This is a genomic window from Oxalobacteraceae bacterium OTU3CINTB1, assembly GCA_024123955.1.
GTDB lineage: Bacteria > Pseudomonadota > Gammaproteobacteria > Burkholderiales > Burkholderiaceae_D > Rugamonas.
Genome location: CP099652.1, coordinates 57,672 through 115,342 on the forward strand (window position 1 = coordinate 57,672; position 57,671 = coordinate 115,342).

At 65.8% G+C, this 57,671-nt stretch carries 40 protein-coding genes (2 of these 40 cut by a window edge); 24 read left to right on the top strand and 16 right to left on the bottom strand.

Annotated elements, in window-relative coordinates; translation table 11 throughout:
- The 15 genes from NHH73_00230 to NHH73_00300 all read left to right on the top strand — a co-directional run.
- Positions 1-3,861, top strand: the 3' end of a protein-coding gene (locus NHH73_00230; GenBank protein ID USX26759.1) for a hypothetical protein. It extends 6,069 nt beyond the left edge of the window; 3,861 of the gene's 9,930 nt are visible here — the last part of the coding sequence; its start codon lies off the left edge, out of view; its stop codon occupies positions 3,859-3,861.
- 251 nt (positions 3,862-4,112) lie between these two features.
- Positions 4,113-7,313: a tetratricopeptide repeat protein gene (locus NHH73_00235; protein ID USX26760.1), complete on the top strand. Its 3,201-nt coding sequence runs from the start codon at positions 4,113-4,115 to the stop codon at positions 7,311-7,313.
- A gap of 14 nt (positions 7,314-7,327) precedes the next feature.
- Positions 7,328-8,218 (top strand): glycosyltransferase, encoded by an 891-nt coding sequence (locus NHH73_00240; protein ID USX26761.1) that lies wholly within the window; start codon positions 7,328-7,330, stop codon positions 8,216-8,218.
- Positions 8,215-8,637: an FdtA/QdtA family cupin domain-containing protein gene (locus NHH73_00245; protein USX26762.1), complete on the top strand. Its 423-nt coding sequence runs from the start codon at positions 8,215-8,217 to the stop codon at positions 8,635-8,637. The genes NHH73_00240 and NHH73_00245 overlap by 4 nt, the downstream gene beginning before the upstream one ends.
- Entirely contained in the window at positions 8,634-9,740 is a 1,107-nt protein-coding gene (locus NHH73_00250; protein USX26763.1) for a DegT/DnrJ/EryC1/StrS family aminotransferase, read from the top strand. The genes NHH73_00245 and NHH73_00250 overlap by 4 nt, the downstream gene beginning before the upstream one ends.
- Positions 9,737-10,480: an acetyltransferase gene (locus tag NHH73_00255; GenBank protein ID USX26764.1), complete on the top strand. Its 744-nt coding sequence runs from the start codon at positions 9,737-9,739 to the stop codon at positions 10,478-10,480. Before NHH73_00250 ends, NHH73_00255 begins: the two co-directional genes overlap by 4 nt.
- Positions 10,481-10,501: 21 nt before the next feature.
- A complete protein-coding gene (locus NHH73_00260) occupies positions 10,502-13,324 on the top strand; it encodes a glycosyltransferase (GenBank protein ID USX26765.1) in 2,823 nt (940 codons plus the stop codon).
- Positions 13,325-13,441: 117 nt separating this feature from the next.
- Complete coding sequence (gene rfbF, locus NHH73_00265) at positions 13,442-14,215, top strand: glucose-1-phosphate cytidylyltransferase (GenBank protein USX26766.1); 774 nt, start codon at positions 13,442-13,444, stop codon at positions 14,213-14,215.
- Entirely contained in the window at positions 14,212-15,285 is a 1,074-nt protein-coding gene (gene rfbG, locus NHH73_00270; protein ID USX26767.1) for a CDP-glucose 4,6-dehydratase, read from the top strand. Before rfbF ends, rfbG begins: the two co-directional genes overlap by 4 nt.
- Before the next feature lie 10 nt (positions 15,286-15,295).
- Complete coding sequence (gene rfbH, locus NHH73_00275; protein USX26768.1) at positions 15,296-16,621, top strand: lipopolysaccharide biosynthesis protein RfbH; 1,326 nt, start codon at positions 15,296-15,298, stop codon at positions 16,619-16,621.
- An 8-nt stretch (positions 16,622-16,629) separates the two neighbouring features.
- Positions 16,630-17,694 (top strand): NAD-dependent epimerase/dehydratase family protein, encoded by a 1,065-nt coding sequence (locus NHH73_00280; GenBank protein USX26769.1) that lies wholly within the window; start codon positions 16,630-16,632, stop codon positions 17,692-17,694.
- A complete protein-coding gene (locus tag NHH73_00285; GenBank protein USX29755.1) occupies positions 17,694-18,542 on the top strand; it encodes a transketolase in 849 nt (282 codons plus the stop codon). Before NHH73_00280 ends, NHH73_00285 begins: the two co-directional genes overlap by 1 nt.
- Positions 18,539-19,459, top strand: a complete 921-nt coding sequence (locus NHH73_00290) for a transketolase (protein ID USX26770.1) — start codon at positions 18,539-18,541, stop codon at positions 19,457-19,459. Before NHH73_00285 ends, NHH73_00290 begins: the two co-directional genes overlap by 4 nt.
- Positions 19,460-19,480: 21 nt before the next feature.
- On the top strand, positions 19,481-20,413 hold the full coding sequence (locus NHH73_00295; protein USX26771.1) for an FkbM family methyltransferase: 933 nt from the start codon (positions 19,481-19,483) through the stop codon (positions 20,411-20,413).
- A 39-nt stretch (positions 20,414-20,452) separates the two neighbouring features.
- Complete coding sequence (locus NHH73_00300) at positions 20,453-22,033, top strand: glycosyltransferase (protein USX26772.1); 1,581 nt, start codon at positions 20,453-20,455, stop codon at positions 22,031-22,033.
- Positions 22,034-22,091: 58 nt separating this feature from the next.
- Here the strand turns inward: NHH73_00300 and NHH73_00305 are convergent, their stop codons facing one another.
- Complete coding sequence (locus NHH73_00305) at positions 22,092-22,547, bottom strand: SgcJ/EcaC family oxidoreductase (GenBank protein USX26773.1); 456 nt, start codon at positions 22,545-22,547, stop codon at positions 22,092-22,094.
- 48 nt (positions 22,548-22,595) lie between these two features.
- On the bottom strand, positions 22,596-22,919 hold the full coding sequence (locus NHH73_00310; protein ID USX26774.1) for a CzcE family metal-binding protein: 324 nt from the start codon (positions 22,917-22,919) through the stop codon (positions 22,596-22,598).
- Positions 22,920-23,234: 315 nt separating this feature from the next.
- Between NHH73_00310 and NHH73_00315 the strand changes: the two genes are divergently transcribed.
- Positions 23,235-23,855, top strand: a complete 621-nt coding sequence (locus NHH73_00315; GenBank protein USX26775.1) for an outer membrane beta-barrel protein — start codon at positions 23,235-23,237, stop codon at positions 23,853-23,855.
- 73 nt (positions 23,856-23,928) lie between these two features.
- Here NHH73_00315 and NHH73_00320 read toward each other — a convergent pair whose 3' ends face one another.
- The 5 genes from NHH73_00320 to NHH73_00340 form a co-directional block, all read right to left on the bottom strand.
- Entirely contained in the window at positions 23,929-25,293 is a 1,365-nt protein-coding gene (locus tag NHH73_00320; GenBank protein ID USX26776.1) for an HlyD family type I secretion periplasmic adaptor subunit, read from the bottom strand.
- Positions 25,266-27,428: a peptidase domain-containing ABC transporter gene (locus tag NHH73_00325; protein ID USX26777.1), complete on the bottom strand. Its 2,163-nt coding sequence runs from the start codon at positions 27,426-27,428 to the stop codon at positions 25,266-25,268. The genes NHH73_00320 and NHH73_00325 overlap by 28 nt, the downstream gene beginning before the upstream one ends.
- 223 nt (positions 27,429-27,651) lie before the next feature.
- Positions 27,652-34,683, bottom strand: a complete 7,032-nt coding sequence (locus NHH73_00330) for a heme utilization protein (GenBank protein USX26778.1) — start codon at positions 34,681-34,683, stop codon at positions 27,652-27,654.
- 777 nt (positions 34,684-35,460) lie between these two features.
- Entirely contained in the window at positions 35,461-35,853 is a 393-nt protein-coding gene (locus NHH73_00335) for a hypothetical protein (protein USX26779.1), read from the bottom strand.
- 33 nt (positions 35,854-35,886) lie between these two features.
- The gene (locus tag NHH73_00340; protein ID USX26780.1) at positions 35,887-36,906 is read right to left on the bottom strand and encodes a helix-turn-helix domain-containing protein; all 1,020 of its coding nucleotides are present in this window, start codon (positions 36,904-36,906) and stop codon (positions 35,887-35,889) included.
- 83 nt (positions 36,907-36,989) lie between these two features.
- Between NHH73_00340 and NHH73_00345 the strand changes: the two genes are divergently transcribed.
- Complete coding sequence (locus NHH73_00345; GenBank protein USX26781.1) at positions 36,990-37,592, top strand: DJ-1/PfpI family protein; 603 nt, start codon at positions 36,990-36,992, stop codon at positions 37,590-37,592.
- Positions 37,593-37,601: 9 nt separating this feature from the next.
- Positions 37,602-37,913 (top strand): cupin domain-containing protein, encoded by a 312-nt coding sequence (locus tag NHH73_00350; GenBank protein USX26782.1) that lies wholly within the window; start codon positions 37,602-37,604, stop codon positions 37,911-37,913.
- On the opposite strand, the gene NHH73_00355 is transcribed toward NHH73_00350, so the two are convergent.
- The 6 genes from NHH73_00355 to NHH73_00380 all read right to left on the bottom strand — a co-directional run bounded on the left by NHH73_00355 (position 37,910) and on the right by NHH73_00380 (position 46,650).
- Positions 37,910-41,053, bottom strand: a complete 3,144-nt coding sequence (locus tag NHH73_00355) for a CusA/CzcA family heavy metal efflux RND transporter (protein USX26783.1) — start codon at positions 41,051-41,053, stop codon at positions 37,910-37,912. The genes NHH73_00350 and NHH73_00355 overlap by 4 nt on opposite strands.
- A gap of 16 nt (positions 41,054-41,069) precedes the next feature.
- Positions 41,070-42,281, bottom strand: a complete 1,212-nt coding sequence (locus NHH73_00360) for an efflux RND transporter periplasmic adaptor subunit (protein ID USX26784.1) — start codon at positions 42,279-42,281, stop codon at positions 41,070-41,072.
- Between the two features lies 1 nt (position 42,282).
- The gene (locus tag NHH73_00365; GenBank protein USX26785.1) at positions 42,283-43,530 is read right to left on the bottom strand and encodes a TolC family protein; all 1,248 of its coding nucleotides are present in this window, start codon (positions 43,528-43,530) and stop codon (positions 42,283-42,285) included.
- Between the two features lie 82 nt (positions 43,531-43,612).
- Positions 43,613-43,957, bottom strand: a complete 345-nt coding sequence (locus tag NHH73_00370) for a hypothetical protein (GenBank protein USX26786.1) — start codon at positions 43,955-43,957, stop codon at positions 43,613-43,615.
- A 37-nt stretch (positions 43,958-43,994) separates the two neighbouring features.
- Entirely contained in the window at positions 43,995-46,178 is a 2,184-nt protein-coding gene (locus NHH73_00375) for a xanthine dehydrogenase family protein molybdopterin-binding subunit (protein USX26787.1), read from the bottom strand.
- A gap of 1 nt (position 46,179) precedes the next feature.
- Positions 46,180-46,650, bottom strand: coding sequence for a (2Fe-2S)-binding protein (locus tag NHH73_00380; GenBank protein USX26788.1), 471 nt, complete (start codon positions 46,648-46,650; stop codon positions 46,180-46,182).
- 303 nt (positions 46,651-46,953) lie between these two features.
- Between NHH73_00380 and NHH73_00385 the strand changes: the two genes are divergently transcribed.
- Positions 46,954-48,891: a phosphatase PAP2 family protein gene (locus tag NHH73_00385; protein USX26789.1), complete on the top strand. Its 1,938-nt coding sequence runs from the start codon at positions 46,954-46,956 to the stop codon at positions 48,889-48,891.
- 56 nt (positions 48,892-48,947) lie between these two features.
- Here NHH73_00385 and NHH73_00390 read toward each other — a convergent pair whose 3' ends face one another.
- Positions 48,948-49,553: a PEP-CTERM sorting domain-containing protein gene (locus NHH73_00390; protein ID USX26790.1), complete on the bottom strand. Its 606-nt coding sequence runs from the start codon at positions 49,551-49,553 to the stop codon at positions 48,948-48,950.
- A 139-nt stretch (positions 49,554-49,692) separates the two neighbouring features.
- Here NHH73_00390 and NHH73_00395 point away from each other — a divergent pair, with 139 nt between their 5' ends.
- Both NHH73_00395 and NHH73_00400 read left to right on the top strand, forming a co-directional pair.
- Complete coding sequence (locus NHH73_00395) at positions 49,693-50,247, top strand: hypothetical protein (GenBank protein ID USX26791.1); 555 nt, start codon at positions 49,693-49,695, stop codon at positions 50,245-50,247.
- A gap of 56 nt (positions 50,248-50,303) precedes the next feature.
- Positions 50,304-50,597 carry a hypothetical protein gene (locus tag NHH73_00400; protein USX26792.1) on the top strand — a complete coding sequence of 98 codons (294 nt, stop codon included), beginning with the start codon at positions 50,304-50,306 and terminating at the stop codon, positions 50,595-50,597.
- Between the two features lie 68 nt (positions 50,598-50,665).
- Here the strand turns inward: NHH73_00400 and NHH73_00405 are convergent, their stop codons facing one another.
- On the bottom strand, positions 50,666-51,790 hold the full coding sequence (locus NHH73_00405; GenBank protein ID USX26793.1) for a mechanosensitive ion channel family protein: 1,125 nt from the start codon (positions 51,788-51,790) through the stop codon (positions 50,666-50,668).
- A 186-nt stretch (positions 51,791-51,976) separates the two neighbouring features.
- On the opposite strand from NHH73_00405, the gene NHH73_00410 reads away from it, so the two are divergent.
- The 3 genes from NHH73_00410 to NHH73_00420 are packed head-to-tail and all read left to right on the top strand — an operon-like array spanning position 51,977 to position 56,940.
- Positions 51,977-54,259, top strand: a complete 2,283-nt coding sequence (locus NHH73_00410; protein ID USX26794.1) for a trehalose-6-phosphate synthase — start codon at positions 51,977-51,979, stop codon at positions 54,257-54,259.
- Positions 54,260-54,280: 21 nt separating this feature from the next.
- Positions 54,281-55,084 (top strand): trehalose-phosphatase, encoded by an 804-nt coding sequence (gene otsB / locus NHH73_00415; GenBank protein USX26795.1) that lies wholly within the window; start codon positions 54,281-54,283, stop codon positions 55,082-55,084.
- Complete coding sequence (locus NHH73_00420; protein ID USX26796.1) at positions 55,081-56,940, top strand: glycoside hydrolase family 15 protein; 1,860 nt, start codon at positions 55,081-55,083, stop codon at positions 56,938-56,940. The genes otsB and NHH73_00420 overlap by 4 nt, the downstream gene beginning before the upstream one ends.
- 8 nt (positions 56,941-56,948) lie before the next feature.
- Here NHH73_00420 and NHH73_00425 read toward each other — a convergent pair whose 3' ends face one another.
- On the bottom strand, positions 56,949-57,671 hold the final stretch of the coding sequence (locus NHH73_00425; protein ID USX26797.1) for an ATP-binding protein. The gene runs 1,146 nt beyond the window's last position; only the last 723 of its 1,869 coding nucleotides appear in the window; the start codon falls outside the window, past its right edge — the gene reads right to left on this strand; the stop codon is at positions 56,949-56,951.

Genomic DNA, 57,671 nt, shown 5'->3' on the forward strand with positions numbered 1-57,671 from the left:
CTGACCACGGACCAGATCGCCGCGCTGACCACCTTGCAGATGGACAACCTGGCCACCCGCCAGTTGGGCGCGCTCGGCAGCGACCAGATCGCCGCCATCGGCACCGACAACTTCGCCACCCTGTCGAGCACGCAACTGGCCGCGCTCAATGCCGCCCAGTTCGCCGCGATCACGACCGACCAGATCGTCGCGCTGAGCAGCGCGCAAACGGCCGCGCTGGGCACCGCGCAAGTGGCCGCGCTCGGCAGCGACCAGCTCAACGCACTGGAGACGGCCGACTTCGCAGCGTTCAAGACGGCGCAGATCGCCGCCCTGACCACCGCCAACGTTGCCGCGCTGACAACCGGCCTGATTAGTACCCTGGGCACCGCGCAAATCGGCGGCCTCAGCACCGATCAGATCGCCGCCTTCAACACCGACCAGATCATGGCGCTGGGCACGGCGCAGGTCGGCGTGCTGAACACCGCGCAGATCGGCGTGCTCAGCACCGACCAGATCGCCGCGCTCAGCACGATGGACTTCGTCGCCCTGCACAGCAACCAGCTGGCCGCCTTCAACACCGACCAGCTCGGCGCGTTGACCGCCGAGCAGCTCAACGCGCTGTCGACCAGCGCCGTCACCGGCCTGACCACGCAACTGCTGGGCGCGCTGACGACCTTGCAATTGAGCCTGCTCGAAACCGCCCACGTGGCGGCCTTGACCTCGGTCCAGCTGCCGTCGCTGAGCACGGCCCAGCTGGCCGCGTTGAACACCGACCAGTTCGCCGCGATCAACACCGTCGCCCTCAAGCACCTGCAAGCCGCGCAATTTGCCGCGTTGACCACCGACCAGATCGTCGCCCTGACCACCGCACAGGTGCGGGCGCTCGGCAGCACACAGCTGACCGCGCTGGGCAGCGACCAGGTGGCCGCGCTGGAGACGGTCGACCTGGCCGCGCTGTCCACGGCGCAAGTGGCGGTGCTGGGCACGGACCAGTTGCAAGCCCTGCTGACCGACCAGTTGGCCTCGCTGGGCACGGCGCAAATCGCCGCGCTGACCACCGACCAGATCGCCGTCGGCCTCAACACCGACCAGATCGCGGCGTTGACCACGGCGCAAGCCGCGTCGCTGGCCACCAAACAGGTGGCGGCGCTGACGACGGACCAGATCGTCGCGCTGGAAACGGCCGACCTGTCGTCCTTCACCACGCGCCAGATGGTCGCGCTCACCAGCGACCAGATCGGCGCACTCAACAGCGACCAGCTCAACGGCCTGGCCACGACCCAATTGGCGGCCTTGACCACCAGCCAGATCAGCAGCGGCCTGAACACGGCCCAACTGGCCGCGCTGGACGCCGACCACGTCAGTTCCCTGACCACCGCGCAACTGGTCCATGGCTTAAGCAGTGACAGCATCGCCGCGCTGACCACCAGCCAGTTGCTGGCATTGCGCACCGCGCAGACCTCCGTCCTGGGCAGCAACCAGGTGCAGGCGCTGACCACCGACCAGATCGTCGCGCTGAGCACCGCGCAAGCGTCGACCCTGACCACGCAGCAAGTCACCGCGTTGACGACGGATCAGATCGTCGCCATGGAAACGGACGACCTGGTCGCGCTGAGCACACGCCAGATCGCCGCCATCAACACGGCGCAGGTCGCCGCGCTGGCCGCAGGGCAGCTCAATTCGCTGACCCTGGCGCAACTGGCCGCCTTCGGCACCAGCCAGCTGGCCAACGGCCTGCAAACGGCGCAGGTGGCCGCGCTCGACAGCGCCCACATCGCCGCGCTGACCACCGCCCAGCTGGCCCTCGGCCTGAGCACCGACAACCTGCTGGCCCTGACCACCGACCAGATCCGCGCGCTGGGCACCACCCAGCTCGCCGCCCTGACCACCGCCCAGGCCAGCAGCCTGAGCACCGACCAGATCGCCGCGCTGGCCACGGCGCAAATGACCGGCCTGTCCACCGCGCAAATGCAGTGGCTGACCGCCGACCAGCTGGCCGCGCTCAGCACCGCCCAGGTCGCAGCGCTCGACACCCAGGACGTCGCCGCGTTGACGGCCGGCCAGTTCATCGGCCTGAGCACCGCCCAGACGGTGGCGCTGACCACCAGCCAGGTGCGCGGCCTGAAGACGGCGCAGGTCGCCGCCATCGACGGCGCCCAGATCACCGTCTTCAGCACCGACCAGATCGCCGCGTTGGGTACCGCGCAAGCGGCCGCGCTCGGCGTCACCGCCGTGCTCGCGCTGTCGACCGGACAGCTCGGCGCGCTCGCCACGGCCAGCGTCGCCGCGCTGGGCACCTTGCAAATTGCCAGCCTCGAAGTCACGCAACTGCCGGGCCTGAACACCACCCAGGTGCAGGCGCTCACCAGCGCCCAGCTCGGCGCGCTGACGGCCGACCAGCTGTTCGCCCTGAGCACCGGCCAGATCAGCGCCCTGCGCACCGCGCAGATCGGTTATCTCAACACCACGCAACTGTCGGCGCTGTCGAACGGCCAGATCCAGGCCCTCACGACGGAGCAGGTCGCCAGCATCAAGCTCAGCCAGGTCACCGCGCTGACGGTCGACCAGGTCGCCGCCTTCGACACCAGCCAGCTGCAAGCGCTGACCACGGCGCAAATCCAGGCGCTGACGTCGACGCAACTGAACGCGCTGACCGGCAACCAGGCCGCCGCGCTGACCACCGTGCAGATGGCCGCGCTGAAAAACGCCCAGATCGCCGCGCTGACGATCGACCAGATCAACGCCTTCACGCCAACGCAACTGGCGGCCTGGACCACCAGCCAGCTCGGTTCGCTGACGGTGACGCAGATCGGCTACCTGTCGACCACGCAGATCGCCGGCCTGACCAACACGCAGGTGGCGGGCCTCAAGGCGAGCCAGTTGCAGGTCTTCACCACCGACCAGATCGCCGCGTTCACGGCCGGGCAGATCCCGTCGCTGACCACCACCGGCCTGACCGCGCTCAGCGTCGCGCAGGCGAACGCCTTCACCGGCGCCCAGGTGGCGTCCATGTCGGTCACGCAAACGATGGCGCTCAACTCAGCGTCGGTCAACTACGCCACGCCGCTGGTGCTGGACCTGGATGGCAACGGCGTGCGCACCCTCGGCATCGCGGCGGGCGTCCGGTTCGACATCCGCGGCGACGGCCAGGCCGTCAACACCGGCTGGGTCGACAGCAAGGACGGCCTGCTGGCCCTGGACCCCAACGGCGACGGCGTCATCAACGACGGCGGCGAGCTGTTCGGCAGCGCCACGACCATGGCCGACGGCAGCAAAGCGGCCGACGGTTACGCCGCGCTGGCCGCGCTCGACAACAACGGCGACGGTCGCATCAGCGATGCCGACGACGCGTTCGGCGCGCTGCGCGTCTGGGTCGACGGCAACTCGGATGGCGTCAGCCAGGCCGGCGAGCTCAAGACCTTGGCGCAACTGGGCATTGCCACGATCGGCACCGGCGCCGGCAGCGCGCTGACGCAACAAAACGGCAACATGATCGGTTTGACATCGAGCTACACGGGCACCGACGGCAGCGTGCACGACAGCGCCGACGTCTGGTTCCTGGCGCAAAAACCGGCGGCATCGGCTGCGCCAGCGACCTCCTTGCAACAGCAAGTCAGTGGCCTGAGCAACGCCCTGTCGAGCTTCACGGCAGCCAATCCGGCAACGACCGGCGTCAACAATGCGGCACAAACACAACAGCTGACCGCATTGCAAGCCACCGGTTTGGCCGGCGAAAACAGCGTGCAAGCGATGACCGACGCGCTCAAGCAATACCACGCCGGGCAGGGTCTGCAAGGCGCCGCCGGCGCGCTCATCGGCAACCACCGCGAGCAGGCCGGCCACAGCGCCACCAGCTGGTTTAGCGTCCCCAACCGCTAACCCCACCCCGGGGTCAGTGCCGACATTCGGACACGCTCACAACCGTATCTGCACGATACGGAAGGGCTTGTGTCCGAATGTCGGCACTGACCCCGAGGGTTGTGATCGCTTGAGCAGAGGTGGTTTTACATTCTTGCTCCTGAGCCAAAAGTTGCCACGTAGCCAGCGACAAAAGGTATGATGGTGCCTACCTTTTGTGGCTCCGCGGGCCGTTCGCCGCGTGCCGGATCGACCCAACTTTAAGCCCAGCCATGACCGCTCAAGCTCCCGCCGCATCCGCTCCCTCCGATACCAGCCCGCTGGGCAATGTGATGGCGCTGGCCGCCAGCGGGTCGCTTTCCATCGGCGATCTGTTCGGCGCCGCCGCCGTGCTGCAGGAAAGCGGCCAGCTGCCCGCCGCCATCGGCCTGTATCAAGCCTGGATCCTGAACACGCCGTCGCCGCTGGTCTACGCGGCCTGCTTCAACCTGGCCGTGGTGCTGTCCAATAGCGGCGACGATGCCGGCGCCGAGAAAGTGCTGCGCCAGGCCATCGCGCAAAATCCCAACTTCGTCGAGGCCCGCCTCAATCTGGGCACCTTGCTCGAACGGGTCGGCCGCCCCGAGGAGGCGCTGGCGATGTGGAACTCGGTGCTGACCGACGTCCAGCCGGATATCAAGACCAATCCAACCCTGCACGTGCAGACCCTGAACAACCTCGGTCGCCTGCTGGAGATCCGCAAACGCTACCCCGAGGCCGAGAAGATGCTGGCCCTGAGCCTGGGCGTCGATCCGCAGCAGGCCAACGTGATGACCCATTGGGTCCACCTGCGCCAGAAGCAGTGCGAGTGGCCCGTCTACAGCGGCCTGGAACACATCTCGGTTACCACCATGATCGACGGCACCTCGGCGCTGGCGATGCTGAGCGCCTCCGACGATCCCGCCCAGCAGCTGGCCGCCGCGCGCCGCTTCGTCAACGAGAAGGTCAACGCCGCCGTCGCGCCGCTGACCGGCGCCCATGGCTATGGCCACAGCCGCCTGCGCATCGGCTACCTGTCGTCCGACTTCTGCTCGCACGCGGTCTCGATCCTGACCGCCGAACTGTATGAGCTGCACGACCGCAGCAAGTTCGAGGTCTATGCCTTCAGCTGGAGCCGCGAGGACGGCTCGCCGATCCGCGCCCGCGTGGTCAAGGCGATGGACCATTACATCCGCATCGACGCGCAGACCGACGAACAGGCCGCGCGCACCATCCGCGCCCACGAAATCGATATCCTGGTCGACCTGCACGGCCTGACCCTGGGCGCGCGTCCGAACATCCTGGCCTACCGTCCGGCGCCGGTGCAGCTGACCTATCTCGGTTTCCCGGGCAGCACCGGCCTGCCCGGCGTCGATTACGTGCTGGCCGATGAATTCCTGATCACGCCCGAGATGACCAAGGACTTCACCGAGAAGCCGCTGTACCTGCCCGACACCTTCCAGATCAACGACCGCCAGCGCGCCATCGCCGCCAAGCCGACCCGCGCCAGCGTCAACCTGCCGGACGACGCCTTCGTCTTCTGCTCGTTCAATAACAACTTCAAGTTCACGCCCGACATGTTCGGCACCTGGATGAACATCCTGCGCCGCGTGCCGAACAGCGTCCTGTGGCTGGTGGCCGATTATCCGGAAGTGCGCGAAAACCTGTACCGCTACGCCGAGCAAGCGGGCATCGACCGCAACCGCCTGATCTTCAATACCCGCGCCGTGCCGGCCGAGTACCTCGCGCGCTACCAGCTGGCCGACCTGTTCCTCGACACCTTCCCGTTCAACGCCGGCACCACCGCCAGCGACGCGCTGTGGGCCGGCCTGCCGCTGCTCACCTGCGCCGGCCAAACCTTCTCGTCGCGCATGGCCGGCAGCCTGCTGCGCGCGGTCGACCTGCCGCAGCTGATCACCTATAACTTCGCCGACTACGAAGAGAAGGCGGTGGCGCTGGCCAACGATCCTAACCGCATCGCGTCGATGAAGCGCCAGCTGGTGGCCAACCGCATGACCTGCGCGCTGTTCGACACGCCGCGCTTCGTGCGCAACCTGGAGACGGTGCTGCAGCAGGTGGCCAAGCCGGCCGCGCCGCGCATGCCCGCGCCGCAGCACGCGGTGCGCCCTTCAGACGAACCGCCGACAGAACCGGTGCGCATCGACCAGATCCCGATCGTCAGCGTGTCCTACAACTCGCCGGACCTGATCGAGGCGCTGCTGCGCACACTGCGCCAGTTCTACACCAACCGCGTCTACATCATCGACGGCTCCAACCCGGACGTGGCCGAGAAAATCCGCGCCATCACCGACGGCTTCGAGAACGTCGAGTTCATCCCGTTCGGCTACAACATCCACCACGGTCCTGGCCTGAGCTGGGCGATCAACCATCTGGGCCTGTCCGGCGAGGTGCTGTTCCTCGACTCCGACGTCGAGATCCTCAAGGGCGGTTTCATCGAATCGCTGCACAGCCATCTGCGTCCCGGCATGTACGGCGTCGGCACCATCCAGCCGGTCAACGAGCAAGGCTACGACCGCGCCGACGGCGCCGTGCGCTACCTGCATCCGGCCTGCATGCTGACCAATATCGAGGTGGTGCGCCAGTGGCCGATGCCGATCAAGCACGGCGCGCCGATGATCTCCACCATGCTGGCGATCCACCAGGCCGGCGCCCACCATCTGATCGAGAGCATCGAGTGGGTGCGCGAGGACTTCGCGCCCAAGCCGCCCAAGCGCAACTACATCAAGCACGACTGGCAGGGCACCGTGATCCGCACCGGCGGCTATCACTACGACCTGCCCAGCGCCACCACCGTGGTCAACACCGACCTGCTGCAGTTCGTGCCGTCCGAGGCGCGCAAGATCGTCGAGGTGCACTGCCGCGACGGCGCCTTCGCCAAGGCCTACAAGGCGCGCAACGCCATCGTCGACTACACCGGCATCGAGGCCGATCCGGCGCCGGCCCAGGCGGCACGCCCGCATTGCGATTTCGTCTTCAACGTGGAGATCGAACACGCCGGCCCGGATTTGTGGGACCACGTGCGCGGCGCCGATTGCTGGGTGCTCGACGAGGCGCTGGAAATGATCGACGATCCATGGACGCTGCTGCAGAAAATCCGCACCAGCATCGCGCCGGGCGGCAAGATCGTGGCGACCATCCGCAACTTCCAGCACTGGAGCATCCAGGCGCGCATGAACGCCGGCGACCTGCGCTACGGCCCGACGGGCCTGGAGAAATCGCGCAAGCGCATCTTCACGCGCGGCGCCATGCTGGAGATGTTCCAGCAGGCCGGCTTCCAGATCAGCGGCGGCAGCGCGCGCATCGTCGACGAACCGGCGCGTGAAAAATACCTGCCGGCGATCCGCCTGATGGCCGGCGCCAGCGGCATCGATCCGGTGGTGGCGGTCGAAGACGCGCTGCCGTGGCAGTACATCGTAACGGCAGTCGCCGCCTGAGCAGGGAACGCACTATGAGTTTGCCATTAGTTAGCATCGTCATCCCGTCGTACAAGACCGGCCATTTCGAGACCTGCCTGCGCTCCGCGCTGGGCCAGAGCTATCCGAACATCGAGATCCTCGTCAGCGACAACTGCCCGACCGAGGCGATCAAGGAGATCTGCGCCAGGTACGCCGGCCACCTGATCTACCAGCGCAATTCGGCGATCCGCGAGCAGAACGTGCTGACCGCGCTGTTCGCGGCCAAGGGCAAGTTGATCAAGCCCCTGTTCGACGACGACGTGCTGCATCCGTTCTGCATCGAGCGCATGGTCGCGACCATGAACATGGACCCGGAGATCCAGCTGGTGTTCTCGGCCTCGCAGGTGATCAACGTCGACAACGAGCGCACCGAAACGCGCCGCCCGTATGAGGCCAGCGGCAGCATGCCGGCGCGCGATATGCAGCGCAGCATGGTGCTGGGCATGCGCAATTTCGTCGGCGAATTCAGCTCGATCATGTTCCGCCGCGAGCGGCTGTGGGAGATCGGCCGCCACCTGTTCAAATACCACAACCACGATTGCACGCTGGGGCTGGCCGACGTCGCCGCGTACTTCAACCTGGCGCGCGACGGCAAGGTGTTTTATATCGACGAAGAGCTGTCCTACTTCCGCCACGACCGCCGGCTGGAATCGAACTCCAACCCGAACAGCAATCCGAACTTCGGCTACTGCTTCTCTGACTACATCGACCTGCTGATCGAGTCGGCCGACATCGGCATCGTCGGACCGGAGGAGCTGGAGGTGATGGCGCCGACCGTCGACGACGTGGCGGTGCGCCTGGGCGGCGTGTTCCCGATGATGGCCACGTCGCAGCAACGCTTCCACGCGGCGGTGGCGGCCAACCGCAAGGGGACGCCGTCATGATGGACCAGTGCCGGATGATCGACCTGCCGCCACACCACGACGTGCGCGGCAACCTGTCGGTGATCGAGGGCGGCGTGCATATCCCCTTCGATATCAAGCGTGTTTACTACCTGTACGACGTGCCGGGCGGATCGGCGCGCGCCGGCCATGGCCACATCGAGCTGCAGCAGCTGTTCGTGGCCATGTCGGGGAGCTTCGACGTCATCGTCGACGATGGCTTCGAGCGCAAGAAATTTCAGCTCAACCGATCCTATTACGGTCTGTACGTGCCAGGCATGATGTGGCGCGAAGTCGAGAACTTCTCCTCCGGCGCGGTGTGCGTGGTGATGGCCTCGACGCTGTATGACCCCAAGGATTACTATCACGACTACGACGAATTCGTGGCCGCGGCAAACCACCATAAGCGAGTCTCACCATGAGCGTCCCCTTCCTCGACCTGAAAGCCATCAACCTGTCGCAAGCCGACGAACTGGAAGCGGCGTTCAAGCGCGTGCTGCACTCCGGCTGGTATGTGCTGGGCGCCGAGACGTCGGCCTTCGAAGCCAGCTTCGCCGCCTACTGCAAGAGCCGGCACGCCATCGGCGTGGCCAATGGCCTCGATGCGATCTTCATGATCCTCAAGGCCTACGGCGTCGGTCCCGGCGACGAGGTGATCGTGCCGTCCAATACCTTCATCGCCACCTGGCTGGCGGTCAGCGATTGCGGCGCCGTGCCGATTCCGGTCGAGCCGACCGCCGACGGTTTCAATATCGATCCAGCGCTGGTGGAAGCGGCCATCACGCCGCGCACCAAAGCCATTCTGGCGGTCCACCTGTACGGCCAGACCGCCGACATGGATCCGCTCAAGGCGCTGGCGGCTAAACACAATCTGAAACTGATCGAAGACGCCGCGCAGGCGCACGGCGCGCTGTATCGCGGCGGCGTGGCCGGCCAGTTGGGCGACGCGGCGGCCTTCAGCTTCTACCCGGGCAAAAACCTGGGCGCGCTGGGTGATGGCGGCGCCGTCACCACCAGCGACGACGACCTGGCCGACAAGATCCGCACCTTGCGCAACTACGGCTCCAAGGTCAAATACTACAACGAGGTGCCCGGCTATAACTCGCGCCTGGACGAGGTGCAGTCGGCGCTCTTGAGCGTCAAGCTGCCCAAGCTGAACGCGGACAACGCCCGCCGCCGCGCCATCGCCGCCATCTACGACCGCGAACTGGCCGGCATCGCCGGACTGGCGCTGCCGTTCGTCCCGGATTGGGCGGAACCGGTATGGCATCTGTACGTGGTGCGCCACGCGCAGCGCGACGCGCTGGCCAAGGCGCTGGCCGAACAAGGCATCGGCACCATCGTCCATTATCCGGTGCCGCCGCATCTGCAGCCGGCGTACGCCGACCTGGGTTACGCCGAGGGCGCGTTCCCGCTGGCCGAGGCGATCCACCGCGAGGTTCTGAGCCTGCCGATCGGCCCGACGATGAGCGACGAGCAGGCGCTCGAAGTGGCGGCCGCCGTGCGTAAATTCTGCACCGTATGATCCATCCCAGCGCCATCATTTCGCCGAAAGCCAGACTGGGCGCAGACGTCAGCGTCGGCCCCTTCACCATCATTCACGACAACGTGGAGATCGGCGACGGCTCGGTCATAGACGGTTACTGCGAGATCGGCTATCCAACGCCGCTGGCCGACGGCCAGCCGCTGGTGTTCGGCAAGGGCGCGCGCATCCGCTCCCACTCGGTGTTCTACGAGGGTTCGCGCTTCGGCGACAAGCTGGTGACGGGCCACCGCGTGGTGGTGCGCGAAAAAACCGTGGCCGGTATCGCCTTCCAGATCGGTACCATGAACGACATCCAGGGCGACTGCCAGATCGGTGACTACGTGCGCTGCCAGTCGAATGTCTTCATCGGCAAAATGTCCAAGGTCGGCAACTTCGTCTGGCTGCTGCCGTATGTGGTGCTGACCAACGATCCCCACCCGCCCAGCAACGTGTTGATGGGCGTCGAGATCGGCGACTACGCGGCCATCGCCGCCATGTCGGTGATCCTGCCCGGCGTGAAGGTCGGCGAACGCGCGCTGGTGGCGGCGCACAGCAAGGTGCACCGCGACGTCGCCACCGGCACCGTCGTCGCCGGCAATCCGGCCGCCTTCCTGTGCGACGCCAGCAAAATACGGCTCAAGGACGGCACCGGCGCGCCGGCCTATCCGTGGACCACCCACTTCAAACGGGGCTACCCGGCGGATATCACCGACGGCTGGGACGCAGGTCCCTCGGCCTAGCCCACCACCGAACGGACGCCCATGACCCGCCCACTTCACGCAGCCATGGCCGCCGGTAACCTGTCGGAAGCGGGCACCCTGGCGATGGCGCTGGCGGGACTGGGCGAACTGTCCGTCATGGATTTGATCGGCGTGGCCGGCCTGCTGGCGGCGCAAGGCAAGACCGAACAGACCATCGCCTTGTATTCGCTGTGGCTGAAACACTGCGACTCCCCCCTCGAATATGTGGCCTGGTATAACCTGGCCGTGGTGCAGGTGCAGGGTCAGGACGACGCCGGCGCCGAAAGCGCCTACCGCAAATCGCTCAAGCTGCGACCCGGTTTCACCGAAAGCCAGCTAGGACTCGGCGTGCTGCTGGAGCGCAAACGCCAACCGGAAGCGGCGCTGGCCCTGTGGCGCGAGGCGCTCGATCTGCTGGAGACGGTGCCGCCGGGCGCACCGCCGGCGGCGGCTTCGCTGCAGGTACGCCTGCTGAACAACATCGGCAGGCTGGCGGAGGCGCAGGGCGATCCCGCGCAAGCCGAGGACGCGCTGCTGCGCAGCCTCCAACTCGATCCCAAACAAAAACTGATCGTGCCGCGCTGGCTCGACCTGCGCCTGAAGTTGTGCGCGTGGCCGGTGCACGGCTTCGTGCCGGGCCTCAGCGAAACGGCCTTGCAGCACCACACGTCGGCGCTGGCGATGCTTAGCTTGGGCGAAGACCCGGCGCGCCAGCTGGCCTGCGCGCGGCGCGAGGCGGCGCTGCACTTCCCGCCGCCGTCCACCGCGCTGTCCGACCAGGATGGCTATGCCCACCGCAAGCTTCGCGTCGGCTACCTGTCGTGCGGTTTCGGCGCGCAGCCGACCGGCCGCATGATCGCCGAGCTGCTGGAGCTGCACGACCGCGGCCAGGTGGAAGTGTATGGCTTCTGCTGGAGCGGAGAGGACAACTCGGCCCTGCGCCAACGCCTGCTGCGCGCCTTCGACCTGCACGTGCCGATCGGCCCACTAAGCGATTTGCAGGCGGCGCAGGCGATCCGCGCCCACGAAATCGACATCCTGGTCGACCTGCACGGCGTGCTGCCGGGCGGACGGCCCGGCATCCTGGGCCATCGTCCCGCGCCGGTGCAAATCGGCTGGCTCGGACAGGCCGGCACCAGCGGAAATACCCGTGTCGATTACGTTTTGGCCGACAGTTTCGTGCTGCCACCCGACCTGGCCGGCTACCATACCGAAAAACCGCTGTACCTTCCGCACTGCTTCCAGCCGCAGGACCGCCAGCGCGCCCTCCCCCTATCGCCGCCGGCCGGTGCGCGCGCCGAATTCGGTCTGCCCGACGACGCCTTCGTGTTCTGCTGCTTCGGCGCCGCCGGCCACATCGTCGCCGAGCGCTTCGCCACCTGGATGCGCATTTTGCACGCGGTGCCGGGCAGCGTGCTGTGGCTGCAAACCGACAGCGAACAGGTACGCGACAACCTGCGCCTGGCCGCGCTGCGGCACGACATCTCCAGCGACCGCCTGTGCTTCTCCGCGCCGGAAGCCGGCGAGTTGGCGATGGACCGCTACCAGGCGGCCGACCTGTTCCTCGACACCGGCCCGCACAACGCCGGCGCCATAGGCGGCGACGTGCTGTGGGCCGGCCTGCCGCTGCTGACCCGTGCCGGCCCGACCTTCGCCAGCCGCGTGTGCGGCAGCCTGCTGCAAGCGGCAGGCTTGCCGGAGCTGATCGCGAGCACGGAAAAACAGTACGCCACCAAGGCGATCCGCCTCGCCACGCACCCGAAGGAGCTGGCCCGCCTGCGCAACCGCCTCGTGAAAAACCGCGCCAGCGCGCCGCTGTTCGACACCCCGGCGCTGGCGCGCGACCTGGAACTGCTTTACCTGCGCGTGGCGCGCGGCACGCTGAAACGCGGCCGCCACAAAACCCTGCAACTCGCGCCAACGCAAGCCGCCCACGCCGCCCCGCCGCTGGTGAGCATACTGATCCCGGCCGACGATCCCCTGACGCTGGAGGCCACCCTGGACAGCGCGCTGGCGCAAACCCACGTCAACTGCGAAGTGATCGTTAGCGACGCCAGCCCGCACGGCGCCTGCCGCGCGCTGCTCAAGCCCTATCTGAAAGCCCACCGGCGCCTGCGCTACAGCCACGCGCCCGGCCTCGGCGCGCTCGACAACCTGAATCACTGCCTGGCCCTGGCCCTGGGCGAATACATCGCAGTCGCCCCGCCCGGCGACACGCTGGCGCAGGAAAAAATCGCCGTCATTCTGCCCTGCTTTGTCGACCATCCGCACATCGGCGTGGTGGCCTGCTGGCGCCAGCCGCTCGCGCCGGATGGCCAGGCGCTGCCGGCGGCGCCGCTGTTCGCCGCCGACATCGTGATCGACTGCGTCTCGCTGTCCAACATGCTGTTGGGCGGCGACGGTGGTGGTGCGGCGGCCATGTGCGCGCCCGGCGCGCTGCTGCTCAAACGCGCCACGCTGGGCCACGCGTTCGGCCGCTACCGCGACCGCGCCTTCCCCGAACGCGCCAACGTCGCCACCGCCCTCACCGCGCTGCAGGCGGGCCATTACGTTTATCTGCCGCGCGCGCTGTCCAGCTTCCGCCTCGCACCGGCTGCGCCAACGGCGCCGGCGGCCTCGCTGGACGCCGCGCTCGAAGGCCTGCAACTCCTGTATCAAGCCCACGAGCAGGGCCACAACTTCGGCGCGCCCGGCGCCTTCAAACAACTGTTGTCGGCACGTCTTTCCGAAATGAACACACTCATTTCCATACATCATCTACACCTTGCGACAAGCGCCGCACACCGCCTCGATGCGGTGCAGCGCACCATGCGAATCGGCTACCAACTTTTGCTCACGCCATAGTGTGGTAAATCCTCCATCGCTGAGTCTGCGGCAGCAAAATGCCTGTTCTTTTCCTTTAAAATAGCCCGGGCGCAATAGATAATATGATCTGCGTCAACATAACAATCCGGGGATAGCATGAAAGCAGTCATATTGGCGGGCGGGCTGGGCACACGGCTCAGCGAAGAGACGACTGTCAAGCCGAAGCCGATGGTCGAAGTCGGCGGCAAGCCGATCCTCTGGCACATCCTGAAAAGCTATTCCGCCCACGGCATCAACGACTTCGTCATCTGCTGCGGCTACCGCGGCTACGTGATCAAGGAATTCTTCGCCAACTACTTCCTGCACACCTCGGACGTCACGTTCGACCTGCAAAAGAACAGCATGGAAGTGCACGAGCGCCACGCCGAGCCATGGAAGGTCACCCTGATCGACACCGGCGCCGACACCCTGACCGGCGGCCGCCTGAAGCGCGTGCGCCAGCACGTCGAACACGACGAGGCATTCTGCTTCACCTACGGCGACGGCGTGTCCGACATCGACATCGGCGCCTCGGTCGCCTTCCACAAGAAACACGGCAAGCTGGCCACCATGACGGCGGTGCAGCCGCCCGGCCGCTTCGGCGCCATCGACATCGACGGCCAGCGCATCGTGAGCTTCAAGGAAAAACCGCAAGGCGACGGCGCCTGGATCAACGGCGGCTACTTCGTGCTCTCGCCGAAGGTGATCGACTACATCGACGGCGACAGCACCACCTGGGAAAAAGAACCGATGGAGCAGCTGGCCGGCGAAGGCCAGCTGGACGCCTTCCACCACCACGGCTTCTGGCAGCCGATGGACACGCTGCGCGACAAGGTGCTGCTCGAAGACCTGTGGCAAAGCGATAAGGCGCCGTGGAAGCGGTGGCCATGACCCCGTCCTTCTGGCAGGGCAAACGGGTATTCCTGACCGGTCACACCGGCTTCAAAGGCAGCTGGCTTAGCCTGTGGTTGCAGCAACTGGGCGCGCACGTCACCGGCTTCGCGCTGGCGCCGAGCCAACCGAGCCTGTTCGACACCGCGCAGGTGGGCGCCGGCATGACCTCCATCATCGGCGACATCCGCGACGGCGCCGCGCTGCGCGACGCCATGCTGGAAGCGCGGCCGGAAATCGTCATCCACATGGCGGCGCAGGCGCTGGTGCGCTACTCGTATGCCAACCCGGTCGAGACCTACGCCACCAACGTCATGGGCCTGGTGAACTTCTTCGAAGCGGTGCGCAACACGCCCGGCATCAAGGCAGTGGTCAACGTCACCAGCGACAAGTGCTACGAAAACAAGGAGTGGGCCTGGGGCTACCGCGAGAACGAAGCCTTCGGCGGCTACGACCCATATAGCAACAGCAAGGCCTGCGCCGAACTGGTGACGGCCGGCTACCGCTCGTCGTTCTTCAATCCGGAAAACTACGCCGAGCATGGCGTGGCGCTGGCCTCGGGCCGCGCCGGCAATGTGATCGGCGGTGGCGACTGGGCCGAGGACCGTTTGATCCCCGACATGGTGCGCGCCATCGCCGCCGGCAAGCCGGTGCGTATCCGCAGCCCGCACGCGATCCGCCCGTGGCAGCACGTGCTGGAGCCGTTGTCGGGCTACCTGGCGCTGGCCGAACACCTCTACACGCACGGCGCTGCCTACGCCGAAGGCTTCAACTTCGGGCCGCACGACATCGACGCCCGCCCGGTCGAATGGATCATCTCGCGCCTGTGCGAGAGCTGGGGCGATGGCGCCGGCTGGGAGCTGGACCAGGCGCCGCAACCGCACGAGGCGCACTACCTCAAGCTCGATTGCTCCAAGGCGCGCGGCCGTCTGCATTGGCAACCGCGCTGGCACCTCGGCCACACCATCGACATGATCGTCGGCTGGCACAAGGCGCACGCCGCCAAGGCCGACATGCGCGCCTTCACGCTGGCGCAAATCGACACCTACCAAAACACCGCACACATCTAAGGCAGCAACCATGAGCGAAGCAAAAACCAAAGAACAACTCCGCGCGGAGATCAACAAGCTGGTGGCCGAATACGGCGCGTTGGCCAGCGTGCCGAAGGCCTTCGAGCCCGGCGTGACGGTGATCCCGCCGGCCGGCAAAGTGGTCGGCGCGCCGGAAATGGAACTGATGGTCGAAGCTTCGCTCGACGCCTGGCTGACCACCGGCCGCTTCAACGACCAGTTCGAGGCCAAGCTGGCCAAGATGATCGGCGTGGAATTCCTCATCACCGTCAATTCCGGCTCCTCGGCCAACCTGGTGGCGTTCAACACGCTGACCTCGCCGAAGCTGGGACCGCGCGCGATCCAGCCCGGCGATGAAGTGATCGGCGTGGCCGCCGGCTTCCCCACCACCGTCAACCCGATCATCCAGTTCGGCGCGATTCCGGTGTTCGTGGACGTGGAGCTGGGCACCTACAACATCGACGTCACCAAGCTGGAAGCGGCGATCTCGCCGAAAACCAAAGCGATCATGCTGGCCCACACCTTGGGCAATCCGTACAACCTGGACGTGATCGTCGCGATCTGCAAAAAGCACAACCTCTGGCTGATCGAGGATTGCTGCGACGCCCTCGGCTCCACCTACGACGGCAAAATGGTCGGCACGTTCGGCGACATCGGCACCATGTCGTTCTACCCGGCCCACCACATCACCATGGGCGAAGGCGGCGCCGTCTTCACCAACAACGCCGAACTGAAAATGATCGCCGAGTCGTTCCGCGACTGGGGCCGCGATTGCTACTGCCCGCCGGGCAAGGACAACACTTGCGGCAAGCGTTTCTGCCAGTGCTTCGGCACCCTGCCGGCCGGCTATGACCACAAGTACACCTACAGCCACCTTGGCTACAACCTGAAGATCACCGACATGCAGGCCGCCTGCGGCCTGGCGCAGATCGACCGCGCGGCCGGTTTCATCCAGGCCCGCAAGGACAACTTCGCGTATCTGACGGAGCGGCTGCAGTCGTGCGCCGAGTTCCTGATCCTGCCGGTGGCGACCGAGAATTCCGACCCGTCGTGGTTCGGCTTCCCGATGACGCTCAAGCCGGAGGCCAACGTCGCGCGGGTCGATTTGCTCACCTACCTGGACCAGCACAAGATCGGCACCCGCCTGCTGTTTGCCGGTAACCTGACGCGCCAGCCGTACATGATCGGCCGTAACTACCGCGTCTCCGGGGACCTGACCAACACCGACCGCGTGATGAACGACACCTTCTGGATCGGCGTCTTCCCGGGCCTGACGCGCGAGATGCTGGACTTCACCGTCGCCAAGCTGGAGGAATTCTTCGGCGTCGGTTTCTGAGGCGCGCCATGACCAACGCAAGCCGCCACCCGATCGAAACCGCCGACATGGCGGCGATCGTGGCCACGCCGGGACTGAACTGGGAGCTGCTGCGCGGACGCACCGTCTGCATCACCGGCGCCTCCGGCTTCCTGCCGTCGTACATGGTCGAGACCATGCTGTACCTGAACGAGACGCGCGATCTAAACATTCGCGTGCTCGCCATGGTGCGCAACCGCGCCGGCTTCGAGCGCCGCTACGCCCACCACCTGGGCGATGGCGGCCGGCCCGACCTGGTCTGCATCGAACAGGACATCAGCGCGCCGTTCACGCTGGACGAACAGCCGCACTACATCATCCACGCGGCCAGCCAGGCCAGCCCGAAATACTACGCGACCGATCCGGTCGGCACGCTCAGCGCCAACACGCTGGGCACGGCGGCCCTGCTGCAGCTGGCCCGCGCCAGCGGGAGCCTGGGCTTCCTGTACTTCAGCAGCAGCGAAGTGTATGGCGCCGCCGCCAAGGTGCCGACGGCCGAAGGCGACTACGGCGTGGTCGATCCGACCTCCGTGCGCGCCTGCTACGCCGAGAGCAAGCGGATGGGCGAAAACATGTGCGTGTCGTGGAGCCACCAATACCGCGTGCCGGTCAAGATCGTGCGCCCGTTCCACACCTACGGCCCGCGCATGCTGCTCGACGACGGTCGCGTCTACGCCGACTTCGTCGCCTGCATCCTGCGCGGCGAGCCGATCGCGCTCAAGAGCGACGGCCTGGCCACGCGCTCGTTCTGCTATTCGGCCGACGCCGTCGCCGGCTTCTGGAAAGTGCTGTTCGATGGCGCCGACGGCCAGGCCTACAACATCGGCAACCCGGACGGCGAGATCAGCATGCGCGGCCTGGGCCAGCTGCTGGTCGGGATGTATCCTGAAAAAGGCCTGACCCTGAGCTACGTCGAGCGCCCGCAAGGCGACAACTACCTGGCCAGCGCCGTCCAGCGCGGCGCCCCCGACATCGCCAAGGCGCAAGCGCTGGGCTGGACCCCGGCCACCTCGCTGGCCGACGGCTTCCGCCGCACCATAGAAAGCTACTTGTGATGATCGACAAAATCGCTGACACCTTCGACGCCGCCTCCACCACCGCGCTGGCGCGCCGCATCCGGCTGCAATGCCTGCACATGTGCCACACCAAGCGCGCCTCGCATCTGGGCGGCGCCTTCTCGGTGGCCGACGTGCTGGCGGTGCTGTACGGCGGCCTGATGACGGCCGACTCGGCGCAACCGAAGTCGCCCGACCGCGACCGCCTGTTCTACAGCAAAGGCCACGCCTGCACCGCGCTGTACGCGACCCTGGCCGAAACGGGCTACTACGACCGCGCCGCGCTCGACACCTTTACCGACAACGGCAGCGACTTCACCTCGCACGTCAACCACAAGGTGCCGGGCGTCGAACTGTCGACCGGCAGCCTGGGACACGCGCTGTCGGTGGCCGCCGGCGTCGCGCTGGCCGGCAAGCGCCGCAAGGCCGCGTGGCACACCTACGCCATCGTCAGCGACGGCGAGCTTGACGAGGGATCCAACTGGGAGGCGATCCTGTTCGCGCCGCACCACCGGCTCGACAACCTGACCCTGGTGGTCGACTACAACAAGATCCAAAGCTTCGGCAGCACCGCAGACGTGCTCAATCTCGATCCGCTGGCCGACAAGTTCAAGGCCTTCAACTGGGAGACCATCGAAGTCGATGGCCACGACCACGCCGCGCTGGCGGCCGCGCTGTCCAAGGAAGGCCGCGCCGGCAAGCCGCGCGTGGTGATCGCCCACACCGTCAAGGGCAAAGGCGTAAGCTTCATGGAAAACCAGCTGGCCTGGCACTACAAGTCGCCGGACGCCGCGCAATTCGCCGCCGCGCGCGCCGAACTGCTGCAAGAATCCAAGGATCAAGCATGAGAAACAGTTTTATCAAGACCCTGATGGAGCAGGCGCGCCAGGACGAGCGCATCTTCCTGCTGTGCGGTGACCTTGGCTACTCGGTGCTCGAACCGTTCGCCGAGGCCTTCCCGGACCGCTTCATCAACGTCGGCATCGCGGAACAGAACATGGTCGGCCTGGCGGCGGGCCTGAGCCTGGAAGGCTACACGGTCTTCTGCTACTCGATCGGTAACTTCCCGACCTTGCGGGCGATGGAGCAGATCCGCTACGACGTCGCCTACCACGACGCCAACGTCAAGATCATCGCCGTCGGCGGCGGCTACGCCTACGGCCCGCTGAGCACCTCGCACCACACCACCGAGGAACTGGGCATGCTGCGCACCATCCCGGGCATGGTGGTGACGGCGCCCGGCGACCCGGCCGAGGTGGACGCCATGACCGCCTTCATCGCGCAGCACCGCGGCCCGTGCTATATGCGCCTGAACAAGGCCGGCGAACCGCGCCTGCACGCGCAGCCGCCGGCGCTGACCCTGGGCGGCATCGTGCCGGTGCGCGTCAATGCTGAAAGCACCGCCGCCGTCTTCGCCACCGGCGACATGGTCGGCTACGCCGCGCGCTACCTGGAGCAGGCCGCGCCGCACATCGATTTATACAGTTTCCCGTTCGTCAATCCGATCGACAGCGCGCAGCTGGCTGCGCTGGCGGTGCGCTACACGCACGTCGCCACCATCGAGGAACACCAGGCCAACGGCGGCTTCGGCTCGGCCATCCTGGAGCGGCTGCACGACCTGCTGTCCGACGGCGCGCTGGCCAGGCTGCCGGCGGTGCGCCGCATCGCCATCCCCAACGCCTTCGTCAGCAGCGCCGGCTCGCAGGAATTCCTGCGCGAGAAAATGGGCCTGCGTCTGGACGACTGGCACGCCACCCTGTCCTGAAACCTTACCGAAAGTGCTGACATGATTTCCATCCAAACGACGCTGGCGCAATTCGAGCAGGGCGCGATCGACAAGCCAAGCTTCATCAAGACCATGTACGAAGAGCACCACGCGGTGTTTTTCGACTACGCCGCCTACATCGGCCGCACCAACGTGCGCAAGATCGAGGTCGAAGACGGCAAGGTCGTCATGACCTCGCGCGACCGCGGCATCCGCATCGCCTGCACGCCAGGCGACTACCGCGTGGCGCCGATGGAAACGCTCAACTTCTTCGACTACGAGAAGGAAGAGGCGACCATGATGGAAAACCTGGTGGCCGACGGCGACAACTTCTTCGACATCGGCGCCAACATCGGCTGGTACGCGCTCAACATCGCCGCCTCGCGCCGCGCCACGACGGTATACGCGTTCGAGCCGATTCCGACCACCTACGGCCACCTGACGACCAACCTGGCGCTCAACGCCAGCGCCAACATCAAGCCGCACAACTTCGGCCTGTCCGAACAGGCGGGGGAGTTCACCTTCTACTACCCGCCGGAGGGCTCGGGCAACGCCTCGGCCGTCAACCTGACCGGGCGCGACGACGTGCGCACCGCGCAGTGCGAAGTGCGCACCCTGGACGCCTACACCGCCGAAACCGGCGTGCGGGTGGACTTCATCAAGTGCGACGTCGAGGGCGCCGAGCTGCTGGTGTTCAAGGGCGGCATCGACACCATCGCCCGCGACAAGCCGATCGTGCTGTCGGAAATCCTGCGCAAATGGTCGGCCAAATTCGGCTACAACCCGAACGAGATCTTCGCGCTGTTCCGCGGCGTCGGCTACCAGGTCTACACGGCCGAGGAAGGCCGCCTGGTGGAGTTCGGCGAGATGGACGAAAACACCATCCCGACCAACTACTTTTTCCTGCACCCGGAGGCGCACGCCGAGCAGCTGCGCCGCTACCGCCGCGCCTGAGCGCCCGACCACCGCGAACACGGAACCCACACCACGCCTATGGAATCCAACCAGGTCATCCTGTCGATCTGCATCCCGACTTACAACCGCGCGCCGTTCCTGCGGCAGACGCTCGACAGCATCGTCAGCCAGCCCGCCTTCAGCGACGGCGGCGAGGTCGAAGTCGTCATCTCCGACAACGGTTCGGAGGACGACACCGAGCAGGTCGCCGCGCAGTTTGTCGCCGCCCATCCGGGCAAGATCCGCTACCACCGCCACGCAGAGACCATCTCGCCGGACATGAACTTCAAGTTCGTCATGGAACAGGGGCGCGGGCTGTACCTGAAGCTGCACAACGACAACTTGATGTTCAATCCGGGCAGCCTGCCGGAGATGCTCAAGGTCTACAGCGCCACCGCCGCCGAGATGCCGATCGTGTTCTTCACCAACGGCAACCACTTCCAGGGCAACGCGCTCGAGGTGATCACCAGCATGAGCGATTTCGTGCGCCGCGTGTCGTTCATCTCGACCTGGATCGGCGGCTTCGGCATGTGGCGCGCCGAGTTCCTGGCGCTGCCCGACTTCGCCCGCAACCAGCACCTGCGGCTGGTGCAGACCGACGTGCTGCTGCGCTTGCTCAGCACCGGCAAGCGCGCCATCGTGCTGTTCCAGCCGTATTTCAGCGGCGTGCCCACCGGCCGCAAGGGCGGCTACAAAAAGGGCGGCTACAACATCGCCGAGGTGTTCGGCAAAAATTACCTGACCCTGCTCAAGCCTTACGTGGTCGCCGGCCTGCTCGACCGCATGGTCTACGAGCACGAAAAGAAGGCGCTGCTGATCCAGCACATCATCCCCTACTATTTCGACCCCGAGAACGACTACCAGAAGACCGGTTTCTTCGAGCACATGCAGGACTACGTCGACGACGATTACTTCTACGAGGCAATCCGCAACGTGCCGCACGACGTGCCGCCGAGGACAGCCCCTGCACCTGCACCCGTGCCGGCCGCGCCGCCGGCCCCGCAGCCGTCCTATGAAGACCAGAAGCGCGCCTACTGGCGCGCGCTCAATCCGCACAACCAGACCGACCTGACGCTGTCGGCCGGCCCGTTCGATTTCAGCAAGGTGACGGTGGGACGGCGCAGCTACGGTCCGCTGCGCGTGATCGCCTACGGCCACCCGGACGAAAGCCTGAGCATCGGCAGCTTCGTCTCGCTGGCCGACGAGGTCACGTTCATGTTGGGCGGCAACCATCCTTACGAGGGCGTGTCCACCTTCCCGTTCCGGGTCAAGTTTTTCGGCGAGGCGCTGGAATCGACCACCAAGGGCGCGATCGTGGTCGGCGACGATGTCTGGATCGGCATGCAGGTGCTGATCATGTCGGGCATCACCATCGGCCAGGGCGCGGTGATCGCGGCCGGCAGCGTGGTGACCAGGAACGTGGCGCCATACACCATCGTCGGCGGCAATCCGGCCAAGGTGATCAAGCAGCGCTACGCGCCGGAAGTGGTGGAGAAGATGGTCAAGCTGGACTATTCGAAGGTCACCGACGAGGCCCTCGCGCGGCATCGCGAGGTGCTGTATCAGCCGCTGACGGCCGACAACGTCGACGCCGTCATCGCCAGCCTGATGGGCGGCTGAACAAAAAAAAATCCGACCTGGTCGCCCGGGTCGGATTCTTGAAGCAAGCCAACCGCGCTTACTCTTTTTCAGGCATGGCCGACGAATGGTGGCTGGTGATCAGCCATTCGGTACCGTACCACTTGTAGGTGTAGGTATAGCGTGCCTTGACTTGCTTGCCATCCGCAAATTTAAACGTGTACAGGCCGGCATCGACCGCGCTGTTGCACTTGATCTGGATGCGGCGGCTGTTGATGGTGCCGACCGGCTTGCTCTTCAGGAAGTGCTCGAAGTAATCCTTCTTTTCGTCCACCGTCATGCGCGGCGTGTTCGACACGGTCGGCAGCAGCACCGAGTTTTCGGCGTAGTTGGCGACGACCTTGTCCGGATCGCCGGTTTGCAGCGACGCGTTCCAGCGGTCGAACAGGCCGGCGATTTCTTTTTCCGACGATGGGTGGCAGTCTTCGCTGCCGGCGGCGTAGGTATTGCCCGCCAGGACGAGGCAAGCGAGTGGCAGGATGGTCCAGTTGCGCATGGTATTCCTTGATAAGGGATGGATGGGACGATCTTGGCCCGGCCGTGCTTAGCCGCCGTGGTACAGCGGATTCGGCGCGACGAACACGCGCACGCGGTGGGTATCGATCTCTTTCGGAGCGATCTTCGACAGCGCGAAGCTGGTGCTGCCGCGCAGGGTGTCGAAGTGCCATGCGAACGATTTGTCGCCGACGACGAACTTCACGGTCTCGCCCTGGGTGACGTTGACGTGCTTGGTCTTGGCCAGGATGTTGATGACGCGGGCGCCGGCGTCGGCGGTCGCCGGGGTGCCGTTGACGTTTGTCTTGTTGGCCGCCAGGGTGGTCAGGGGCATGCAGATTACCAGCGCTGCGAGGGTCAGGAATTTTTTCATTACGTAGTCCAATAGAGAGATAGGGCGCCAAGACGTATGGCGATGGACCGAAGTATCATTGCTAACAGTCAACGGCACCATCAGGAAAGCGTGCTGTTAACCCTCAGGAAATCCTGAAACTGCCGTAGGGCAGGACGCCGCCGCCATCCCCGGCCACCCCGTGTCGCCGTCCGGTAGGGATTGCCCTACCAAACAATCAAGTTCTCCCGATAGCGGGCGCCAGCGCGCCAAGGCACACTGCGCACCTCGCGTCATCCCCCAGCGCCGAGAAAATTCGCAGACATCCGGGACACCACCACGACACAAGGAAGTGAAATGAGCAAGCATCTGGCAGCATTGATATTCGCAGCAATCGGTAGCATGGGCGCCGTCGCCGGCAACGCCGTGGCGCAGGAAACGCCGTGGCTGGTGCGCGCGCGCGCCGTCAACCTGGACCTGGCCAACAAGTCCGATCCGATCGGCGGCGCCGGCGCGTCGGACCGCCTCACCATCAGCGACAAGACCATTCCGGAATTCGACGTCTCCTATTTCTTCACGCCGAACTGGGCGGCCGAGCTGGTGCTGACCTATCCGCAAAAGCACGACGTCATGCTCGACGGCCGCACCATCGGCAGCTTCAGGCACCTGCCGCCGACGCTGATGGTGCAGTACCACTTTGTGCTGGATTCGCCGTTCAAGCCGTATCTCGGCGCCGGCTTGAACTACACGGTATTCTCGAAGGTCAAGCTGCTCAACGGCGGCGCCGACCTGGAACACGACAGCGTCGGCCTGGCGCTGCAGGCGGGTGTCGACTACGCGATCAACAAGAACTGGTCGCTCAACTTCGACATCAAGAAAGTGCAGATCCGCAGCGATGTCATGATCGGCGGCGTCAAGGCCAGCCGCGTCAAGGCCGATCCGCTGATGCTGGGCGTCGGTGTGGGTTACCGCTTCTGATGTAGTGCTTGGGAAGTGAAAACGGGCGGCGCGTGCCGCCCGTTTTTATTGGCGAAGAAGAAAAGCGCCGGCGTCAGGGTTCGCGGATCGATTCGTCCAGCGCGCGCGTGAGCGGATACAGCAGGTAGGACATCACCGTGCGGTGGCCGACGACGATCTCGGCCGAGACGGTCATGCCGGGCAGCAGGCGCGTGCCCTCGGTCATTTTCTTCAGCTCGCCCTTGTACTGGATGCGGCTCAGGTAGTAGGCGTCCATGCCGCCGCCGTTCTTGTCGGCCGCGTCGCGCTTGAACGAATCCTGGCTGATGGTGCGCACTTTGCCTTCCAACATGCCGTGTTTCATGAACGAGAAGGCATCGACCTTCAAATGGGTGACGGCGCCCGGCTTGATGTAGCCGATGTCGAGCGAATCGATCTGCACTTCGGCCTCCAGCTCGGCGCCCAGCGGCACCAGGGTGAACAGCGCCTCGGCCTCGCGCACGATGGAACCCACCGACAGCTTGCCGATCTCCAGCACCACGCCGTCGGCCGGCGCCACCATCTGGATCATCTTCAAGCGTTTGTCGGCCTTGGCCAGCTGCTCGTTGATGCCGTCGCGGTCGCGCGAGGCGGTCAGCAAATCCTCCATCGCCTTCTGCCGCCAGCTCTTGTCGAAGGCCGAGCGCTCGGCTTCGGCCGAGGCCAGCTCGCTGGCCATCTCGATCGCCTTGTTGCGCTGCATGTCCATGTCACGCTCGACGCCCAGGCGGCGGTCGCGCGCCTCCAGCAGGTGCATCTTGGCGCCGAACTGCTCGGCCATCAGCTGCTCCTGCATGGCCTCGACCTCGCGCAGCGCTTTGACGCGCTGGGCCAGGATCACCTGGTCGTGCTTGTTGGTCTCCAGGCCGGCGCGCAGGCGCGCGATGTTCTGGTCCATCTTGGCCTTTTGCGCGGCGAAGTTGGCCTTGCGCTCGCTCGACAGCTGCGACTGCAGCTGTGTATCGGCGCTCGCGCCGCTGGCGACGTCGGCGCCGGCCTGGCCCGACAGCTCGGCGCGCAGGCCGGCGGCCTGGGTGTCCAGGCTTTGCAGCCGGATGCGCAGCTGCGACTCGTCGGCGGCGCTGAAGGTCGGGTCCAGCGTGGCCAGCACCTGGCCCTTCTTGACGATCTGGCCGACGCGCACGTCGATGCTCTGGATGATGGACGTCTCGAGCGGCTGCACCACGATGTTGGGCAGCGGGTTGACCAGCCGGCCGTGGGCGACGACGATCTTCTCGACCGGTGAGAAGCAGGCCCACAGGATGAACGAGACGAAGGCCAGCAGCAGCACGTGCAGGGTGACGCGCACGAACCGCGGCAGCGGACCGCGCTCGATGGCGTCCGCGTCCGGCAGGAACTCGATCTCGGTCTCGTCCTTGCGGCGCTTGAAGCTTAAAGGTGACTTGTTTGCTGGTTCCATAGGTGCTGGTAAGTTTCGCTACGTGTAAGCAGTTCTTCGTGACGGCCCGCATCCATCAGGCTACCCTGCTGCATGACCATGATTTTGTCGGCGTTGACCAAGGTCGACAGGCGGTGCGAAATCATCACCACCGTGCGGCCGACGGCGATCTTCGACAGGTTGCCGATGAAAATGGCCTCGCTTTCCGGGTCCAGCGCGCTGGCCGCCTCGTCGAGGATCAGGATGCGCGGCCGCGCCACCAGGGTACGGGCGATCGACAGGCGCTGCTTTTGGCCGCCCGACAGGTTCGACGCGTTCTCTTCCAATACGGTGTCGTAGCCCATCGGCAGGCGTTCGATGAATTCGTCGGCGCCGGCCGCCACCGCCGCCGCCACCAGTTCCTCGAACGTGGCGTCGGGCTTGGTGACGGACAGGTTCTCGCGCACGGTGCCGCGGAACAGGAAGTTCTCCTGCAACACCACGCCGATCTGGCGGCGCAGATGCGACAGCTCGATCTCGCGGGCGTCGATGCCGTCGAAGCGCACGATGCCCTCCTGCACCGGATACAAGCCCTGGATCAACTTGGTCAGGGTGGTCTTGCCCGAGCCGCTGCGGCCGACGATGCCGACCACGGTGCCCTGCTCGATGGTGAAGCTGGCCTTGTTGAGCGCCATCGCCTGCGCGCCCGGATAGCGGAAGGTGACGGCGTCGAACTTGATTTCGCCGTCCAGCACCGGGCGCAGGCCGTTGGCGCCGGCGCGGCCTTCCGGCGCGCGGTTCATGACTTCGCCCAGCATCTTGACCGACAGCGCCGTCTCCTGGTACTCGTTGACCAGGCCGACGAGCGAGATCAGCGGACCGGTGACGCGCCCGGCCAGCATCTGGAAGGCGATCAGGCCGCCGACCGACAGGGTCGAGTCGAACACGTCGGCGGCGCCGACCACGATCAGCGTGACCGGCAGCAGCTTGCCGAGGAAATCGGTGACGGCGTTGCCGGCGATCGAGATCTGGCCGACGCGGAAGTGCATGGTGATGGCCTCGGCCGAGCGCTGGTCCCAGATGCGGCGCTGCGACGGCTCGATCGCCAGCGCCTTGACCGTGCGCATGCCGTGGATGGTCTCGACCAGCATGCCCTGGCGCTGGCCCTCGGCCGAGTACAGCGCGTTGAGGCGGCGCTGGAAGGTCGGCACCATGGCCAGCACGATGCCGCCGATCATGGCCGCAAATAGCAGCACGATCATCGCCAGCTTGAAGGAATAGCTGAACAGGATAGGCACGAACACCAGCAGCGCGATCAGGTCGAGCGCGGTGAAGAACAGGCGCCCGGTCAGGAAGCTGCGGATCTTTTCCAGCTGCTGCATGTGGCGCGTGACCACGCCGGCGCTGGTGGTCTCGAAGAAGTCGATCGGCAGCGACAACAGATGGGCGAACACGCGCCGCGTCAGGCGCATGTCGATCTTGTTGGACGCGGCCAGGGTCAGGGTCTGGCGCAGGAAGCCGAAGGTGGCGTCGAACACCAGCGCCATGATGATGCCGACGGCCAGCACCTGCAGGGTCGTCACGCTCTGGTGCGTGAGCACCTTGTCGATCACCAGCTGGAAGAAGATCGGCGAGGCCAGCGCCAGCAGCTGCATGGCGATGGCGGCGATGAAGATGTCGCGGAAGGCGGCCTTCTGCTTGAGGATCTCGGGAATGAACCAGCGCAGCCCGAACGGCTGGTTGGGGTCGGTCAGCTTGTGCTGGCGTTTGATGAACAGCACCTCGCCGCCCCAGCGCTTCTCGAACTCGCCGCGCGCGACCATGACCACGGCGGCGTTGGCGTTGGCCGGGTTGAGCACGGCGACCTGGTCCTCGGCGCCCGGGTGGCCGACCACGTCGGCCGGCTTGACGCCGACCACGATGATCATATTGCCATCGACCAGGCGCGCCATCAGCGGGAACACGCCGCCCTGCGCCATCAGGCGCGACCAGTTGAGCCGGTCCGCCTTGGCTTTCAAACCGATATCCGAGGCGATGCGCAGCAGCGCGCCGTCGCCCGGTTCCTCCGCGCGCAGCGCGTAGTCGTCGATCAGCCGCTCGGGATTGATTTGCAGACCATGATGCTGCGCGATGGCGGTCAGACACTGGATCGCGGTATGGGGAAATTTATCGTGCATAGGCCTGGTGTATGGATGAACTGGGCCGGGTGGGCGGGCGAACCTTGCCTTCGCGCACTATCGTTCCAGCCTTCGGATTCTAACCCAGCGCAGAGCCCGCAAACGGCTTTTGTTGTTTAGAAGCACAAGCAGGTTTACCCCGCTATTCGACCGTTCAAAAAAAAACGGCAAGACCCGGAGGTCTTGCCGTCTTTGTGACGAGGCTAACTGAGGCTAACTAAGCTTACTTGGCAGCCAGGATACCCTGGTGATGGGCGCCTTGCAGGGCCTTCAGTCGCAGCGTCTCTTCGGTCGAGACCGAGTTGCTCACGGCGGTCAGCTTGGTGTCGTAGTTGCTGATCGCGCTGGCCATCGCCGCCACTGCCGTGTTGGTGCTGGAAGGCATCTCCAGCTTGGTCACGGTGGTGGCCGCGCTTGCCGCGCCAAAGCTCGACATCGCCGACGCCAGGCCGCTGACCGAGCTGGTCAGGTTGGTGCTGGCGTTACCGGCAGCGAACCAGACGTCGGCCGCGGCGTGGGTGGCGCCGTCGGCGGTCTCGAAGGTCGAGGTCAGGCCGATGGTGTTGCCGTTGTCACGCGCGCCGCTGGTCTTGACGTCCAGGTTCAGCTTGGTGATGTTGAGCGACGCCAGCGATTTGAGCTCGTCGGCCTGGCTGATGCCGTCGGCGTTGCCGTCCACCCACACCTGCAGGCTGGAGAAGGCGCCGTCCTTGGCGTCGATGGTGCCGTCGCCGTTGCTGTCCAACTGCGCCAGCGCATCGTAGCCGTTGGTGGCCTTGGAACCGTCGGCCAGCGTGGTGCCTACGCCGAACAGCTCGCTACCATCGTTGATGGTGCCGTCGCCGTTGACATCGCGCACCAGCAGACCGTCGCCGCCGCCAACCCAGCCGGCGTTGACTTTGGTGCCCGAGGCGGTCAGGTCGAAGCTGACGCCGGCCGAGGCGCTCAGCGTCTCGATGCCGTTACCGTTCAGGTCCAGGACCAGTGGCGAGAGGCCTTTCGACGCGTTGAACAGGGCCAGCGCCTGGCTGGTGCTCATGGCCGCGATCTGCGCCGTGGTCATCACGTTCGCTTGCGACGAGCTCAGCGACTTGAGCTGGCCGGTGCTCAGCGCCACCACCTGGTCGGTGGTCAGGCGCACCAGCTGCGTCGTGCTCAGGGCCACGAAGGCGGAGGTCTTGAGCGCGGCGATATCGGCCGTCTCCAGCGCCTGGACGCTGTTGGTCGACAGTGCCCGGATCTGCGAGGTGGTCAGCGCGTTGAGCTGGTCGCTCGACAGCGCCACGGCCTGGTCGGTGGTCAGGCCGGCCGCCAGGGCCGCCGTGCTCAGGGCCGACACTTGCGCGGTGCTCAGCGCGGTGATCTGGTCGGTGGTCAATGCGGCCACCTGCACGGTGCGCAGCGCGGCCATCGACGACGACTTCAAGCCGACGATGTCCTGCGTTTCGAGCGCGGCCAGGCTGCTGCTGCTCAGGGCCGACACTTGCGCCGAGTTCAGCGCGCCGACCTGGTTGGAGGTCAACGCCACCACCTGGTCGGTGGTCAGCGCGTTGGCGATTTGCGACGTGGTCAGCGCGGTGATGCTGGCGGTCGACAGGCTGGTCACCTGGTCGGTCGTCAGGGCGCGGATCTGGGCGCTCGACAGGCCGGCGATGGCGCTCGACTTGAGCGCGGCCAGGTCGGCCGTTTCGATCGCGGCAACCGCGTCGACGGTCAGGGCGGCCACTTGCTGGGTGTTCAGCGACGCGGCTTGGGCCGTGGTCAGCGCGGCGACCTGGTCGGAACCGAGGGCGCGGAACGACGAAGTGCTCAGCGCGACGATCTGGGCGGTCGTCAACGTGGCCACCTGCTCGGTGGTCAGCCCGGCGATCTGGGCCGAACGCAGGCTGGCGATGCTGGCGGTGCTGATGCCGGCGATGTCGGCCGTTTCAATCGCGGCGATGCTGGTGCTCGACAGCGCGGCGACCTGGGCGGTGCGCAGGCTCGCGAACTGGGCGGACGTCATCGCGACGATCTGGTCGGTCGTCAGGCCGCTGGCGAAGTTGGCCGTGCTCATCGCGTTGAACTGGGCCGTTGCCAGGCCGTTGACCTGCTCGGTCGTCAGCGCGGCGACCTGGTTCGACGTCAGGCCGGCGAACGAAGCGGTTTTCAGCGCGGCCAGGTCGACCGTCTGCAGGGCCGCCACGGCGTCGGTGCTGAAGGCAGCGACTTGCTGGCTGGTCAGCGCGCCGGCTTCGGCGGTGGTCAGCGCGACGACCTGGTCGGTCGTCAGGGCGCGGATCTGGTTGGTCGACAGGCCGGCGACAGCGGCGGTTTTCAGCGCGGCGAAGTCGGCCGTTTCCAGCGCGGCGATCGCGTCGGTGCTGAAGGCGCCCACTTGCTGCGTGCTCAGCGCCGCTGCCTGGTTGGTGGTCAGGGCCACCACCTGGTCGGTGGTCAGGCCACGCACGCCGGCGGTGGTCAGCGCACCGACCTGGTTGGTCGACAAGGTCGCGATCTGGTCGGTGACCAGGGCGGCGATCTGCGACGATTTCAACGCGGCGATACCGGCGGTGCTGATACCGACGATGTCGGCCGTCTGGATCGCGGCGACGCTGTTGGTCGACAGCGCGCTGACCTGGGCGGTGCTCAGGCTGGCGAACTGGGCCGACGTCATGGCGACGATCTGGTCGGTCGTCAGGCCGTTGGCGACGTTGGCGGTGCTCATTGCGGCGAACTGCGCCGTTGCCAGGCCGGCGATCTGGTCGGTCGTCAACGCGGCCACCTGGGTCGAATTCATGCCGGCGAACGACGCGGTCTTGAGCGCGGCCAGGTCGGCCGTCTGCAGGGCCGCCACGGCGTCGGTGCTCAGGGCGGCCACTTGCGCGCTGCTCAGGGCGTTGGCTTCGGCGGTGGTCAAGGCAACCACCTGGTCGGTCGTCAGGGCGCGGATCTGGCTGGTGGTCAGGCCGGCGACGGCGGCGGTCTTCAGCGCGGCGAAGTCGGACGTTTCCATCGCGGCGATGGCGTCGGTGCTGAAGGCGGCCACTTGCTGCGTGCTCAGCGCCGAGGCTTGCGCCGTGGTCAGGGCCACCACCTGGTCGGTGGTCAGGCCACGGACGGCGGCGGTGGTCAGGGCGACAACCTGGTTGCTCGACAAGGTCGCGATCTGGTCGGTGACCAGGGCGGCGATCTGGTGCGATTTCAGGGCGGCGATACCGGCGGTGCTGATACCGACGATGTCGGCCGTCTGGATCGCGGCGACGCTATTGGTCGACAGCGCGCCGATCTGGGCGGTGCTCAGGTTGGCGAACTGGGCAGACGTCATGGCGACGATCTGGTCGGTGGTCAGGCCGTTGGCGATGTTGGCGGTGCTCATCGCGGCGAACTGCGCCGTTGCCAGGCCGTTGACCTGGTCGGTCGTCAGCGCAGCCACCTGGCTCGAATTCAGGCCGGCGAACGAAGCGGTCTTCAGCGCGGCCAGGTCGGCCGTTTGCAGCGCGGCGACGGCGTCGGTGCTCAGGGCGGCGACTTGGGCGCTGCTCAGGGCGTTGGCTTCGGCGGTGGTCAGCGCCACCACCTGGTCGGTCGTCAGGGCGCGGATCTGGTTGGTGGTCAGGCCGGCGACGGCGGCGGTTTTCAGCGCGGCGAAGTCGGACGTTTCCATCGCGGCAATGGCGTTGGTGCTCAGGGCGGCCACTTGCTGGGTGCTCAGCGCGGCGGCTTGGGCCGTGGTCAGCGCGACGACCTGGTCGGTGTTCAGGCCGGCGACGCCGGCGGTGGTCAGCGCGACGATCTGGTTGCTCGACAGGTTGGCGATCTGGTCGGTGACCAGGGCGGCGATCTGCGACGATTTCAGCGCGGCGATGCCGGCGGTGCTGATACCGACGATGTCGGCCGTTTCAATCGCGGCGATGCTGTTGCTCGACAGCGCGGCGATCTGGGCGGTGCTCAGATTGGCGAACTGGGCCGAGCGCATGGCGACGATCTGGTCGGTCGTCAGGCCGTTGGCGATGTTGGCGGTGCTCATCGCGGCGAACTGCGCCGTGGCCAGGCCGTTGACCTGGTCGGTCGTCAGCGCAGCAACCTGGCTCGAGTTCATGCCGGCGAACGAAGCGGTCTTCAGCGCGGCCAGATCGGCCGTCTGCAGGGCGGCGACCGAGTCGGTGCTCAGCGCGGCCACTTGCTGGCTGGTCAGCGCGCCGGCTTCGGCGGTGGTCAGCGCCACGACCTGGTCGGTCGTCAGGGCGCGGACCTGGTTGGTGGTCAGGCCGGCGACGGCGGCGGTTTTCAGCGCGGCGAAGTCGGACGTTTCCATCGCGGCAATGGCGTTGGTGCTCAGCGCGGCCACTTGCTGGGTGCTCAGCGCGCCCGCTTGGGCCGTGGTCAGTGCGACGACCTGGTCGGTGGTCAGGCCGGCGACGCCGGCGGTGGTCAGCGCGACGATCTGGTTGCTCGACAGGTTGGCGATCTGGTCGGTGACCAGGGCGGCGATCTGCGACGATTTCAGCGCGGCGATACCGGCGGTGCTGATACCGACGATGTCGGCCGTTTCAATCGCGGCGATGCTGTTGCTCGACAGCGCGCCGATCTGGCCGGTGCTCAGGCTGGCGAACTGGGCCGACGTCATGGCGACGATCTGGTCGGTGGTCAGGCCGTTGGCGACGTTGGCGGTGCTCATCGCGGCGAACTGCGCCGTTGCCAGGCCGTGGACCTGGTCGGTCGTCAGCGCGGCGACCTGGGTCGAGTTCATGCCGGCGAACGAGGCGGTCTTCAACGCGGCCAGGTCGGCCGTTTGCAGCGCGGCGACGGCGTCGGTGCTCAGGGCGGCGACTTGGGCGCTGCTCAGGGCGTTGGCTTCGGCGGTGGTCAGCGCGACCACCTGGTCGGTCGTCAGGGCGCGGATCTGGCTGGTGGTCAGGCCGGCGACGGCGGCGGTTTTCAGCGCGGCGAAGTCGGCAGTTTCCATCGCGGCAATCGCGTCGGTGCTCAGGGCGGCCACTTGCTGGGTGCTCAGCGACGACGCCTGGGCCGTGGTCAGGGCCACCACCTGGTCGGTGGTCAGGCCGCGCACGGCGGCGGTGGTCAGGGCGACGATCTGGTTGCTCGACAGGGTCGCGATCTGGTCGGTGACCAGGGCGGCGATCTGCTGCGATTTGAGCGCGGCGATGCCGGCGGTGCTGATACCGACGATGTCGGCGGTCTGGATGGCGGCGATGCTGTTGGTCGACAACGCGCCGATCTGGACGGTGGTCAGGCTGGCGAACTGGGCCGACGTCATGGCGACGATCTGGTCGGTCGTCAGGCCGTTGGCGATGTTGGCGGTGGTCAGCGCGGTCAGCTGGGCGGTGGCCAGGCCGTTGACCTGGTCGGTCGTCAGCGCGGCGACCTGGCTCGAATTCAAGCCGGCGAACGAAGCGGTTTTCAGCGCGGCCAGGTCGGCCGTTTGCAGCGCGGCGACGGCGTCGGTGCTCAGGGCGGCCACTTGCGCGCTGCTCAGGGCGTTGGCTTCGGCGGTGGTCAGCGCCACCACCTGGTCGGTCGTCAGGGCGCGGATCTGGTTGGTGGTCAGGCCGGCGATGGCGGCGGTTTTGAGTGCGGCGAAGTCCGACGTTTCCATCGCGGCGATGGCGTCGGTGCTCAGGGCGGCGACCTGCTGGGTGCTCAGCGCGGCGGCTTGGGCCGTGGTCAGCGCGACGACCTGGTCGGTGGTCAGGCCACGGATGCCGGCGGTGGTCAGCGCGACGATCTGGTTGGTCGACAGGTTGGCGATCTGGTCGGTGACCAGCGCGGCGATCTGCGACGATTTCAGCGCGGCGATGCCGGCGGTGCTGATACCGACGATGTCGGCCGTTTCAATCGCGGCGATGCTGTTGCTCGACAACGCGCCGATCTGGGCGGTGCTCAGGCTGGCGAACTGGGCCGAACGCATGGCGACGATCTGGTCGGTCGTCAGGCCGTTGGCGAAGTTGGCGGTGCTCATCGCGGCGAACTGGGCGGTGGCCAGGCCGTTGACCTGGTCGGTCGTCAGCGCGGCAACCTGGCTCGAACCGAGCGCGGCGAACGAGGCGGTTTTCAGCGCGGCCAGGTCGGCCGTCTGCAGGGCGGCGACGGCGTCGGTGGTCAGCGCGGCCACTTGCTGGCTGGTCAGGGCGTTGGCTTCGGCGGTGGTCAGCGCGACGACCTGGTCGGTCGTCAGCACGCGGATCTGGCTGCTCGACAGGGCGGCGATGGCGGCGGTCTTCAGTGCGGCGAAATCGGCCGTTTCCAGCGCGGCGGTGGCGTCGGTGCCCAGCGCGGCGACTTGCTGGGTGGTCAGCGCGGCCGCTTGGGCGGTGGTCAGCGCGACGATCTGGTCGGTGCTCAAGGCCTTGATGGTGGCCGTGCTCAGGGCGACGATCTGGTTGCTCGACAAGTTCGCGAGCTGGTCGGTGCTCAGGCCGGCGATCTGGTTCGATTTCAGCGCGGCGATGCCGGCGGTGCTGATACCGACGATGTCGGCCGTTTCAATGGCGGCGATGCTGTTGCTCGACAGTGCGGCGATCTGGGCGGTGCTCAGGCTGGCGAACTGGGTCGACGACAAGGCGACGATCTGGTCGGTGGTCAGGCCGTTGGCGATATTCGAGGTGCTCAGTGCCACCAGGGTGGCGGTGGTCAGGGCCTTGACCTGGTCGGTGGTCAGCGCGCCGACCTGGACCGACGACAGCGAAGCGATCACGCTGGTTTTCAATGCGGCGATGTCGGCCGTTTGCAGCGTGGCGATGGCGTCGGTGCTGAAATTGGATACTTGCGCGGTGGTCAGCGCGTTGGCGCCGGCGGTCGTCAGCGCGACGATCTGGTCGGTGGTCAGGGCCTTGATCTGGACGCTGGTCAGGCTGCTGACGGCGGCGGTCTTGAGCGCGGCGAAGTCGGCCGTTTCCAGGGCGACGATGCCGTCGGTCGACAGCGCGGCCACTTGCTGGGTCAGCAGGGCGGCGGCCTGGTTGGTGGTCAACGCGACGATCTGGTCGGTCGCCAGCGCTTTCATTTGCGCGCTGGTCAGGCCGGTCACGGCGCTGGTGCCCAACGCGGCGATGTCTTGCGTGGTCAGCGAGGTGACGCTGCTGGTGGTGATCGCGCCCACTTGGGTGGCGGTCATGACGGAAGCCTGCAGCGTCGTCAGCGCGCCGATCTGGTCGGAGTTGAGCGAAGCAAATTCAGCTGTGGTGATCGTGGCGATCTGCTGGGTAGTCAGACTTGCGATCTGTTCCGTGGTGAAACTGGTTACGACGCTCATTGCATTTCTCCTAAAGGGCGCTCATTCGATCTGTCCGAAAAAGCGGGAGCGGCGGTCCTACCGTCGTCTCCTGGCTTCCGTCAGTGGCACATTTGCCGTTTTATAACTATGTATTTGCTGATAATTCGTTACTACAGGCGCAAAAAATCCCGCACACACATTCTTAACGTCAACAAAAGTGTCAACTTTAGCAAACGGCGGCGATTTGCTGCATTTCAACTTAAATTTCTTTAAATTTGTGTTGTGCATCGTCCGCGACACGGTGAAGTGAACTTGGCGGACGACGATTTTGACCCACTCGAGTACAAGGCGACCGGAGCGAATCTTTCACTAAACAAACTTGTTGCTGCGGGGAATAAAAAATCTCGACATTCTCCGTCATGTATCCCAAATGCCCCAAGCATTTGAAATCATTGACTTTTTTCTACCCGAACCAGGGCTTGGGGGGCACCTGAACCGAGCGTATTGAGAGCAAGTATAGCCGACTTAATTTCCAACAGGAATTTATTTCCACGAATGTATCTTGTCCGCAACCTGCATAAAAGCAATATTCCAGCGGCACCAATCATGTTCTTTAGATCATGTTGTATTGCTGAGAAGATATCCTTCACAGCGGCGCTACGCAGGAAAATCGCGTGCGATATTAATTCGTGAAGGAAATTTTGTTAAGGATGTTACTGTGACTTCATGACGGGCCCATGACGTCCAGCAAGCGGTCGTCAACAGCGTGGCGGGACGCGACACGGCCGCCGGAAAGGAAGGGAAGTGGCGCCGCGTTCAGCGGGCGCCGGCGGCCCGCACGCGCCAGGCGAGCACCGCCGAGGTGGCGGCCAGCAAGGCCAGCGCGACCATGTTGAGCACCACCGTCACGCTCGAAAACTGCATCGCCAGGCCGATGCTGACCCCGGCCTTGACGCTATATTGCCATCCGCCGTCGTGCGGGAAATAGCCGATCAGCTGCACCGCGTAGTACAGCATGCCGCCCAACAGGCCGCTCTTCCAGCGTTTGAGCGACAGCACGGCGGCCAGAAAGCCGAACAGCCCGACACCGAACAACAGCGGCAGCGCATCCGCCTCCTGCGGCGCGCCGAGCAGGCCCAGGCTCACGCCCAGGGTCAGCGCGCTGTTGAGCAACAGTACGCGCGCCATCCATGTTTCAAATTCCCGCATGCGGTTTCCTGTGTGTGGCGCCGTTGGCCGAGCTTAGCCGAAACGCGCCTGATAGTCGCTGGGCACCACGCCCAGCTGCGCGGCGAAGGCGCGGCGCAGATTGTACCCGCTACCGAAGCCGCTTTGGGCGGCGGCGCGCTTGACCGTCATGCCGGGCTGCTCGAGCAAGGCGCAGGCGCATTCCATGCGCAGCCGCAGCAACAGCTGGGCCGGCGACACGCCCGCCTCCTGTTGCAGCTTGCGGTGCAGCGAACGCACCGACAGCGCAAACGCCGCCGCCATCTGCTCGACGTCGACCGGCTGCTTCAGGCGCGCGCGCAGCCACGCCGTCAGCTGGCCGTGCAAGCCTTGCGCACCGGCCTGGGCCAACAGTTCGGCGCTGAACTGGCGCTGGCCGCCGGGGCGCTTGAAGAACACCACCAGGCGCTTGGCCACGCCCAGCGCGAAGTCGCGGCCCAGGTCCTCGCCGACCAGGCTGAGCGCCAGATCGATGCCGGCGGCGATCCCGGCCGATGTATAGATAGTGCCGTCCTTGATATGGATGGCGTCCTCCTGCACCGTGATGGCGGGGTACTGCGTCTGCAACAGCGCCGCGTCCTGCCAGTGCGTGACGGCGCGCCGGCCGTCCAGCAAGCCCGCGCGCGCCAGCACGAAGGCGCCGCTGCACACCGCGCAGCAGCGCGCCACCGCCCGCGCGCCGACAGCGGCCGCGGCCACCCAGCGCACCGTCGCTGGCGCCAGCGCGACGCTGTCGCCCGTTTCCAGCCCCCTGCCGCCGGACACCACCAAGGTCGAGCCGGCCAGTCCCGCCGTCGGCAGCGGCGCGGTCAACACCGTCACGCCGGCGGTCGAGGCGATGGCGCCGCCGTCCGCCGACACCATATGTATACGGTAGGGTTCCGGCAGGCCGGCGTCCCGCGCCTCGTCGTTGGCGGTCGCAAACACCTGGGCCGGGCCGGTGGCGTCGAGCAGCACGAAGCCGGGGAACACCAGCAGCCAGATGTCGGTGGCTGCGGCGGCGTTCTTGGAAGCGGGCGTCGGATCGGGTCTCATATTGGCAGATATTCCGCTATGAGTGTCATTTGTGTCAATCGACAAAATGGGATGATGTTTGTCATTCCAACCCAGGAGGCTGCATGACACGCACCATCGGCATTTATGTTTTCAACAACGTCGAGGTCCTCGACTTCGCCGGACCGTACGAGGTGTTCACTTGCGCCACGCGCGTGGCCGGCAAGCTCGATCCGGGCGCGCCGCCGCCGTTCCAGGTCCGCACCGTCGGCGCCACCCTGGCCATGCTGCGCGCGCGCGCCGGCTTGAGCGTGCTGCCGGAGACCGATTTCGCCGGCGGCGATCTGGTCGACGTGCTGATCGTCCCCGGCGGCGTGGTCGATGCCGAACTGGCCAGGCCGGAGGTCATCGACTGGATCGCCGCCAGGGCGGGCGCCTGCGAACTGGTGGCGTCGGTATGCACCGGCGCCTTCCTGCTGGCCAAGGCCGGGCTGCTCGACGGCCAGCGGGTGACCACGCATTGGGACGACGTGGCCGGCCTGCGCGCCGCCTTCCCGGCCTTGCAGGTGGAGGAAAACCGGCGCTGGATCGACAATGGCGCCACCGTCACCTCCGGCGGCATCTCGGCCGGCATCGACATGTCGCTGCATCTGGTCGAGCGACTGGCCGGCCGCGAGCTCGCGCTGCGCACGGCGCGCCAGATGGAATACGACTGGAACCAGGGATAGGGGGCGAGCATGAAAATCGTCCGCGCAAGCGAGTACACCGGCGCGCGCGCCTGGGAGGCGCTATCGATCGCCGCGATCGACAACGCCACCGTGCGGCTGCACTGGACCGACCAGCCGTACCGCTGGCACGTCAACGACGGCGACGAGGTGTTCGCCGTGCTCGATGGCGAGGTGGCGATGCACTACCGCGAGAACGGCCGCGAACTGGTGGCGCACCTGCGCGCCGGTGACATCTTCTACGCCGCCGAGGGCGACGCCCATTGCGCCCACCCGGCGGGGCAGGCGCGCATCCTGGTCGTCGAGCGGGCCGGCAGCGTCTAACCTGGTGTTGGCGCTGGCATTTTCCTGTCGCGGTGCGCCAGCCGGTACAGCAGCGGCAGCACCAGCAGCGTCAGCGCGGTCGACGACAAGATCCCGCCGATGACCACCGTCGCCAGCGGGCGCTGGACTTCGGCGCCGGTGCCGGTGGCGATCGCCATCGGAATGAAGCCCAGCGACGCCACCAGCGCCGTCATCAGCACCGGACGCAATCGGCCCAGCGCCCCCTCACGGATCGCCTGTTCCAATGTGCGCCCCTGCCCGCGCAAGGAACGGATGTAGGAGATCAGCACCAGCCCATTGAGCACCGCGACGCCGGACAACGCGATGAAGCCCACGGCCGCCGATATCGACAGCGGTATGCCGCGCAGCGCCAGCGCAGCGATGCCGCCGGTCAGCGCGAACGGAATCCCGCTGAACACCAGCAGGCCGTCGCGCAGGTTGCCGAACATCGCCAGCAGCAGCAGCATCACCAGCAGCAGCGCAACCGGCACCACGATCTGCAGGCGGCGCGTGGCCGACTGCAGCTGCTCGAACTGCCCGCCCCACGCGGTCCAGTACCCGGCCGGCACCTTGACCTGGCTTTGCAAGGCCTGCTCCGCCTCGGCGACAAAGGAGCCGATATCGCGCCCGCGCACATTGGCGCTGATGACGACGCGGCGCTTGCCGTCCTCGCGGCTGATCTGGTTCGGGCCGGGCGCCACGCTGAAGCTGGCCACCTCGCCCAGCGGGATGAAGTTGGCGCCACCGCTGCCCCCTGCACCGCGCGGCAAAGGCACCGGCAGGCGCCGCATCACATCGAGGTCGTCGCGCAGTGCGTCCGGCAGCCGCACCACGATGTCGAAGCGGCGGTCGCCCTCGAACATGGTGCCGGCCTCCTTGCCGCCGATGGCGGTGGCGACGGTCTCCTGCACCTCGCCCACATTGAGGCCGTAGCGCGCGGTCTTGCCGCGGTCGATTTCCACCGTCAGCATCGGCAGGCCGGTGGTCTGTTCGATCTTGACCTCGGTCGCACCTTGCACCTTGCCCAGCGCGGCGGCGATCTTCGCGGCGGTGTCGTTGAGGACCGCCGTGTCGTCGCCGAACAGCTTGACGGCGACGTCGCTGCGCACGCCCGATATCAGTTCGTTGAAGCGCAACTGGATCGGCTGCGAGAACTCGAACGCGTTCCCGGGCAGCTTTTCCACCGTTTCGCGGATCGCCACCAGCAGTTCTTCGCGCGACTTGCGCGGCTTGGGCCAGTCGGCTTCCGGCTTGAGCATGATGTAGCCGTCCGAGATATTCGGCGGCATCGGATCGGAGGCGATTTCCGCCGTGCCGGTGCGCGCGAAGATCCTTTCGATCTCGGGGAATTTCTGCTTCAAGGTCAGCTCGATCTGCTTTTGCATCTCCACCGACTGCGTCAGGCTGGTGCCGGGAATGCGCAAGGCCTGGATGGCGAAATCGCCCTCGTTCAGGTTCGGCACGAACTCGCTGCCCAGGCGCGTCGCCAGCAGCAGCGACAGCACCACCGAAATCCCGGCGAACGTCAGCACGACCGGTGTATTGGACAGTACCCGTTCCAGCATTCCGCTGTACCACGCGGTGATCTTGCGGTGCTCCTTCTCGACCACGTTATCGCCGATGAACAGCGCAACGGCGGCTGGGATGAAGGTGATCGACAACAGCATCGCGCCAAGCAGCGCGATAACCACCGTCAGTGCCATCGGATGGAACATGCGGCCCTCGACGCCGGTCAGCGCGAAGATCGGCAGGTAGACCACCATGATGATCAACTGGCCGAACAGCAGCGGCCGGCGCGACTCCCTGGCCGCCGCGTGGACCTCGTCGAAGCGCTCGGCGCGTGTCAGCTTGCGGCCCAGCGTGGCCTGCGCGTGCGCCAGCCTGCGCACGCAATTCTCGACGATGACCACCGCGCCGTCGACGATGATGCCGAAGTCCAGCGCGCCCAGGCTGAGCAGGTTGGCGCTCACCTTGTACGTGACCATGCCGGTGAAGGTGAACAGCATCGACAACGGGATCACCATCGCCGTGATCAGCGCGGCGCGGATATTCCCGAGGAACAGGAACAGCACGGCGATCACCAGCACCGCGCCTTCGAGCAGGTTTTTCTTCACCGTGGCGATGGCTTTGTCGACCAATACCGTGCGGTCGTAGACGGTGATGGCCTCCACGCCGGCCGGCAGGCTGCGGTTGATGTCGACCATCTTCTTGTCGACCGCCTGCGAGACGGCGCGGCTGTTTTGGCCGATCAGCATGAAGACGGTGCCCAGCACCACCTCGCGGCCGTTGTCGGTGGCGGCGCCGGTGCGCAGTTCGCGGCCGATCTGCACCTCGGCCACGTCGCGCACCCGCACCGGCACGCCGTCGGTGTTACTGAGGATGATGTTGCGGATATCCTCCAGCGACCGCACCTGTCCCGGCGCGCGCACCAGCAGCTGTTCGCCGCGTTTTTCGATGTAGCCGGCGCTGGCGTTGGCGTTGTTGCGGTCCAGCGCCGTCACCACGTCCTGCAAGGTCAAACCGTAGGACGCGAGGCGCTGCGGATTGGGCGCCACCTGGTATTCCTTGGCGTAGCCGCCGATCGAATTGATCTCCGTGACCCCGGCGACATTGCGCAGCTGCGGCTTGATGATCCAGTCCTGGATCTCGCGCAGGTCGGTCGGCGTGTACGGCGTGCCGTCGGCCTTCTTCGCTCCCGGCTTGGCCTCCACCGTCCACAGGTAAATCTCCCCCAGGCCGGTGGAGATCGGCCCCATGGCCGGCGCGATCCCCGCCGGCAGCTGCGCCCTCGCCTCCTGTATCCGCTCGTTGACCATCTGGCGCGCGAAGAAGATGTCGGTGCCGTCCTTGAAGATGACGGTGATCTGCGACAGCCCATAGCGCGACAACGAGCGTGTCTGCTCGAGGTTCGGCAGGCCGGCCATGACGGTCTCGATCGGGAACGTCACGCGCTGCTCGGTCTCCAGCGGCGAGTATCCCGGCGCGGCGGTATTGATCTGCACCTGCACGTTGGTGATGTCGGGTACCGCGTCGATGGGCAGCTTTTGATAGCTGTAGATGCCAAAACCGGCCATCCCCGCCACCGCCAGCATGACCAGCCAGCGCTGGACGATGGCAAATCGTATGATGCGTTCGAACATGATGTCGTCCCCCGCCTCAGTGCGCGTGCTCGGCGCTGCCCTTGCCCAGTTCCGCCTTGAGGACGAAACTGCCGGCGGCGGCGTACTGCGTGCCCGCCGTCAGGCCTTGCAGGATCTCGGTGGTCTTGCCGTCGCCGCGGCCCGTCACCACGGGTTGCGGCCGGAAGCCGCCGGCCACCTTCACGAACACCACCGGCTTGTCCTCCAGGGTCTGGATCGCTTCGGTGTTGACGGTGACGGCGGCGGCGCCGCTCTGGCCGGACAGCACATCGACGTTGACGAACAGGCCCGGACGCCACGCGCGGTCGGGATTGGCCAGCGCCACCCGCGCCTTGGCGGTGCGGGTCTGCTCGCCGAGCAGTGAGCCGACGTAGGTGATCTTGCCGGTGGCCTGGGCGTCGAACGCGGAAGCCTTGACGGTCACCGTCTCGCCCACGCGCACCAGGTTCAGGTCCTTCGGCGGCACGGCGATTTCGGCCCACACGGTCGACAGGTCGGAGATGGTGAAGACGTTGGCGTCCTCCTTGACCGCCTCGCCCAGCGCCAGGTGCTTTTCCATGACGATGCCGTCGAACGGCGCGCGCAGCTCCAGTCGGTTCAGATCCGAGCCGGAGGCGGCCCCGGTGCCGAAGGCGCTCAACTTCTGGCGCGCGTTCTGCACCGCGATCTCCGCTTCGCTCATCGCCTGTTTGGCCTGCAGATAATCCTGCTCGGCCGAGATCTTGTCCTGCCACAGGCGGCGTTCGCGATCGAGCGTGGTGCTGGCCAGCGCCAGCCGCCGCTGCGCCGACAGCAGCTCGCTGCGCTGCTCGGACAAGCCGCTGCTGGCGACCACCGCCAGCACCTGCCCCTGTTTGACGATCTGGCCCAGGTCGGCCATCACGGCGGTGACCACGCCGGACAACTTGGGCACCACGTGCGCGGTGCGGTCCTCGTTGAAGCGGATCTCGCCGGGCAAGGTGATGGCGGTGCTGATGTCGGCCGGCGCGGCGGCGGCGACGGTGATGCCGGCGGCCTTGACCTGCGCGTCGTCGAGCGCGATTTTTTCCGGCTTTTCTTGTGCGTCGTGGTCGTCCTTGCGCGGCGCCACCGCTTCCGCACCATGGTCATCGTGATTTTCGCGTGTATCTTCGCCGCGCTTCGGCATCAGCATCCATGCCGCCAGCAGCAGTCCGATGACCACCATGACGGCTATCGTGATTTTCTGTTTCCTGGTCATGCTAGTCATCTTATTGTTCCTCTCCGAGGATGCGGCCGATGGCGGACTTGGCGCGATGCGCCTCCGCCAGGGCGTTCAGGTATTGGGATTTCGCCTGCAGCAAGGTGCGCTGGGCGTCGAGCACGTCGAGAAAGCCGAATTTGCCGTAATCGAAGCCGGTGCTGGCCGCCTCGTACGCGCTTTGCGCACCGGGCACGATTTCGCTGCGCAGCGCCAGCGCCTGTTGGCGGGCGACGTCGAAATCCTCGCGCGCCTGCGCCAGTTCGGCGTCCAGCCGCAGCGCGGTGGAGCGCAACTCGTCGCGCGCCTTGTCGACGCGGCGCGCCGTCTCCAGCACATTGCCCTGGTTGCGGTCGAACAAAGGCAGCGGCACGGAAATGCCGAACACCGCCTGCGACCGCCCCAGCTCCTCCGAGCGCTTGCTGCCGACGTTGAGCGTGACATCGGGCACGCGGCGGGTCAGCTCGACCTTGGCCAGCGCCTGGCGCTTGTCCAGTTCCGAGCGCGCCAGCGCCATGCCCGGCGCCTGCGCCAGCCGATGGTGCAGCAAGGCCTGGTCGGGCAGCGACGGCAACGTATCGAGATTATCGAGATCGCCGGCGGCCTTCTCGAAGCGCGGCGCCGGATTGCCCCACATCGCCGCCAGCCGCTTGCGCGCGATCGCCAGGGTGCTGCGCGCGCGCAGCAGATCCAGTTGCACGGTCGACGCGGCGACCCGCGCGCGCGTCTCCTCCACCGGCGACACCTTGCCGGCGACAACGCGCCGGCCGGTGGCGGCTGCCGCGCGCTGCGCCAGCTCGGACGCCTCCTGCGCCAGCCGCAGTTGCTCCTGCGCGGCCAGCACGGCGAACCAGCCGTCGATGACATCGGCGCGGAGTTCGGCCTGCCGCGCGCCCAGCTGCGCCGAGGCGCTATCGCGTTCGCGCTGCGCGGCCTGCATGCGCGCCTGCCGTTTGCCGCCCAGCTCCAGCGGCTGACTCAATAGAAAGGTGGTTTCACGGGTATCGTGACGGGTGTCCACCCGTTCGACCGACAGCGAGGGATTGGGCAGCAAACCGGCCTGCTGGACCGCGCCGTCCACGGCCAGCAGCTCGTGGCGCGCGGCCGACAGGTCGGCATTGGCGCCGGCGGCCAGCGCCAGCGCCGTCTCCAGGGTCAGTGGGCCGGTCGGTTCGGACGCGGGCGCGGAGGCAAGACCACCGGCCAGCGCGAACGCCGGCCATGCCGCCATATAAAGCGACAAAACATACTTGAACATCGAATTCTCCGAATAAATGGAAAAGAATTCGACGAGACGTCACCGTCTTCCGACAGAAAATGAGGAGGGGAGTCTCGTCGCGCTAGGCGACGAGCAGCCAATTGGGTCGCCGGGGCCCATCGGAGATGTGAGAATGATAATTCGCCAGCGGCGGCTCCGCATGCGATTGCGCCGCCGGCTGGACGGCGGCGCCGCTCTCTTCGAGCACCGAGGCCTGCACCGCGTGGTGGCAAACTTCGCAATCGTTATGGACTTTGACCGGCTTGCCGTGGTCCGTATCTTCGTCGGACTGGGCCTGGTGCTCATGGCCATGGTGGCCGAAGTGGCTCACCTTGGCCGGCTCGTGCTGGCAATAGACGGCCGCCATCGACCAGGCGTACTGGATCGGCAGTATGGTCAGCAGCAGGATGAGCAATAGCTTTTTCACCAGGCCATTGTAGCAGCCCGCCGCCGGCCGTGGCCCGTCAAGCCTTTTTTAGCAACTCAGGACGCAACGGCATCTCGCGTATCCGCTGGCCGGTCGCCGCGAACACCGCGTTGGTCAGCGCCGCGCCCACGCCGGCGGTGCCCGGCTCGCCGATGCCTCCGGGCGCCTCGGTGCTCTGGACGATTTCCACTTCGATCAGCGGCGCCTCGCTCAGGCGCAGGATACGGTAGTCGTGGAAGTTACTCTGCTCGATGCGCCCGTCCTTGAAGGTGATGGCGCCGAACAGCCCCGCCGTCAGGCCGTAGTTGATGCCGCTCTGGATCTGCGCCACCACGGTGTCCGGATTGACGACATGGCCGCAATCGACCACACAGACCACGCGCTTGACCGCCACCTCGCCATCGTCGTTGACGCTGACGTCGACCACCTGCGCCAGATAAGTGCCCCAGGCCCGCATCAGCGCGATGCCACGGCCGGAGCGCGCCGGCAGCTTTGCTCCCCAGCCGGCGCGCTGCGCGGCCAGCTTCAGCACGCGTGCCGCGCGCGGCTGCTTGTCGAGCATCGCCAGGCGGTAGGCCAGCGGGTCCCGGCCGGTTTTTGCCGCCAGTTCGTCGATAAAACTCTCCAGCACCGCCATGTTGCGGGTCGGGCCGACCCCGCGCCAGAAGCCGCTCGGCACCGGGCCGTCCTCGCGCGTGTACTCGACGCGCATGTTCGGGATATCGTAGGAGAAGGTGTCCGAGCCCTCGACGTTGTCGGTGTCCAGGCCGTTTTGCAGGAACGACGGCGCGAACGTGGCCAGGTTGGACGGCCCGGCGATCTTGTGCGAGAACGCCACCGGCATGCCCTTGGCGTCGAGCGAGGCGGAGATCGAATGCGCGTACAGGCCGCGCACCAGATCGTGCTGGATATCCTCCTCGCGGCTCCACACCACCTTCAGCGGCGCCTTGACCTGTTTCGCCAGCGCGGCCGCCTGCACCACGTAGTCGGTGTACAGGCGGCGTCCGAAGCCGCCGCCAATCAGGTGGTTGTGCAGCGTGACCTTCTCCGGCGCCAGCCCGAGAATCTTGGCGGCGTCGTCGCGCGCGCGGGCCGGCACCTGCGAGCCGACCCAGATCTCGGCGCTGCCGGCCTTGGCGTCGTAATGGACGGTGCAGTTCATCGGCTCCATCGTCGCGTGGGCCAGCATCGGATTGACGTACACCGCCTCGACGCGCTTGGTGTCGGCGGCGAGGGCCTTGAGCGCGTCGCCGTCGTTGCGCGCCACCTTGCCGGGCTTTTTCAGCGCATCGAGCATGATGGTGCGGACATCATCGGTCGACAGCTTCGCGTACTTGCCTTCGTCCCAGGTGACGTCCAGCGCCGCCAGTCCCTGCTTGGCATACCAATAATTATCGGCCACCACGGCCACCGCGTTCTCAAGCTTCACGACATTGCGCACGCCGCGCAGCTTGCGCGCCCTGGCGTCCTTGACGGATTTGAGCTTGCCGCCGACGACCGGGCTGGCCGCCACCACCGCCACCTTCATGCCCGGCACCACGGTATCGATGCCGAACAACGCGGTGCCGTCGGTTTTGCCCTTGGCGTCGAGGCGCTTGAGCGGTTTGCCGATCAATGTGAAGTCTTTCGGATCTTTCAGCGCGATTTTCTCCGGCACGGGCAGCCTGGCGGCTGCCTGCACCAGTTGACCGTACTTGACGCGGCGGCCGCTGGCCGCGTGCACCACCTCACCGTGTTCGGCGCGGCAGCTTTCCGGCGCCACCTTCCACTGGTCGGCGGCGGCCTGGATCAGCACCATGCGGGCGGCCGCGCCGGTCTGGCGCATCGGCTCCCACATCAGGCGGATGGAGGTCGAGCCGCCGGTGAACTGGTCGCCGAACGGCGCGCCGTAGACCTTCGCATTGGGCGGCGCGTGGCGCAGCGCGATCTTATCCATATCGACTTCCAGCTCCTCGGCGATCAGCATCGGGATGGAGGTATAGGTACCCTGCCCCATCTCCACCTTGGGCATGGTGAGGGTGATGGTGTCGTCGGCGCCGATGGCGATAAAAGCGTTCAGGTCGGACGCGGCGGCAGCGGTAGCGGCGGCGTTAGCGGCGGCGGAGGCCTCGCCCGGCAAGCTCCAAAAGCCGACCATCAAGCCACCGCCGGCGGCCGCTGCGATCTTCAGGAAGCCACGGCGCGATTGCTCGATGGACCCGGGGTTAAAGGGAGCGTTCATCTCAGGCCCCCTTCAGCAGTGGCGACTTGGCGGCATCCTTGATCGCCGCGCGGATGCGGGTATAGGTGCCGCAGCGGCAGATATTACCGGACATGGCATCGTCGATATCGGCGTCGGTGGGCTGCTGGTTCTTGGCCAGCAGCGCGGCGGCGGACATGATCTGTCCCGATTGACAGTAACCGCACTGCACCACCTCGGCGGCGATCCACGCCTGCTGCGCCGCCTTGCCGGCCGGCGTCGCGGCCACGCCCTCGATGGTGGTGATCTTCTTGCCGGCGACCGCCGACACGGGCAGCACGCAAGAGCGCGTGGCCTCGCCGTCGACATGCACGGTACAGGCGCCGCACAGCGCCATGCCGCAGCCGAATTTGGTGCCCATCATATGCGCCTCGTCGCGCAGCACCCACAACAGCGGCATATCGCCGGCGACATCGAACTCCCGGCTCTTGCCATTGATTTCCAACTTGATCATGTGCGGCTCCTAAACGGACAAAGGATAAAGCCACACTATAGACAGATATGTCCTCCCAACAATACTACCCAAAGGTGATACATCAAAAAGTTGCACCCCAGCCCCCGGGGTCAGTGCCGACATTCGGACATTTCGGAACTTTTTCCCCGCCTGGAAGTTCCCAATTATCGTCTTTTGTCCGAATGTCGGCACTGACCCCGGGGTTTATTTGGGTTGGAAGCGGTTCCAGGCGAGACTGGTAACAGCCATGTCATATGACGTCATTACTCTATGGCCTTTTTACTTCTGACATTGGACTCCCACATGCATCTCGTTCCGTCGCGCCCCCTCATCCTCGCCATCAGCATCGCCGTCGCCCTGAGCGCCTGCGGCGGTTCCAGCAATGACGATCAGGTCGTGTCCGCTCCGGCGGCGCCGGCCGACCAGGGCGCGGCCGACGTGGCCCCGGTGCCGACTGTCACCGCCTTCGTCGATACCGCCTTCAGCAACCAGCGCGGCGACGCCCGCTATGCGACCCTCGACACCAACGCCGGCGTGCGCGTGCTGGCCGGGATGCTGCAGATCTGGAAGCCGCTGACCGAAATCGTCGACGCCGGCCAGACCGCGCCGGCCGTGGGCACCTTCCCGGCCGTGACGGCGTCGGCCTGGACCGGCGTGCCGAACGACGGCACCAACGGCGGCGCCATCCTCAACCAGGCCGTCCACAACGCCAATATCGACTATGTCGTCAAAGCCACCGCCAACCGCACGCCGGAGCAGGCGCTGGCCGCCTATCTGGACGACCGCCGCAACAAGGGCTACAGCGTCAGCGACGGCATGGGCCCGCTGACCAACGCCTGGCGCACCGCCGCCCAACAGACCACCACCATCACCGCCATCGCGCCCGACGCCACCACCGTGCTGTACAACGACGGCGGCAACAACAACGGCGTCGGCGGCAGCGCCAACCCGACCTTCGGCGCGGTGGTCGACCTGGTCAACATGGTCGGCGCCAACGGTTCGACCGAGCCGGCCAAGCGCTTCTATAAATACGCCCGCCCTTACCGCTGGAGCAGCGCGGTGCAGGTGCTGCCGGCGCTGATCCCGGCCAAGAGCCCGACCCCGACCACCGACGGCGGCTTCACCAGCGGCCACTCGGCCGAATCGGTGCGCAACGCGCTGGCAATGGCCTACGCGGTGCCGGAGCGCTATCAGGAAATCATCAGCCGCGGCCTGGAACTGGGCGAGTCGCGCATCCTGGCCGGCATGCATTCGCCGCTGGACGTGCTGAGCGGCCGTATCCACGCACAGGCGGTGGTCGCCGCCGCCATGGTCGACCCGGCCAACGCGGCCAAGAAGACGGCCGGCTACGCCCAGGCCCACAGCGCCCTGATGGCCGCGACCTCGACCACGCCGACCACGTTCACCGCGTTCGCGCAATCAGGCAGCGACCGCTTCTCGGACTACGCCACCAACAAAGCCAACTACCTGCGCCGCATGACCTACGGCTTCGCGCCGATCGCGCCGACCAACGCGCCGGCCTCGGTGCCGAAGGGCGCCGAAGTGCTGCTGGAAACCCGATTGCCCTACCTGAGCGACGCCCAGCGCCGCGTGGTGCTGAAAACCACGGCCGTCGCTTCCGGCTATCCGGTCATGGACGATCCTGAAGGCTGGGGCCGACTGAACCTGTTCTCGGCGGCCGACGGCTACGGCGCCTTCACCGGCAACGTCGTGCTGGTCATGGACGCGTCCAGGGGCGGCTTCAACGCGGCCGACCGCTGGCGCAACGACATCGGCGGCACCGGCAAGCTGGTCAAGCAAGGCAGCGGCGCGCTGAAGCTGGCCGGCAACAACACCTGGACCGGCGGCACCGAGCTGACCGCCGGCGCGCTCGAAGGCGTGTCGCCGACGGCGTTCGGCAACGGCGACGTCTATGTCAGCGGCGGCACGCTGGTCGCCAATGCTCCGGCCGGCTTGAAACTGGCCCGCGCGTACACGCAACTGGCCGGCGCCACCACGCTGGAACTGAACGCGCTGGGCGGCGCCAAGGGCACCATGACGGTGGCCGGCACCGCCACCATCGTTGGCGGCACCTTGCGCGTCAAGTTCCCGGGCAGCTACAAGCCGAAGGCGGGCGAGAGCATCATCGTGCTGAGCGCGGGGAACCTGAAGGGCCGCTTCACCAGCATCGCGGTGGAAGGCTTCGCCAAGGTCGATCCGGTCTACAGCACCACGACGCTGACGTTGACGGTAGCTAACTAAAAAAAAGCCCCGGACGGCTGAGCGAGCCGTCCGGGGCTTTCTTATCGATGCGGACCTTAGCCGCGCAACGTCCGGCGACGCTGCCATCCGAGCAGCGCCAGACCGGCGCCGAACATGCCCCAGGTCGACGGTTCAGGCACGGGCGATACCGTCAGCACCATGTTGTCGAGATTCAGGATCAAGTTGGGACTGTCCGGCAAGATGGAGAAGCTGGCGATGGCTTCGGTGGTCGTCACAGACAACAGCCCCAGCGCGCCATTCGTCGATGGCAGGGTGTTCACGGCCAATACGTTGCCAGAAGCGCCATAGGCGGTCAACGTGGCCTTCCAATAGGATTTGCTTTCAATGCTGATGCCGTATACGGGAATGCTGAACGTCCCGATTGGGCTGGTCGACGACAGAAAATGATTCTTCTCATCACCATTGAAAAATGACCATTGCATGATCGATCCCTGGGTGAACGTGAGGCCGGCCGGCGCCAGTTGATCGCGTATCTGGGTGACAAAGGTGGACTCCATTGCCACATCGTCGGCCGTGCCGAACTTTCCATCGGCCCCCGGCATGGTCTCGAAGTCGATGTTGATGGTGGCGGCGGACGCGGTGGCGGCAGCCAGGATCGCCGAAGCGAAAGCCAGTTTGATGCATGAGCTGATCGATGACATATCGTTTCCAAAAATAAAGTTGCACTAATGTTACGATTGGCGTTCACCTTTGTCCAGTAAAAGCTGCTTGGATTGCCACAGTTCATCGTCTTGAATCTACAATCGCAGTTCCACTGTTATTGAATGGCGCGGATCCCCGATGAACGACAACGACCCGACATCGCACCCCCAGGGCGATTTTTTCAACGCCGACCGCTTTCACAACGACCTGCAGAATTTCTCCAAGCAGATCGCCGGCTGCGACAAACTGGTGCGCATGGCGAATATCAGCCTGAACCAGATCGACGCGCGCATTGCCGAGGCCGCCAAGATCGAGGCCAAGGCCGCCGCCATCGTCGACGCCACCGCCAGGGAGGCGGGACGGGTGGCGGCCGAATCGGCCAGCATCGCCGTGGCCGACATGATGGGCAAGATGGCGGCGGTGACCAAGGAGGCCGAACAGGTGGTCCAGGCGATCAACCGCAGCCGTGGACAGACCGGCTTGTGGATCGCGTTTTACATCGCCTGCACCTTGGTGATGTGTCTGCTCACGGCGTGGATTACGCAACGCGTCGCCAAGTCATCGGCCATCACCCCTGAAATCACCGAATCCATCGCGCTGGGCGACAAGCACGAAGCCCTGATGCGCAAGGCGACCGACAAGGAGCGCAAACTGATCAACGAGATCATCGCCCGCAAACCGAAATCCAAATAGCGTTAGATACCGGTGGGATATTTGACCGGACTGGCGCTGCTGCCTATGATGGGAGTATGGAAGCGCGCCTGATCAAGCTTGAAGAATTCGCCATCGAAACGCGGGAACGGCTCGCGAAGATCGAGTTGCGGCTGGAGCAAACGGCAACCAAGGCGGACATCGCGGACATACGGGCCGATATGCAAAAATCCAGCACTGATATTTTGCGCTGGATGATCGCAACGGCTATCGGCCTCTTCTTCGGTTTTGGTGGATTGTTTTTCATGATGAGCAATTCCACGAAAAGTTCCGCGCCCATCGTCATATACGCCCAACCGCCGGCCGTGCCTGTCGCAACCGGCAAGCCTTAGACAGCCCCAGCACCTGAGCAGTCACATCGTTCAAGATCATTCCCACGCTTGGCAGTGATCAGTCTTCATTATGGCGCCGGGCTGTCCGCCACGTGCACGGCGCGTTTGCCCAGGCTTTCCTCTTGCGGCCCCGGCGCGTCGAGCACCGGACGCAGGCGCGGCAACGAATCCGGATAGTTGGCCGCCACGAAGGCGATGATCGCCTCGCGGATTTCGCAACGCAGGTCGAAGGCGGTACCGGAATCCTGTGCGCTGATCAGTAGCCGCAACTGCATGCCGCGGTCGTCGGCGTCCGTCACGTGCAGCACGCACACCCGCTGGTCCCAACGCGACGACGCATGCGTGATGCGCTCGAACTCGGCCCGTATCGCCGGCACCGGCACGCTGAAGTCCAGCCATAAAAACACCGTGCCGAGTATCGACGATGAGGTATGCGTCCAGTTCTCGAACGGATTTTCGATAAACCATTGGAGCGGCACGATCAAGCGCCGCTCGTCCCAAATCCGCACCACGACATAGGTGCCGGTGATACGCTCCACACGCCCCCATTCGCCCTTGACGATCAGCACGTCGTCCAGCCGGATCGGTTGCGAGAAAGCGATCTGCAACCCAGCAATAAAGTTGCCCAGCACAGGCCGCGCGGCGATACCGGCCACCAGGCCCGCCACGCCCGCCGAAGCCAGCAAACTGGCGCCGACCTGCCGCGCTCCCGGCAACGTCAGCAGCACGAAACCCAGCCCAATCAGCCCGATGATGAAGTTGGCGCTGCGGGTGAGCACCGCCGTTTGCGTCAGCAGCCGGCGCGCGCGCAGGTTGTCGGCCGCGTCGACCGGATTGACGTCGGTGATCGTGCGCTTGATGGAATTGACGCAGGCGATGGCCAGCCATGTCAGGCCGATGATCAGCAGTACATTGTTGATGCGCGAGATAGGCACCAGCAACGGCATGTTTTCGGGCGCACCGGTCAGCACGATGCGCAGCGCGAACAGCGCCATGCACAGCTGGCTCGGACGCCAACCGTACTTGATGGCGTTGGTGGTGTAAGGCCGGTTTCGCGCTATGCGGCGGAGCAGCATAATGCCCGCCCGATGCAACAGTAGAGCCACGGCAACAAACACCACGGCGCTGACGCCCACCACTGCGGCGGCGCGCCACGGCCCTTCATGCATATCAGAAAAATAGTCGAGTTCCATGGGCCTGATTCTAGGGGACTCCGCAATGTTGCGGCGCGCCATTTGCCTGCATGCGTGCGCTAGCGAACAAAGGTTTTTCCCTCATGAATGAAACAATAGAGGAGCTGAGGTCGATTGCCACGCATCCCGAAAAATTGATGCAGCGGTTGTTTTTCTATCCTGCAATCACACCTGAGGACTCCTCCAATGCTTTCACGCTCTGTAAAACTATCATTACGTTTCATGCTCCCCCTGGCGATTCTGCTGGGTCTGTTCGCCTACATCGTCGTCCCGTTGATGGACAACCTGACCCTACGCTGGTCGGTGCGCGATCTGGATAACCGCTCGCAACTGTTGGCCGCCACCTTGCAGGTGCCGCTGCGCGAGGATGTGCTGCTCAACGACAAGGCCCACATCAAGAAGCTGTTCGACGGCGCCATCGAAGACGAGCGCCTGTTCGCGCTGGGCTTCTGCGATCCTTCGGGCAAGCTGCTGTACAAAACCTCCACCTACCCGCAATCGCTGGGCTGCTGGGAAAAGCCGACCGACGGCAGCAAGCAAAAGTCGCTGGTGCAACTGCCACGCGGTCCGGTCCACGTGGCCGATACGCCGATCGAAGACAACGGCACCGGACTGGGTCGTCTGATCCTGGTGCACGACATGAGCTTCATCGAGCGCCGCAGCGCCGAGACCACCAAGTACGTGCTGATCTTCTTCGCGCTGCTGGGCGTGGCGATCGCCTTCCTGACGCTGCTGGTGTCGCACCTGAGCTGGCGCGGCTGGCTGGCCAGCCTGAACGACGTGCTGCGCGGCCAGCTGCTGCCGCGCGACGTCAAATCGACCGCGCCCGGCGCGACGCCGCCGCCGCCACCGCCCGAGATGGAACCGCTGATCGGCGAACTGCGCAGCCTGCTCGAGGAATACCACGAGGAACGCCAAAGCAGCAGCAGCAACAACAGCGCCGAATGGGCGCCGGAAAAACTCAAGGCCCTGCTGCAACAGGATCTGGCCGGCGATCAGGTGCTGGTGGTGTCCAACCGCGAGCCCTACATCCACGAGAAAAACAAGGACGGCACGGTCCGCGTGCGCCGTCCGGCCAGCGGCCTGGTGACGGCCGTCGAGGCGGTGATGCGCGCCTGCTCCGGTACCTGGATCGCCCATGGCGCCGGCAGCGCCGATCGCGAGACGGTCGACCGCAACGACCACGTGCCGGTGCCACCGAAGAATCCGAGCTACACCTTGCGCCGCGTCTGGCTGACGGAAGAAGAGGAAAAAGGCTACTACTACGGCTTCGCCAACGAAGGCCTGTGGCCGCTGTGCCATATCGCCCACGTGCGTCCGGTGTTCCGCTCGTCCGACTGGGAAGAGTACGTCAAAGTCAACCGTCGCTTCGCCGACGCCGTCATCAAGGAAGCGCGCACCGACAACCCGGTGGTGCTGGTGCAGGATTACCACTTCGCCCTGCTGCCGCGCATGGTGCGCGAGGCGCTGCCGAAAGCCACCATTATCACGTTCTGGCACATCCCATGGCCTAACTCGGAGTCGTTCGGCATTTGCCCGTGGCGCGAAGAAATCCTGGAAGGCATGCTGGGCAGCACGATCCTGGGCTTCCACACGCCGTTCCACCGCAAGAACTTCCTCGACACGGTCGACCGTTACCTGGAAACCCGCATCGAGCCGGAAGCATCGACCATTTCGTACGGCAACGAGCTGACCCAGGTCGAGGACTATCCGATCTCGATCGCCTGGCCCGACTATCCGGACACGCAGCCGGTGGAACAGTGCCGCACCGAAATCCGCCAGATCCTGGGCGTGCCGGAAGACCACCTGCTGGCCTTCGGCGTCGACCGCCTCGACTACACCAAGGGCATCCTGGAGCGCTTCCAGGCGGTCGAGAGCATGCTGGAGCGCCATCCGACCATGATCGGCAAGTTCAGCTTCGTGCAGATCGCCGCGCCGAGCCGTTCGGACCTGGAGGAATACATGAACTTCGAGCAGCGCGTGCGCAAGCTGGCCGCGCGGGTCAACGACCGCTTCGGCAGCGACGGCTACCTGCCGATCATCCTGAAGATCGAGCACCACGAGCAAGCCGAACTGCAGCGCTACTTCCGCGCCAGCGAGGTCTGCATGGTGACCAGCCTGCACGACGGTATGAACCTGGTGGCCAAGGAATTCATCGCCGCCCGCGACGACGAACGCGGCGCGCTGGTGCTGAGCCAGTTCACCGGCGCCGCCCGCGAACTGCACGAGGCCTTGATCATCAACCCGTACCATATCGAGCAAGGCGCCGAGGCGCTGTACCGCGGCCTGACCATGCCGCCGGTCGAGCAGCGCGAACGGATGCGCAGCATGCGCGACCGCGTGCGCCGCTTCAACGTCTACCGTTGGGCCGGCCACATGCTGCTCGACGCCGCCCGTCTGCGCAAACGCGAAAAAGTGATGCAGAAGATCCGTTCCCACAGCCGCGGCAACCTGCGCCGGGTAAGCTAATTAGCAGCTGAAAAGATAACCATGATGACACTCGACACCAACCAGGCGGACGCGACGAACACCGGCGCGTCCGCCGACAACCAAGCCTTCCTGCTGACCGACTGGCCCGATTGCAGCCTGTTCCTGGACTTCGACGGCACCCTGGTCGACCTGGCCGAAACGCCCGACACCGTCGTGGTCGTGCCCGGCCTGATCGAGGCGCTGGCCACGCTGCGCGACAAGCTGGGCGGACGCCTGGCCATCGTCAGCGGCCGCCCGATCGAGCAGATCGACGCCATGCTGGCGCCGCTCAAGCTGCCGGCGGCCGGCGTGCACGGCGCCGAACGGCGCGCCGCCGACGGCGAGCTGCACTACATCACGGTGCTGCCGCTCGATAACGCCAAGTCGCGCCTGCAACCGCTGGTGGCGCAATATCCCGACCTGCTGCTGGAGGAAAAGCGCGGCGCGCTGGCCCTGCACTACCGCCTGGCGCCGGGACTGAAGGAACTGTGCGAGCAAGTGATGCAGGAAGCGCTCGACGCCAGCCCCGGCATGGTCCTGTTACATGGCAAAATGGTGCTGGAGCTCAAGCCGGGATCGAGCACCAAGGGCAGCGCCCTGGCCGCGTTTATGCAGGAAGCGCCCTTCAAGGGCCACAAGCCGGTGTTTGCCGGCGACGATACCACCGACGAAGCCGGCATCGCCTACGCCCAGCAAACGGGCGGCATGGGCGTGAAGATCGGCCCCGGTCCGAGCGCCGCGCTGCGCCGCCTCGCCTCGCCGCAGGAACTGCGCGCGCAGCTGGTGCAAGCGGCCACTACCCTGCCTCATGGAGACACGCAATGACCAGCACAGCAACCGACACCAATTCCGCCGCACACACCAATCCGAACGAAGCCGCGCCCGGCAAACCGGTGACGCCCGAAGCGTCGCTGAACTGCGGCGTCATCGGCAACTGTTCCTACAACGCGCTGGTCGACCGTAGCGGCAACATCGTCTGGTGCTGCCTGCCGCGCTTCGACGGCGATCCGGTATTCAACGCGCTGCTGGACAATTCCGAGAACGGCAGCGTCTGGAGCATCGAGCTGGAGAACTGCGTCAAGACCGAGCAGTTCTACGATCCCAACACGGCCGTGCTGCGCACCCGCCTGATGGACGCCGACAACCATGGCATCGAGATCACCGACTTCGCGCCGCGCTTCACCAGCCGCGACCGCATGTTCCGGCCGCTGATGCTGATACGCCGCATTCGCATCCTCAACAGCGCGGTGCGCATCCGCGTGCGGCTGCGTCCGCGCTTCGACTGGGGCCGCGAGGCGCCGGAGATCACGCGCGGCAGCCACCACATCCGCTATGTCGGCTCGGACCAGACCTTGCGCCTGAACACGGATGCATCGCTCAGCCACCTGCTGTCGGAGACCTGGTTCCTCGCCAACAGCTCGCTGAACTTCATGCTGGGACCGGATGAAACCCTGAACGACGGCATCGAGGACGTCTGCCGCCGCTTCGAAAAGGAAACCATCAACTACTGGCGCAACTGGAGCCGCCGGCTGGCGCTGCCGTACGAGTGGCAGGACGTGGTGATCCGCGCGGCCATCACGCTGAAAATGTCGCTGTACGAGGACACCGGCGCCATCATCGCCGCCATGACTACCAGCATCCCGGAAGCGCCCGGCAGCGCGCGCAACTGGGACTACCGCTTCTGCTGGCTGCGCGACGCCTTCTTCGTCGTGCGCGCACTCAACAGCATTTCCGAGGTGGGCACGATGGAGGAGTACCTGCGCTGGCTGAGCAACATCGTCGCCAGCTCCAAGGGCGGGCATATCCAGCCGCTGTACGGCATCGGCCTGGAGGAATCCCTGCCCGAATCGACGTTGGACCACTTGCCCGGCTATCGCGGCCACCAGCCGGTACGGGTCGGCAACCAGGCGCAGGAGCACTTCCAGCATGACGTCTACGGCAATGTGGTGCTGGGGGCGGCGCAGGCCTTCCTCGACCATCGTTTGCTGAACCGCGCCGGCGTGGCCGAGTTCGCGCATCTGGAGGCGGTTGGCGAGCAAGCCTTCCGCGTCCACGACCAGCCGGACGCCGGCATGTGGGAGTTGCGCACGCGCGCCCGCGTGCACACCTCGTCGATGCTGATGAGCTGGGCCGCTTGCGACCGCCTGGCCAAGATCGCCCACGTGCTGGAGTTGCCGGAGCGCGCGGCGCACTGGCAGGCGCGCGCCGAGCAAATCCGCGAACCGCTGCTGCGCGATTCGTGGAGCGAGAAGCGCCAGGCCTTCTGCGAAAGCCTGGGTGGCGAGGACCTGGACGCCAGCGTGCTGCTGATGGCCGAGGTGAACTTCATCGATCCGAAGGACCCGCGCTTCGTCAAGACCGTGGAGGCGCTGGAGAAGTCGCTGTGCGACGGCCCGTACATGCGCCGCTACGAGGCGCCGGACGATTTCGGCAAGCCGGAGACGGCGTTCAACATCTGCACCTTCTGGCGCATCGACGCGCTGGCGCGGATCGGCCGCAAGGAAGAGGCGCGCGAGATCTTCGAGACCATGCTCAAGGCGCGCAACCATCTGGGCTTGCTGTCCGAGGACACGCATCCGGACACCGGCGAAATGTGGGGAAATTTCCCGCAGACGTATTCGATGGTGGGGTTGATCAACTGTGCAATGCGCTTGTCGGCGCCATGGGACAGCGTGGTGTAAGCGGAGGTTTACGGCGCCTTGGGCAACCTGCCCAGCACCGCCTCGATCGCATCGAAATCCACCGGCTTGGTCAAATGCTCGACAAAGCCGGCCTCTTTGGACAAGGTGCGGTCGTTCTCCGCGCCCCACCCGGTCAACGCGATCAGCGCCATGCCGTCGAGCGCCGGTTTTTTACGCAGCGCCTGCGCCAGCTCGTAGCCGTTCAGGTTGGGCATGCCGATATCGATCAACCCGACCTCCGGTATCCAATCCTCCACCACCTCCAGCGCCTCGATGCCGTCGTTGGCGACGCGGATGCTGTGCCCTTTGAACTCCAGCAAACTCGCCAGCGTCTGCGCCGCGTCGGCGTTGTCGTCCACCACCAGTATCCTCAACATGTCGGTGCGCAGCGGCGCCGCCAGCTGATCGCCCACCGCATGCCCGGCCTCCACCGTCACGCTCAATGGCAAACGAATGGTGAACGTGGTGCCGCCGCTATGGGTCCCGCCACTGGCGACGCTGATGCTACCGTCATGCATTTCCAGCAGCCGCTTGACCAGCGACAGGCCGATTCCCAGGCCGCCGTGCGACAGATCCATATTCCTGCCGACCTGGTTGAACATGTCGAAGATGAACGGCTGCGACGCCTCCGGAATACCGACGCCGTTGTCCTCGACCGCGATGACGATCTGCCCGCCCTCCTGCACCGCGCTCAGATCGATCCGGCCGCCGGGCGGCGTGTACTTGGCCGC

Bases quoted from the DNA above. Each gene is read 5' to 3' on its own strand.
- NHH73_00305 (USX26773.1), bottom strand. From the start codon at position 22,547: ATGCGCAACTGGACCATCCTGCCACTCGCTTGCCTCGTCCTGGCGGGC.
- NHH73_00320 (USX26776.1), bottom strand. From the start codon at position 25,293: ATGGAACCAGCAAACAAGTCACCTTTAAGCTTCAAGCGCCGCAAGGAC.
- NHH73_00345 (USX26781.1), top strand. From the start codon at position 36,990: ATGACACGCACCATCGGCATTTATGTTTTCAACAACGTCGAGGTCCTC.
- NHH73_00390 (USX26790.1), bottom strand. From the start codon at position 49,553: ATGTCATCGATCAGCTCATGCATCAAACTGGCTTTCGCTTCGGCGATC.
- NHH73_00350 (USX26782.1), top strand. From the start codon at position 37,602: ATGAAAATCGTCCGCGCAAGCGAGTACACCGGCGCGCGCGCCTGGGAG.
- NHH73_00240 (USX26761.1), top strand. From the start codon at position 7,328: ATGAGTTTGCCATTAGTTAGCATCGTCATCCCGTCGTACAAGACCGGC.
- rfbH (USX26768.1), top strand. From the start codon at position 15,296: ATGAGCGAAGCAAAAACCAAAGAACAACTCCGCGCGGAGATCAACAAG.
- NHH73_00250 (USX26763.1), top strand. From the start codon at position 8,634: ATGAGCGTCCCCTTCCTCGACCTGAAAGCCATCAACCTGTCGCAAGCC.
- rfbF (USX26766.1), top strand. From the start codon at position 13,442: ATGAAAGCAGTCATATTGGCGGGCGGGCTGGGCACACGGCTCAGCGAA.
- NHH73_00355 (USX26783.1), bottom strand. From the start codon at position 41,053: ATGTTCGAACGCATCATACGATTTGCCATCGTCCAGCGCTGGCTGGTC.
- NHH73_00260 (USX26765.1), top strand. From the start codon at position 10,502: ATGACCCGCCCACTTCACGCAGCCATGGCCGCCGGTAACCTGTCGGAA.
- NHH73_00365 (USX26785.1), bottom strand. From the start codon at position 43,530: ATGTTCAAGTATGTTTTGTCGCTTTATATGGCGGCATGGCCGGCGTTC.
- NHH73_00325 (USX26777.1), bottom strand. From the start codon at position 27,428: ATGCACGATAAATTTCCCCATACCGCGATCCAGTGTCTGACCGCCATC.
- NHH73_00400 (USX26792.1), top strand. From the start codon at position 50,304: ATGGAAGCGCGCCTGATCAAGCTTGAAGAATTCGCCATCGAAACGCGG.
- NHH73_00235 (USX26760.1), top strand. From the start codon at position 4,113: ATGACCGCTCAAGCTCCCGCCGCATCCGCTCCCTCCGATACCAGCCCG.
- NHH73_00315 (USX26775.1), top strand. From the start codon at position 23,235: ATGAGCAAGCATCTGGCAGCATTGATATTCGCAGCAATCGGTAGCATG.
- NHH73_00330 (USX26778.1), bottom strand. From the start codon at position 34,683: ATGAGCGTCGTAACCAGTTTCACCACGGAACAGATCGCAAGTCTGACT.
- NHH73_00300 (USX26772.1), top strand. From the start codon at position 20,453: ATGGAATCCAACCAGGTCATCCTGTCGATCTGCATCCCGACTTACAAC.
- rfbG (USX26767.1), top strand. From the start codon at position 14,212: ATGACCCCGTCCTTCTGGCAGGGCAAACGGGTATTCCTGACCGGTCAC.
- NHH73_00375 (USX26787.1), bottom strand. From the start codon at position 46,178: ATGAACGCTCCCTTTAACCCCGGGTCCATCGAGCAATCGCGCCGTGGC.
- NHH73_00340 (USX26780.1), bottom strand. From the start codon at position 36,906: ATGAGACCCGATCCGACGCCCGCTTCCAAGAACGCCGCCGCAGCCACC.
- NHH73_00385 (USX26789.1), top strand. From the start codon at position 46,954: ATGCATCTCGTTCCGTCGCGCCCCCTCATCCTCGCCATCAGCATCGCC.
- NHH73_00245 (USX26762.1), top strand. From the start codon at position 8,215: ATGATGGACCAGTGCCGGATGATCGACCTGCCGCCACACCACGACGTG.
- NHH73_00395 (USX26791.1), top strand. From the start codon at position 49,693: ATGAACGACAACGACCCGACATCGCACCCCCAGGGCGATTTTTTCAAC.
- NHH73_00295 (USX26771.1), top strand. From the start codon at position 19,481: ATGATTTCCATCCAAACGACGCTGGCGCAATTCGAGCAGGGCGCGATC.
- otsB (USX26795.1), top strand. From the start codon at position 54,281: ATGATGACACTCGACACCAACCAGGCGGACGCGACGAACACCGGCGCG.
- NHH73_00360 (USX26784.1), bottom strand. From the start codon at position 42,281: ATGACTAGCATGACCAGGAAACAGAAAATCACGATAGCCGTCATGGTG.
- NHH73_00335 (USX26779.1), bottom strand. From the start codon at position 35,853: ATGCGGGAATTTGAAACATGGATGGCGCGCGTACTGTTGCTCAACAGC.
- NHH73_00405 (USX26793.1), bottom strand. From the start codon at position 51,790: ATGGAACTCGACTATTTTTCTGATATGCATGAAGGGCCGTGGCGCGCC.
- NHH73_00380 (USX26788.1), bottom strand. From the start codon at position 46,650: ATGATCAAGTTGGAAATCAATGGCAAGAGCCGGGAGTTCGATGTCGCC.
- NHH73_00410 (USX26794.1), top strand. From the start codon at position 51,977: ATGCTTTCACGCTCTGTAAAACTATCATTACGTTTCATGCTCCCCCTG.
- NHH73_00420 (USX26796.1), top strand. From the start codon at position 55,081: ATGACCAGCACAGCAACCGACACCAATTCCGCCGCACACACCAATCCG.
- NHH73_00310 (USX26774.1), bottom strand. From the start codon at position 22,919: ATGAAAAAATTCCTGACCCTCGCAGCGCTGGTAATCTGCATGCCCCTG.
- NHH73_00255 (USX26764.1), top strand. From the start codon at position 9,737: ATGATCCATCCCAGCGCCATCATTTCGCCGAAAGCCAGACTGGGCGCA.
- NHH73_00280 (USX26769.1), top strand. From the start codon at position 16,630: ATGACCAACGCAAGCCGCCACCCGATCGAAACCGCCGACATGGCGGCG.
- NHH73_00290 (USX26770.1), top strand. From the start codon at position 18,539: ATGAGAAACAGTTTTATCAAGACCCTGATGGAGCAGGCGCGCCAGGAC.
- NHH73_00285 (USX29755.1), top strand. From the start codon at position 17,694: ATGATCGACAAAATCGCTGACACCTTCGACGCCGCCTCCACCACCGCG.